Below are 54,186 nucleotides of genomic sequence, written 5' to 3' on the forward strand. Positions count from 1 at the left end.
ACTCTATGAATCAGTGATCAGCTGATTTGGGAATCCGGAATGTCGATTGGTCCTAAGGGTATGGAAGTCGAAAGTGCGGAACTGAGGCATTCACCGCTTTCGAACCTCCAACATTTCGGAAAAGGCAAAGATGACAAGCTCCGAATGGCGGGTGGGAGTGCTGTTTTCCAGAAGCGGAATTAGCGAAATCACGGAAACAGAGCACTTTCTTGGCACCGCACTTGCGATCGAGGAAGTCAATGCGGCAGGCGGCGTGCTTGGCAAGCCCATCGTTCCGATCGCCTATGATCCGGGCGGGGACCAAACCGCCTATCGCAATCTGGCGCGGCGGCTGCTCGCCGCCGACGACGTCAACATCATCTTCGGCGCGTCGATGTCGGCCAGCCGAAAGGCCGTGCTGCCGATTGTCGAGCGGCACAACGGACTGCTGTTTTATCCGTCGATGTATGAAGGTTTCGAGTATTCGGAGAATGTCGTCTATACCGGCGCCACTCTCAATCAGAACACTTTCGCGCTCGCAGAATATCTGCTGCGCCACCATGGACGCCGCATTCTCTTCGTCGGCGCGGATTATATTTATCCGCGAGAATCCAATCGGGTCATGCGGGATGTGCTGGAGGCAAAGGGCGGTGAAGTCGTCAGCGAGCGATATCTTCCTCTTCATGCCGACGAGCAAACGCTGCGTTCGGTTATTTCCGATATCGTCCGTCTCGAGCCCGATGCCATCTTCTCGACGATCGTCGGGCGGCCGGCACAGCGGTTTTACCGCATGTATGCCGAGGCGGGAATCGATCGAAGGCGGGTTCCGATTGCCAGTCTGACCATGGCCGAGAGCGAGATTCGCGAGATCGGCGCCGAGGCGTGCACCGGCCATATTCTTTCGGCGACGTATTTCCAAACGGTTGAAAACGAGGCGAACGAGCGTTTCGTCGCGGCGTTCAAAGCCCGTTTCGGCCAAGACTTCACCACCAGCGTATGGTCGCAACCGGCCTATGCCCAGGTTCACCTGTTCGCCCGAGCGCTTGCCCGGGCCGGATCGCTCGATACCCATCGCATTTCCGAGGAAATTCTGCTGGAAGATTTTCTTGCTCCGGAAGGCCGGATCAATTTCGACGCCGATACCCGTCATCTCTGGCTGCACCCCCGCATCGGCGTGGCGCGGGCCGACGGGCTTTTCGACATTGCCTGGCAAGCGCCTGGACCGATCCGGCCGGACCCGTACCTGACGGCTTCGCGGTTCGAAGACGTTTGGCTGGAGGCCTGAGATGGCGGGACCGAGCAGGATCGTTCAGGATTTGCGGCGCGCACGCGTTCTGGTTGTCCATCCGCGCGATGAGGACGGCAACTTGCTGATCGCCCACCTCAAGCGCCTTGGCTGCGAGGTTCGGGCGACCTGGCCGCTTCCGCCTGCCTTGCCGGCCGACATCGACACCGTCTTCCTGCATGTCGAGGATGTCCACGTCGAGCACGCGCTCGAGATCATCGACCTTCAGCAGACGGCGGTCATCGCCATTCTGACCTATGAAAGCCCGACAGCACTCCAGGCGATCATCGATCTCAACGCCCACGGCGTTATCAGCAAACCGCTGCGGCCGCTTGGGATCCTGACGCAATTTGCGCTTGCACGCTATCGGCAAAGCTACGAAAAGCGGCTTGCCGGCAAGGTGCAAAAACTCGAGGAAACGTTGAAAAGCCGACGGCTTGTGGAAAAGGCCGTTTCGGCGCTGCGGGTCATGAATGGCCTCGACGAAGAGGCGGCCTACAAGCTCTTGCGCGATCAGGCGACGTCGAAGCGCGTTCCGATGGCGACGATCGCCGAGTCGATCATTGCCGCGCAAGACACGATGAAAAGCCTTGGACTGTCGATCGGCGCAAAAATTTAAATTTAAGCCCTGAGTTGTGGCCGCGCAGCTCTTGAAAATATCCAAGGGAGCGGCTTGACGGTCGTATTCTTTCGTGCAAGCCTAAAGATAACGAGCAGGTTTGCTCAGCGGCAGGGCTGCCGCTTTCACATCATGGCTATGTAGCCTCTGGTTCACGGATTGATTTCCGTGCCAGAGGTTTTTTTGCGTTTGGAGACGAGATTGAACATCAAGACCTCGACCGCACGGATGGCAACCGTCGCAACCGTCCAGTTCGAACCGATCGTCGGCGATCGTGCCCATAACCTCGCGGCCATCGAGCGGCTGGCGAGGACAGCCAAGGCCAAGGGCGCGGAAATCGTCGTTCTGCCGGAACTGGCCGACAGCGGCTACAGCTTCCGTGACGGCGACGAGGTTGCCGCATTGGCCGGCCCGGTGCCCGGCGGCCCGAGTGCCGAGACCCTCTGCCGCCTTGCCGGGGAGCTTTCCCTTTACATCGTCAGTGGTGTTGCCGAGCAGGATGGCGACCGGTTTTACAACAGCGCTCTTCTCTGCGGTCCCGAAGGGTATATCGGCAAATACCGCAAGCTCCATCTGTGGAACAACGAAAACCGTCTTTTCCGAAAAGGTGATATCGGGCTGCCGGTCTTTGACCTGCCCTTCGGCCGTATCGGCATCGCCATCTGCTACGATGGATGGTTTCCCGAAACATTTCGCGAGTTGGCGCTGGCCGGCGCGGAACTGGTCTGCGTGCCCACCAACTGGGTACCAATGGCCGGTGCGGAAAGCGTCGCGGAGCCGATGGCCAATATCCTGCACAAGGCGGCCGCCCACACCAATGGTCTTTACATCGCCTGCGCCGACCGGATCGGCGTCGAGCGTGGCCAGTCCTTCATCGGCCGCAGCCTTATCGTCGGCCCGCAAGGCTGGCCCATCTCCGGTCCGGCCAGTGCCGATCGCGAGGAAATCCTCCTTGCGCAAATCGATCTGTCGAGCGTCACGGAAACCCGCACGCTCAACAGCTTCAATCATCTGCTCGGCGACCGCCGAGTCGATGTCTACGGGTAATCTCAACCCAACTCAAGAAAGGGGAACAAAATGCAAATGAAAACCATCATCCTGACACTGGCATCTGCGGCATTCGCCACTGCAGCTTTTGCCGAGGATCCAATCAAGATCGGCGTGCCGGTGGGGCTTTCGGGCGCAAACAGCGTGGTCGCGCCGTCCGTCGTCCAGGCTGCGGAACTCGCCGTCGAAGAAATCAATGCCAAAGGCGGCGTGCTCGGACGGCCGTTGGCGCTTGAGATCGCCGACGATGCATCAGGGGCGGCCGGCGCGCAAAAGGCCTTCGATTCACTGGTTTTCCAGAAGGAGGTTAATGTCGTCATCTCCATGGAGACGAGTGCTGCGCGCAATGCCGGCCTGCCGATCATTTCCAAGGGGGACGTGCCGTATATCTACACGTCTTTCTACGAAGGCAAATCCTGCAACGCCAAGCTTTTCGTCGATGCCTGGGTTCCGGAACAGCAGGTGCCGCCTGTCGTCGACAATTTCATCAGCAAACAGGGCGCCAAGAAGTTCTTCCTGATCGGTTCGGATTATTCTTTTGGACGCGGCATGCTGAGCTTCGCCAAAACCTATATCGAAAAAGCCGGCGGAGAGGTCGTTGGCGAGGAATATCTGCCGATGGACGGCAGCGACTGGACGGCCATCATCTCCAAGCTGCGCTCCTCCGGCGCCAACGCCATCATTACCTCGACGGCCGGCGGCGCACCGAACGTGACCTTGACCAAGCAACTGCGCTCGTCCGGCGTCACCCTGCCTTACGGCAATCTGGCGGTCGACGAAGGCACCGCCAAGAGCATGGGCGCGGATGCCAAGGACATCTTTCTCTCCGCATCCTACGTCACCGGCATCGACAGCCCTGAAAACAAGGCTTTTCTCTCGGCCATGGAAAAGAAGTTTGGCAAGGAACTGCGCACGCCGAACGACCTTTCCGTGCCGCAATATGAGGCGATCTACCTTTACAAGGCAGCCGTCGAGAAGGCCGGCAGCACCGATACGGCAGACGTGCTCAAAGCCCTTCCTGACGTCTCCTTCACCGGTCCGCGCGGCAAGATCTCCATGAACAAGCAGCACCACGCTCCGCTGACGATGTATCTTGGCCAGGTAAAGGACGACGGCAGCGTTGCAGTCGTCGATAGCTTCAAAGACGTCGATCCTGGCGAGCAGTGCCCGAATCTCTGAAACCAGCGGGGCGGGGCAGGGTGCCCCGCCTCCAGCATCGGAGTTCTAGAAATGACTCTCTTTCTCGATATCGTCAGCACCGCGGCCATTCTCTTCATCGTTGCCGCCGGGCTGCTTGCGATCTTCGGCGTGCTGAAGATCATCAATTTCGCGCACGGCGCTTGGCTGACCATCGGCGCTTACTGCGCTGTCGTCGTCAGCGGGTTCGGCCTCAATCCATGGCTTGCCATCCCCTTTGCGTTTCTGGTCGGAGCGATCCTCGGCGGTATCGCCGAACGGTTTATCGTGCGGCCTCTCTATCGCCGGCCGCTCGACGCCATTCTCGCAACCTGGGGCCTTGGCATCGTCATCGGCCAGCTGGTCACACTCTGGTTCGGCCGCGACGTGCAGTTCACGCCGGCCCTGCTGCCCGGCACCTTCGATCTCTTTGGCACCGGCTACTCGGCCTACCGCCTTTTCGCCATTGCTGCGGCTATCGGTCTGGGTCTCGGCTTCACCTTGCTGCTTGATGGGACAAGGCTTGGTCTTTCCGCCCGGGCAGTCATCATGAATGAAACACTGGCGCGCGGGCTCGGCATCGATACCGAAAAGGTGCGGCTCGCGACCTTCATGATCGGCACCGGCCTTGCCGCCCTTGCCGGCGTGCTGCTCGCGCCGCTGACCAGCGTCGATCCCAATATGGGCGTCGCCTGGCTGACGGGCGCCTTCATGCTGGTGATGGTCGCGGGCTCTTCGTTCGCCGCGCTTGCCGCCGCCTGCCTCATCTTCGGCGCCGCTCAGGTGCTCGTCAGCACTTTCTTCAGCCCAATCCTCGGCGGCATCACCGTGGCCGTCCTCTGCGCAGTGACACTGCGCATACGTCCGAAAGGATTTGCCCGTGCGTGACAGACAAAAACTCCGGTTTGTCCTTCTTCTGGCGCTGGCGCTTGCAGCCCTCCTGCTGATCGTCTTCGGACCGATGTTTCTCGGCCGCTTCAGCCTCAACGTCCTGACACGTTCGATGATCTACGCCATGCTGGCGATCACCGTCGACTTGCTCTGGGGCTATACGGGCGTTCTCACCTTCGGGCAGGCGGCATTCTTTGGCGTCGGCGCCTATGCCACCGCCATGGTTCTCACCCATATCGGCGCAAGCCCGGAGCTTTTCGTCGTCGCCATTGTTGCCGCCATCTTCATTCCGCTCGTGCTTGGCCTCGCCGTAGGTTGGCTGTCGTTCTTTCATGGATCGACACCGCTTTACGCCACCGTGATCTCGCTCGTTGTGCCGATCGTCATCACACAGCTGGTCTTTTCGGGCGGCACCTGGACCGGTTCCTCAAGCGGCCTTGTCGGTTACGACACTCTGCCGCTCGGGCTTCCCGGCTATTTCCGCCTGTCGGGCGCCTGTCTGCTGGGTTTGGCCGTTGTTGCGATCGTCTTTGTCCGGTCGGACGCCGGCCGTCTGCTCGCCGCAATCCGCGACAATGAAGCTCGCGTCGCCTATCTGGGCATGAACCCTGCCCGTTTGAAAATCGTCCTGACCGGCGTTCTTGCCGGCGTGTGCGGCCTTGCGGGCTTCCTCTATGCCAATGCCTCCGGTGTCGTTGCACCTGAAAACACGGGTTTCGTTTTCGGAACCGAACTCGTCGTCTGGACGGCGCTCGGTGGTCGGGGAACGATTATCGGGCCCTTGTTCGGTGCAATCGGCATCGATTATCTGAGCGCCAGTCTTTCGGGCGATCTGCCCTTCCTCTGGCAACTGATCGTCGGTGCGCTCTTCGTCGTCATGATCATCCTTTTGCCGGGCGGTCTCGCCTCGCTGGTGACGCGTTTCCTCAAGGCCGCAAACGCCAACAGCATCCTGAAGCCGTTGCCGACGCGCATCGTCGCCAAGGATGGTGGGTTGGCAGGCAAAAGCCTTCTGTCGATCCGCGGTCTCGGCAAGTCCTATGGCAGCCTCTCCGTCCTCAAGGGCATCGACCTGGAAATCGGCGCCGGAGAACTCGTCAGCCTGGTCGGCCCGAACGGCGCCGGCAAGACCACACTGATGCGTTGTCTGTCGGACGGCACCGAGAAGGTCGAAGGTCAAGTGGATGTCATCGGCACGAATATCGCCGGTCGTGCACCCGAACGGATCGTTGCCCTCGGCGTGGGACGGAAATTCCAGGTCGCCAGCATCTTCGACAGCATGACCATCGGCGAATGCCTGAAGATGGCGCGTCTCAGCCGCGAGACACCCAACCCGATCCGATCGCCCGCCGAGATCATACTGCCGCCAGCGGCAGCCGAGATCCTGACGCTCACCGGCATGGCTGAGATGCTGGACAGGCCGGTGTCGCTGCTGTCGCATGGTCAAAGGCAGGCTCTCGAACTGGCGATGGTCGTCGCTTTGGAACCACGCATCATTCTGCTCGACGAACCGACCGCGGGTCTCACCAAGACCGAGCGCATGACCATCGGCACCATCCTCAAGAAACTGACGGACGAGATGGGTTTTGCCGCCATCCTGGTGGAACACGATCTGGATTTCGTGCGCGACATATCGAGCCGCATCGTCGTTCTCCACCAGGGCAAGCTCGTTCTCGACGGCACGGTGAATGACGTGGTCAATTCCGAAACGGTTCGCACCATCTACGCAGGAGGCGCCCATGGCTGACGTGTTCAAACTCGAGCTCAGCACGGTATCGAGCGGATATGGTGTGGTCGATGTCGTCAATGGCGTGTCGCTCGCCATCCGGCCCGGCGAGATTTTTGCCCTCATGGGCAAAAACGGCATGGGCAAAACGACGCTGCTGAAAACGATCCTTGGCTTCCTGCGTGTCGGCAAGGGCAAGATCGAGGTCGATGGTGCCCCGATCACCGACAGGAAGCCCGCAGAGCTGATCGCTTCCGGCATCGGCTATGCGCCCCAGGAATTGCCGTTGTTTCAGGACCTCTCCATCCGCGACAATCTGCGCCTCGCGCTCAAGGGCGATCGGGATCTGGCATCCGCGCTGGAGAGGGTCTACTTCTATTTCCCGTTCCTGAAGGACCGGTTGACCCAGAAAGCCGGCACGCTTTCGGGCGGTGAGCAGAAAATGCTGATCCTGGCACGGGCGTTGATGCTGCGGCCAAAGCTGCTGCTGATCGACGAAATCTCTGAAGGCCTGCAGCCCTCCGTCGTCCAGAACATCGCCAAGGCGTTGAGGGACGACCGTGAGAAACGCGGCACGACCATCCTGCTGGTCGAACAGAACCTGGATTTCGCTCTTTCGGTGGCGGACCGCTGGGCCATTCTCAAACTTGGAGCGATCGAAGACGAAAGCGCCAATGGTCCGGACAGTCGCAGCCGTGTCCTGCAACATCTGAAGATTTAAGGAGCGGTTAAGTGCAGGACCGGTGGAATGCATTCATGCCCTATCCGGACGCGGATGTCGGTCACGCGCCCGCCGGCCTACTTTCGGGCCATCGCCTCGCGGTAAAGGATCTCTTCGACGTTGCCGGCTATGCAACTGCGGCCGGCAATGCCGCGGTGCTCGCCGCCTCCGGCATCAAGACAGCGACGGCGCCTTTGGTCCAGACGCTCTTGGATGCCGGCGCCAGTTTCGTCGGCAAAACCAATACGGATGAGCTCGCCTATTCCCTTATTGGCGGCAACATCCATTTCGGCATGCCTGTCAATCCACGCGATCCTGAACTCATCCCCGGCGGATCGTCGTCGGGTTCAGCCGTCGCGGTTGCCGCTGGCCTCGCGGATCTCGGCCTTGGAACAGACACGTCCGGCTCCATCCGGCTGCCCGCCGCCATCAACGGCCTCGTCGGCTGGCGGCCGACACTTGGAAGTCTCGACAACGGGGCGCTGCGCCCGCTGGCGCCAAGCTTCGATGTGCCGGGTTTCATGACGAGCAGCCTGGAACCCATGGCCGCGGTGATGAGCGCCGTCGGCGTGCCCGCGACAAATGATCGACCGATATCCATTTTCATTCCCGAAGATATCCTCGAAACCATCGACGGCGTGATCGCCGATGAGATGATCGCCAGCCTTCGATCGTCGGCCCTGCCTATCCGCAGGATCAATTCTATCGCCTCGTTCAGTCTCGCGGATCTTGCTGTGGCATTCACCACTATCCTCCAAAAGGAAGCCTGGGAAAGCAACAAAACGCTCTTTGAGCAGAGTCCTGACGCCATTGCTCCCGATATCGCCGCGCGTCTTCGCGCAGGATCTCGCCTGGACGACGGGGAGGTGCGTGAGGCATACAGAATCCGCACGCTCTTCTACGGGGAGATCGACCGGTTGCTCTGCCGAAATGCGGTCGTCGCTCTTCCGACCTTGGCCATGAGGCCGCCAACACGCGATGCCGACCCGGAAAGCTTCGCCGCATTTCGTACCGCCTGCATCAAGCTTCTGTGTCTCTCAGGCCTGAGCGGCTGCCCGCAACTGGCTGTTCCAATCGCCAGTCGCGCGGGAAGCGTTTCGCTTTCCCTATTGGCCGCAAGGAGCGCCGATCGTACGCTTGTGAATTTGGCCAGCCTACTAAGCACCTGCGTAAAAGAGCAAATGCCGTTCTAAAAAGTGAATACGAACTTATAGTATGTGAATTTCGGACATTGCGCCGTCGGTTCGATTCCGTTCAAGGCGATCAAGCAAGGCCAACTTCGTCGAAGACGCGACGAACTCTCGGATGAGCCGGGCTACAAGGTGCGCGTTCGCCCGAATGACCGCAACAACAGATTAAGAGAGACGGCAACCTTGTCGATGTCGCGAATGTCGCGGGAATATTGGCCGGTGTAGAGTTTGACAATCATGCTGTCGCGAGCAGCGCCGCTGAGTTCGAAATACAGGTGCAGGTAATAGGCCTGTTTGTCGCCGGTGCGACTTACGCTTCTTCGTCGCTGCGTGACCTGTCCGAGCTCCGCCTTGAACGGGGCGAAGCCGGGGAGTTTCAGCATGACTGATTTGGATTGAAATCGGGCCATGTTGGGGACTGCAACGACGGCCTTATCCAGTGCCAGGCTGACGATTTGGCCGGGGACATCGTCGACGGTAGCGGGCTCATCGAGCTTGAACGCATGAAACAGGCGCCGGGGTTTCTCAAAGCAGATGAGCGACGCGATGAGCAGGACGACGATATTGATACCTGACCACCAGGCCGCTACCGGCGAAAACTGGCCTTGTACATGCGACGTTTCCGGTACGGCGTTGACCAGCAGACCAAGGACGGTGACCGTGACTATGCTTGTGATCCAGGCGAAGCTGTAGCGGTCGAACTGGTTCGCCTCGTTGCCGCTGCCCTTTGGCGTCACCCTGAACGGCTTGCCGAATGGTCTCACCAGGCTGGAGACCACGGTCGGCAACATGCGGAATGTCGCAAAGGTTCCGACGGCGCTGGAAACCACAGGCAGATAGCGCGTCGGCGTGATCCATAGCATGAGCAGAAAATACGCCGTCAGCAGCGGCACCTGATGAGAGACATAATCGGCGATGTCAGTGAAATAGAGCGGGAGCAGGCCGAACCAGAGATAGACGATGGGGACGAGCAATATCGTGAAGCGGACCAGATACTGCACCAGCCATGATGCCGGCAGGAACATGATCCGTTGAAAGAGCGTCAATCCCGGGCCGCGCAGCGGGCCATTATACAGGTAAAGGGTTTGAATGCCCCCCTGGCACCACCGTTCGCGCTGGACAAAATACCCGGTGAGGTTTTCGGCGGCCAGTCCCATCGACAGCCGCTCGTTCAGATAGCGCGTCTTATAGCCTTTGTTGAGCATCGACAGCGTTGTCAGCAGGTCTTCCGTGATCGACTCGGTCGGAAACCCGCCGATTGCGTCGACGGCCTTGCGGCGGGCAATCGAGCATGAGCCGCAGCAGAAACTGACGTCCCAGGCGTCCCGGCTGGGGGCGATCTCGTCGAAGAACAGGCGCTGCTCGTCCGGCCAGATATTCTCCAGGCCCAGATTCGATTGGACCGGATCGACATTGAAGAAATGTTGCGGTGTCTGGACAATGCCGATGCTGTCATCCGAGAAGAAGGGCAGGGTGCGGCGCAGGAAATGCCGATAGGGAACAAAATCGGCATCGAAGATCGCAATGAAATCGCCCGAACTGACCTTCAGCCCATTGTTCATATTGCCGGCTTTGGCATGGCTGTTGTCGCCGCGCGTGACGTGGATGACGTTCTTTTCCTCGCAATAGGCCTTCAGCCAATCCCGGCGTTGATCGTCAAGCACATACACATTCAATTTGTCGGCAGGATAATCGAGCGAGCGGGCGCCGATGATGGTTCGCTCAAGCACGTCGAGCGGCTCGTTATAGGTGGGAATGAAAACATCGACAGTCGGCAGCTCATGCTGCTCCCGCGCAAAGAAAATGCGCGCCAGCCTGTCCGCTTCGGCGCTGCGGTCGACATAGCGGCTCATCAATACCAGAAAAAGGATGACTTCGACGCAGGCCAGGACCTCGACGGCAAAGAGGATCCAGACCCAGTAGAAACTCGGGCCGCTGTCTGGATAGGGAAGCACTGTCTCCGTCAGGCGCCAGTACATGTATCGCAATGCGACTGCTGCGACGAACGCGCAGGTCACCGCCCGTGTCCAGCTGTGACGGCGCGACCAATTGAACGGCCCCAGGAAGAAGAAGGCCAGAACGACAAAGGTCGGAACCAGCGCTACAAGATACTGAACCACAGGTTTTTGACCCAGTTGGATAGGTTGATGCCGCGTTTGGAAAACCGTACCTGCACTGTACGTCCCACCTGACAGGAGTTCGCAAAGTCGTCGTTCATGAAGGATGGATCGAGGCGAACCCGAATGCGGGCATTGCGTTGTGTCGACGGCGGCAAACTGGCGGCAAAGGAATCGGCCTCGACCGAAGCCGAACTGCCTCTGACGGACACAACCGTACCTTGGAAGAGATCGCTGCGGCCGAACAAGCGCACCTGCGCGACGAGTCCTGGATAGATCTCGTCATAGTTGACCTCGGGAACAAGGATATCCACGAACAGCTCCCGACAGTCGAGAAGGCGCATCAGCTCGTCGTTCAGCACGACGTTGGAACCGTTGACGATACTCCGGGTCCAAACAACGCCGTCGAACGGCGCTAATGCAGTTGCGGATTCAAGGCTGCTGACGCGGCTTGCCTCTTTGACCAGCTGCTTTTGAACTTCGGCGGCTCGCGTCTCGTTTTCCGCGATGCGCGAGTTCAGGTCGTTGATGCGAACGATGACCTCGTCCTCGCGTTGCCGCGAATAGGGCACGTCATTCTGTCCGTCGCCGAAGACAAAGATGCCCTGGCGAACTGCATTGAGCCTTTGTTGCAATTGATCGACAGTCAGATTGCTGATTTCGACCTCGCCGCCGGTCGCAGCGCCGGCAGCACGCGCGGCCTCAACCAGCTTCTGCGTCAGAATGCCTTTTGACTCGAGCTGCATTCGGCGGCTCAGGTCGACCTGCGCGACCAGATCCTGCGCTTGCGACACTTCGACTTTTTTCTGCAGGATTTCGACTTCGCGTTCGAGATTGGCAATGGTGGTCTGCTTGTAGACTTCCAGTCTGGCAGACAATTCCTCGCGAAGCGTGGAGAGCTCGTCCCGTTCCTTTTTCAGCGCCGCGACGCGGTCGAGCGACGTATTGCGATCTGCCTCGAGCGAAGCGAGAATTGCGTGATTGACGCGCGTATTTCTGATTTCAGCGAGGGATTGTCCCGCTTTGACCGGGCTGCCGGCCTTGAGGGGTTCTTCCGCAATCGTGCCGTCGATCGGGGCATTAACGACAGCAAACCGCGCATTGACCGTGCCATCAAGGCTGGTAAAGCCGGTGATCGTCGGCAATGAGACGACAGTCACGAGTGTCAGCAGCAGGAGGCCGACAATAATGCGCGTGATGCGATGGTTCCAAATCATGTTGGCGTCCGAAGATTATCGCTTCTGCAGCCATCAGTCCCTATCGAGCCGGCACAAACGGATGCAACTCATTCTTGCATAAATTAGCGTATCGAAAATTAGTAAACAAGAGAGGACCGCAACGCTGCGATAGAAACAGTTCGGCTGTGGAGGAAACGCCGCCGAGGGGAGGCTTAGCACCGTATCGATGCGGTGCTGGGGGCATGGTCAAGCCATCTGCGGCGTGACGACTGACGTGACAGGGTGCTGGAAATCACTGCGCCGCGCCTGATAGCGCTGCCGTCTCATCTGGACAGAAACATAATTCCCCGCGATCTTATTTCTAATGGGCATCGCATGAAACTCGATTCATGCGATGCCCATCAGTTCTTTGTTTTGCGTGCTGTTATCTCGGAACCACCGCTTCCGGGCGGCAGGCATCAATGCGGTCGAAGCTTTTTGGTGGCGATCAGCATGACGAGATCTTCGGAGGCGTCTGCGAGTTCCAATGCCAATTCCGCAGCCGACCATCCGCGTTTCTGCAAGCCGACGAGCATTTCCACCATCGCGACTTCGACCTCTCGTCTGCAGCTCGAAATCGGCTTCAATTCGATATGTTCCTGATCACATGCGGTGGTCATCTTAGCCTCCGTTCTGCCATACGAAAGGGCAGGGTAAAAGTTGCCAATGGGTGGATATGGTAAGGGTTGCGTGCAAGCCTCGGCCTATTACGCATCGACACAGGCGGCCTCGGCCTGCGCGCAACCCTTCGCGCCCTTTATTTGCCGATGTCCGGCCTCAGGAGCGTCTCGCATCAAGGTAAGCAGGGGAAACCCGCAGGACCGGCGATAGGAATTTTCCCTGACGCCTGTGGGTTGTGCGGAGAAGAGTTCCCGTCGTAAGCCGATGCTCGCGCAAAGCGCGCACGAATATTGCCCCGATAGGTCACGACCTATCCTCCTCTGCTGGCATATTTTGTTTTGATTTAGAGTCGTTTCACGTTGAGAGTGCTTTGAAACTGCATTGCACTGGCAAGTGAGTATTCGGGCTTTCCGAACGTCCTTCGGCACTAACCCTTGCTCATTTAGATACAGGAATAGGACGCAATTGTCGTTATCCTCGCATCCCGAAAATTATCGGTCCGTCCATTTCTGCTCGTATAGGAATATGATAAGTAACTTATGCACGTAGGACTTCAGTCGATTCGGTTTTATCGGATGAGCTGCGCGGACGTTTTCAGCCGCGAAAACGATTTTTTGCTTCAGTTTCAACAGCCCGGATCGGCTTATGCGCTGGAGGAATGCATGGTTACGGAGTCTGGAGACGACCCCGCTGCTGGACGGGAATGGCCGGCCCACCTGGAGCGGCGGCGCTGGCCGCGCGAACCGTCCCCGCAGAAAGAACATCGTGTGGACGTTCCGTCGACACTCGTGCCCTTGCGATTTTCAACGCGAGACCTGCCGCCGAACGAACAGTTCCAGTCCTGGCGATCGCACATGGGGCCGCTTGTCGATGTTCATCTGCCGGACGGAAAATCAGAGGACGACGGTTTTCTTGCGGAGCAGACCGGCTGGCAGCTCGGCGATATCCTCATCGTCCAGCAGCGCGCGCAGGCATGCAGCTATATTCGCGATCAGGCCATGTTGCGATCGAGCCCAATCGATCACTGGAACGTGGGCGTGCTTCGCAGCGGCCGGGCCTGGACCGAGGCCAATCGCCATGTCACGGAGACCGGCCCGGGTGAGATATTTTTCAGGTCTCTTGGTTATCCCTACCGCGGGCGGATGATCGATTCAGCCGCCGTGCTCGTCTTCCTGCCCTATGAACTGTTGACCCGTGACGCGCCTCTTCTGCGGAACGCCCACAATATCGCCCTGTCCGGTAGCCTGGCCGAATTGCTCGTCAGCTATATCGACGGCCTGGAAGCGAACCTCAGCAATTTGACGGTGGAGGAGGTGCCGCGGATCGTCCGGACGATCGGCGATATGGTCATTGCATGCGCTGCCTCGTCCGCCAGTTTGGATCGCGAGCAGGAGCAGACCAATATGGGGCTGATGGAGCGGGCGCATCGCTATATTCACCTCAATCTTCATTCAGACAGCTTGACGCCCGACGTCATGTGCCGGGCGCTTGGTATTTCGCGGACGCGGCTCTACCAATTGTTCGAAGCGAGCGGGGGCGTCTTCAACTACATTCGCAAACGTCGATTGCTGCAGGCCTATGCGGATCTTACCAACCCGACCGACAACAGGCCGATCTCGGAAATTGCCGAGGCCGCCGGCTTCGACGTTGCAGCCAATTTCACGCGCGCGTTCAGCCATGAATTCGGGCTCAGCCCGCGTGAAGTCAGAAAGACCATAGCAACTGAGCACCCCGCCATCCCCGCAACACGTTCCATGCGACGTTTTGGGACAACGATCGGCGATTGGCTAACACTCGCGCGTTGATGCGGTGGCTAAGCTTTCCTCAACTCAGTCTGAGATCCACCAAAGGATACAGTTCGGTCGGATGATTTTCGACAACGCACGGCAGATCGAATATCGCTCCAATTGTTGGAATCCCGTACATTGTGCGTCGTTTGCTTGGCGCCCTTAAGTTCCATAATGTTGATTACGCCACATTATTTGTGTAGCCGCAAAGTTGAAGTGTCCTGTTTCTGCAAAGTTGGAATGTCACTCTCCCCGCGTTTGATGGCGCGGGAGACAAGCGGATGGGACTGATTGCGATGAGCGAGCGTGACCTGCAGCGGATGACCTAATCCTGATTGGCAGCCACCGGCAAACTGCCTTCGTTCGAATGACGGGCTTCGGTCTGCCGGGCGGCGGAGACGATGCGGCGCCGTACACGGATGGCGTGCCATTGCTGGTCGATCAGGACGCCGATGAGGATCACGCCGCCCATGACGGCGAAATTCAGCGACGACGGGATGCCAAGCAGATTGACGAGATTCTGCAGCTCCTGGAGCAGGACCGTGCCGAGCACCACGCCGACGATCGAGCCCTCGCCGCCGCGCAGCGAAAAGCCGCCGAGGACGGCGGCGGCAATCGCGTAGAGTTCGTAGAACTGGCCATGGCTCGCCGGTGAGATCGAGCGTGTGTACATGGCGAAATAAATCGCCGAAAGCGCCGTCAGCAGCCCGCAAATGATATAGGCCGACATGATCATGCGGCCAGTGCGGATACCGGAATAGCGGGCCGCCTCCTCGTTCTTCCCGATGGCGTAAAGATAACGCCCGAAGACGGAGCGATGCAGCATGATCCACATGACCACGGTTATGATGACGAGTGTGATGAAGGTGTTGGGAACGCCGTAGAACCGTCCGGCGGTCAGGAATTCGAGGTCCGGGAAATTCTGGCCGAACGCAAAGCCCGCCGTTCCGTCGGCGGTGTAGAATCGCGCTGCCCCGCGATAAATCAGCAGGCCGCAGAGGGTGACGACGAAGGGCTGCAGGTTGAGCCGGGTGATCAGCCAGCCGTGGACAGCGCCGATGACCGCGCCAAGCGCGAGAATGAGCGGCAGCGCCAACATCCAGGACATATCCTGGACGGCGATGAAATCGACGAACAGCACCCCGAGAAGGGCGACGAGCGAACCTACGGAAAGCTCGATACCGCCGGTAATGATGACAAAGGCCTGGCCGATCGACAGGATGCCGAACAGGCCGATCAGGTTGGCGGTATTGGCAAGATTGATCGGCAGCAGGAAGCGCGGATTGATGATGGCGACGACGATGCCGACGACGACGATCAAAAGCAGCAGTCCGAGATCTTTTTTGACCATTCGAGATCCATTCCCCGATACTTGTGTATTGGCCGCAGCCGCTACTTTACGCTTTTGCCGACGGCAAGCAAAAGCACGCTTTCCTGGCTGAATTCGTCCTCTTCCAATATGCCGGCGATCTGGCCCTCATGCATGACGGCGATGCGGTCGGAAACGCCGATCACCTCTTCCATGTCGCTGGAGATCATCAGGATTGCCACCCCGGCATCGGCAAGCGCCCGCATCAGGCCGTAGATCTCGTTCTTCGCGCCGATATCGATGCCGCGCGTCGGCTCGTCGAAGATCATCACCCTCGGGCTCATCGACAACCATTTGGCAAGCACCACCTTCTGCTGGTTGCCGCCGGATAGCGTGCCGGTTCGCGTTGAAACGGAAGGTGCCTTGATCGCAAGGCGAACCCGCTGCTTTTCGGCCGCCGCCGTCTCCCGGTCGGCAGAAAGCATGAAGCGGCTGGAAAGCTTGGGAAGATCGGCAAGGGTGATGTTCTGGGCGATCGGGAAATCGAGAAGAATGCCGTTGCGCTTGCGATCCTCCGGCACCAGGAAAATGCCGCGAGCGACGGCGTCGCGGGCGGAACGGACAGAAATTTCCTGCCCGTCCTGCAGGATGGTTCCGCCGTAGCTCCGGTCGATGCCGAAGAATACCCTTGCAAGCTCAGTACGGCCCGACCCGACGAGGCCCGCAAGCCCCATGATTTCTCCATAGCGGATTTCCAGATCGACGGGACGGCCGGGATAGGCCTCGGTGCGCACGCCGCTTGCCTTCAGCGCCACCGAGCCCGGCGAGCGCTGCGGTTTTGCGGTCCGGGCCGCAAGCACCCGGCCGATCATCAGCTTCACCATCTGGTCGTGGCCGATATCTTTCCTGGCGAGCGTGCCGACAAGCGTGCCGTCGCGCAGCACGACGACACGGTCGGCGACACGCTCAACCTCGTGGAGGCGATGCGAGATGAAAATGACGCTGATGCCGTCGGCTTTCAGCGATTTGATAATGCTGAGAAGCCGTTCGGTTTCGGCCAGCGGCAGGCTGGACGTCGGTTCGTCGAAAATGACGAGCCTGGCGTTGATGGACAGCGCCTTGGCGATTTCCACCATCTGCTGCTCGGCAAGGGAAAGCGACGCCACCGGCGTATCGGCGGAAAAATGCGCCCCGACGCGCTTCAAGAGCGGCTTCACCATGTCGCGCAGCCGATCGCGATCGACGAGCTTGAAAGGTCCGGCCTTCAGCGGCTCGCGGCCGAGGAAGATATTGGCCGCAACGTCGAGATTGTCGAAGAGATTGAGTTCCTGATGCACGAAGGCGATGCCGGATGAGATGCTCGATTCCACAGTGAGGCAACGATGCTCCGCCCCGTCGAGCAGGATCGTGCCTCGGTCGGGGGCGATCACGCCGCCGAGAATCTTCATCAGCGTCGATTTTCCAGCGCCGTTTTCGCCGACAAGGCCGATGACCTCGCCTGGCATGATGTCCATTGACAGGCCTTCGAGCGCAACGACGCCCGGATAGGTCTTGCCAACGCCGGAAAGCGAAAGGAATGGCGTTCCGGGCGCGCCCGGTGACGGGATGTCGGAACTATGGTTCATCGGCTGTCCATGGCTGCTGATGCCGTCGGCATGAAATGCCTTTCGCGGCGGCGGTGAGTGCCGCCGCCGCGAAAGAGGTTATTTTCCAGCCATGGCCTTCAGGCTGGCGGCATATTTGTCAACGTCATCCTTGCCGATGATCACCGTCGGGATGATGATCAGGCCATCGGCGGGAACGCCTGATTTGTCGCCCTTGAGGTAGGCGGCCATCAATTTCATGCCCTGATAGGCCCATTCGAACGGCTGCTGTACGACGGTTGCCGCGATCGTGCCTTCCTTGACGCCACCGAGCGTGATCGGATCGTCATCGAAGCCGACGACGGTGATCTGGCCGAGTTTGCCGGCGTCGCGCAGCGCCTCATAGATGCGCGGCGTGTTGTAGGAGTAGAAGCCGACCATGCAGGTCAGGTCGGGGCTGGCCACCAGCGCATCCTCGACGTTCTTCTTGGCGCGCGTCTGGTCGATGTCGTCACCGCGAACATCGACAAGCTCGATCTTGGTACCCTTGAGCCCTTCCTTCATCCCTTCGATGCGTTCGCGGGCGTTATCGGCGCCGAGCAGACCGACGAAACCCATGCATTTACCACCGTCCGGCATCGCCTTCTTGGCGATTTCAGCGGCCTGCTTGCCGGCGTCGACGTTCGAAGAACCGATATAGGCAACGCGGTTGGTCTTCGGCGCGTCGCTGTCAGTGGTGAACAGAGCCGTCTGCGAGCCGATCTTATTGAGGCCGTCCGTCTGGGTCTTGGGATCGACAGCGGAGACCATGATTCCCTTGACGCCGGCGCTGACGAGATCTTCCATCAGACGCTGCTGAATGGCGACAGCCGCCTGCTCTGGATATTTCAGTTCCATCTGGTAGTCCGGCATTTCGCCCTGCGCCTTCTTCACGCCCGCCTCGGCGGCCTTCCAGAAGTCGGACGCTCCGTTGACGACGAATGCAAGTGTCGGCTTGTCGGCGGCATGCGATACGGCAGCCGGCGCCGCGCTCAGCATCAAACCGGCGAAGAACAGGGCTGCATTGCGTTTCAGCTGTTTCATATTACACCTCCCGAGGGCCGCAGTCGCATGGGCCCGTTTTCGACTTACGGCCGGCCAGATGCGCCCCCTCCCAGGGCCGTCGCAATGCGACGAGTGGCATTGGTTCCGATCGCTCCGTGACGGTATAGAAGAATCTTAATTAGTAAATAGTATTATCAATCCAGATCAAAACATTTCATCGTGCCTGGACCAGGATGCAATTTTGTACTGGCAATTGCCAGTAACTGTGGGCATTGCAGCAATTGATGCAATTGCCAACGCTTTCAGATGGATGCTAATACTAATTACCAAAATGGCAAACCCGAGCAGAAAACAGTTTTCCGCGAATGCGACAACCCAAGACCCAAAAGAGCAATAAGCCCGCCGTGGACAAGCCTGCCCGCGTGACGATGATGGATATCGCCGCCGCCGCCGGCTGCTCGCAGGCGGCCGTCTCCTTCGTTCTCAACGACACACCCGGCACCCGTATCTCGCAGCAGACCCGCGACCGCGTATGGGAGGCGGCGCGCGCGCTCGGCTATACCGGGACGACTTATACGGCGAAGGCCTCTTATTCGGGGCTGGACAATGTGATCGGTTTTGCGGTGGATCAGCTTGCCACCAGCCCGGAAGCGATTGTTGCGATCGAAGGCGCGCGGCAAGCCTCCTGGAACGCCGGCAATGTCCTGCTGGTCGCCCAGACGCTCAGCGACCCCGTCATGGAGCCGAAAGCCATCAAGGCGTTGACGAGCGGCGGCATATCGGCGCTCATCTATATGACGATCTATACCCGCCAAGTTGAGCTTCCGTCCTATATCGGCAAGCTCAACATCCCGACGGTCCTCTTGAATTGTTATACGGCGGACCATGCTTTTCCGGCCGTCGTGCCGAGCGAGATCGCGGGAGGCCAGAGTTCCACCCGGCATCTGATCACGCACGGGCACCATCGCATCGCGACGATCACCGGCGAAATCTGGATGCAGGCCGCGCAGGACCGGCTGACCGGATATCGCCGAGCGCTGGCGACCGCCGATATCCCCTTCGATCCGGAACTGGTCATCGAAGGCGACTGGTCGGCCGGCGCCGGCTATGCCGCCACGATGAAACTGCTGGCTCTGAAAGAGCCGCCGACCGCGATCTTCTGCCAGAACGACCGCACCGCCATCGGCTGCTACGAAGCGCTCAAGGATGCAGGGCTTCGCATTCCCCAGGACATGTCGGTGGTGGGTTATGACGACGAAGAAATTTCACGGCATCTCGTCCCGCCGCTGACGACATCGGTCCTTCCCCATCTTGCCATGGGCCAATGGGCGATCGAACATCTCACCCCGGAAACCATGCCCGGCAAGCGCTATCCAATTGCCAAGCTCGAATGCTCGCTCGTCAAGCGTCATTCCGTCGCCGCGCCGCGGGCCGAGGCGCGGCAGTTCTCGATGGTTTAAAGACCTCGCCATAGGCGCCGACGGCAATGGCCGGGAAGACCTCACGTGTCGGTCGATCCCCCAACGGCGAAGGCGATACTGACCGCACGGTTCACGGCTGCCGTAAGAACCGACATGTGGGTCTGGCCGGCATAAAGCTCGAATTCGGCACGCAATCCGTCGGCCGTGCTGGTCAATCGCTCCGCCATCTCCTGTGCCAGGAGGATGGTCCGCTCCGCCTTCCTTTTCTCCAGGCGCATGGCGGCATCCTCGTTCCGATACTGAAAGGGAGCAAGCTCATCGCCTTCATATTCTCCGGCGGACAAATGCAGGAAGGCGTCAGGTCCCGGGATGAGTTGACGCTGCGCCTCGTTGTTGAGGATTTCACTGTTCTCCCAATAGATGGTCGGGCTGGCCGCAATCCAATTGGCAAACAGACCCGGACGTTCGAACAGGGCATAGAGGGTAAAGAGGCCGCCGAAGGAATGCCCGAAAAGCGATCGGCGCAGCGGATCCAGGCTCACCATCTCCGCAATCCGCGGTATCAGCTCGTTCTCGATGAAATCCACCAGTTTACCGGTCCCTCCGATGACCACCGGGGGACCACCCTCAACGAAAGGCGGATAGGATTTGACCGGCGGAGGACCGAGGTCCCAGGACCGGCGGAGCGCATCATAGGGCTCGTCTGTGGGATAGCCGATTGCCGCGATCACCCCCCAGCCAACATTCGTGCCCGTCGGATAAGGTGCCTGCGTGACCAGGCTGGCAACCGCGAAAGGGAACGTGGCGTTGCCGTCGGTCATCACCAGAAGCGGCCATCCTCCCGCCGGCGGCGTCTGCGCCGGAATGGACAGGAATATGCGATAGGGCTCGCCGCCTGCAGTTGGAGCCAGATCGAAAAAGCAGGTTCCGGGCATTGAATAGGCGCTGACAGGATGAGTCATGAGAACGGTTTCTGATGTTTGCTGATGTTTGCATAAGAGGACGTATCCCTCTTAATCGATGATGACGTGCGGCACGAAACGCGACAGGTTGGCGGTTATGCGCGAGCGGTCTTCGCGCACGGCAAGGCCGCAGGCGCGATCACCGACGACCCAGCTGCCGAGCACAGCGAAGCCGCCATCACTTTCGAAAAGCGGGGCATAGGCCTGGACGACGAAGCCTTCGTCGCCGTAATCGCCGGGGGCGGAGATCAATTCCCGGCCATCCCGGAATATCGTGACGTTCTCGCCCTCGCGCGACAGCAGCGGTTTGCGCACATAGTCGGTCAAGGCCGCGGCCGCCGGGTCGTCGGCGAAATAGCTGGCCAGCAGGTTGGGGTGATTGGGGTGGCGCTGCCAGAGCAGAGGCAGAAGCCCCTTGTTGGAGAGCACGGCCTTCCAGGCGGGCTCGATGAAGACATCGCCGGAGCGCGCGAGTTCGCGGGCGAACGGCTCGCGCAGCATGAATTCCCAGGGGTAGAGCTTGAAGCAGCGGTCGATCACCCGATCCTGCAGGTCGGTATAACGGCCCTCGGCATCGATGCCGATCTCGCGGATGTCCAGAAGCTCGACGCGATGGCCGGCCTGCACTGCGCAGTCCATCAGATAAACCGTCGTGCCTCGATCCTCCTCATTATCGGTCATCACAGCAAAGTGGAAGATCGGCCCTTTGGGAAACTGCTCGAACGCCTCGACGAGGCTTTCCTGCAGGGAATTATACTGGTCCGCATCATTGGGCAGGGTGCCCAAAGCCATCTGGTCGGTCAGCCAGTTGTATTGGAAATAGGCCGTCTCGAACACCGAAGTCGGGGTATCGGCGTTGTATTCGAGCAATTTGACGGGGCCATTGCCATCATAGGCAAGATCGAACCGGCCGTAGAGGTGCCGGTCGCGGCGCTGCCAGGAGCGCTGCACCACATCGCGCAGATCCTCCGGAATGGCCAGCCTGTCGAGCGCCTCTTCACTTTTGACGATATCACCGACCATATCCATGCACATGTCGTGCAGTTCCTGGCTCGGCTCTTCGATCTCAGTCTCGATCTCATCGAGCGTGAAAGTATAGGCGGCATCGTCCAGCCAGTAGGGCTCGCCATACATGACGTGAAACCCGAAGCCGACGGCGCGCGCCTTGTCACGCCAGTCGGGACGGGCCGGAAGGGTGATGCGCTTCATGTCAGCCGCCGAAACTGAACGACGAACGGCCGCCGAAGCCCTGACGGGCGACGGTGCGGGTATTGACGTTGACAGGCTTGACGCTCTGGCGCGAGGGCGCAGTCACACTGTCGCTGCCCGCGCCGCCTGAGCGAACCGTCGTTGTTACCGTCTGCCCTGAGCGATTGCGATAAATCGGCGTCGAACCGTAGTAGTAGCCTATCGCCTCCTGGCGTCGGCGATAATCGGAATAGTCGCTGATGTTGTTCAATGCCGAAGACAGCATGTAGCCTGCCAGGAACGGCATGAAGACGCTGCCGCTTCCGCCGCTATTGTTGGGGACTGAATTGGCCGGCTGCTCCGTGCATTGGCCCGCGCCGTATTCGGCCTCGCAGGCCGCCATGCCGTTGAAACGCGGCGCGGTGGCGAGATGCGCCCGCATGGCATCCTGATAGCCGGCCTGGCAGACCTGCCGGTCCATGCCTGAGGTCACGCATTGGTCGACCGAGGTGAACATGACCTCCGAAGGTGTCTGGTCGCCGCAACCGGATAGCGCCAGGGTCGAGGCAGCGATCGTGCCGAGGGCGAGGAAAGGTCGTCTGTGCCCGCTCTTACGTCTGCGCATCGTTCCCCTCCCCTCAATAGGTCATGCAGGCGGCGTTGAGAATACCGATGACCAGTGCGATGCCGCCGCCCCATATGCCCGCGGCGATATCGTCGGCAGTGATCTTCTCGTGCAGATCAGGCATGGTGAAATTCGCAATATAGAAAGCAAGGATCTGCGCCAGAATGCCGATCGCCGCCCATATGATGTAGTCGATGATGCTGACCGAATTGGCTGCGGCAGAAGCCAGCGGCAGGCTGAAACCGACAAGCGCGCCGAGGAATGCCGTGACGGCGGCGAGATTGCCGGCACGAATGAGCTGGACTTCCTTTTGCGGCGTCAGGAATGTGTAGATCACCGCGAAAACAACGTAGGCGCCAAGACCGACGGCGAAATAACCAAGGAAGGCAGGCAGACCCGCCACGTAATCGAGCATTGAAAAACTCCTCCGTCAAAAATTGATAGGGTGTCAGACGCGGCGGACATCGGCGGGAGCCAGTCCGTAACCGATCAGAAATTCCACCGAGCTTCCCGCCTGGCTCTGTCCGAGGTCGAGATCGCGCTCGACGTTGATCAGAAGCATTTCGCGCGTCGAGCCAAGCGGGCGGTAATACAGCATGCAGGTCTGGTGAATGGAGCGCTGCACGTCACCATCGTCGACCTTTTCGACAAATTCCACCAGTTGCGCACGCTCCGGCCCTTCGCCCCAGAAGCGGCTATAGAGGATACCGTCGGCATCGTAGGATGGCTGGCCGATCAGGCCGCCCGGCCCGGTCCAGCGGTTCCATTCGCTCTGCCCCGCCGGTACGACGCTGTCCCAGGACTGATAAAAGCTGATGTCGTCGACGGCATCGCCCGGCTGGCCCGACGCCGACATTACCTGAATCATCCGGTGGTCTTCATCGTAGTAACGCGACAGAACCGTTGCCGCATCGAGTGAAATCTCGCCGTAGCCGGCAATGATGAAGGGGCCGCTCCGTGGCAGCGGCATGGCCGGCTCGCCCCCCAAAGCCTCGGCCTCGACGGAGAGGAAATCGATCTCCAGGGCCCCGCCGATGGCAGCGCTCAAGGGGCCAAGCTCTCTGGGCAAGGGCTTTTCATTCTTGTCTCTGCCGAACCAGCCGATCATGATACGTCTCCCATTCGAGCCCAAGCGATGGCAGCGGGATCTAGCCGCATTCCGCTGATGTAGTAAAGGGTCTCGCCGCCCCGCATCAGCACCTCCTCCCGGCAATTGAGGTCGGTGATGCCCTGGCTCAGCAAGCCCACCAGCGTCACATTATGCTGACGCTTGAGGCTCAAAAACACATCTCCATAGAGCAACGGCTTTTGCAAAGGCGGGACCGGCAGGGAAAAGGCCGTATCGGTGGAGGCGGCCGACAGCAACCGTGCAGTGATCTCCGAAGAGCCCGGGTCCCGGGCTGCACGCGACAAGAGCTCCTCGGCGAGCGAGCCCACCGCCTCGACGCGCGGCCGGAGTTGTTTGACCATCTGAGCTGTGCGATCGTCGGCGAAATAAGCCACGATATGGGCATTGGGCGCATGGTCCTCGGCAATCAGCACGGCGGCCAGCGTCTCGTCGTCATTTGCTCCGCGCGCAATGATGGCGCGGGCCTGCGCCACCCCGGCGCGGGCCAGAGCCTCGGCATCGGCGAGCCGCTCGGTTCTGATATAGTCGGCGAAATCGCTGGCGGGATTTTCCGCCAGGTCCTTGGCAACCAGAACGCTCATCGGTTCGTTGGCCTGCCGTTCGGCATGCAGCAGCCGCAGCGTCTGGTGTGTCTGCCCATCCTGCCAGCCGAGGACGATGATATGGCCGGTGCGTTCGCTGTAGTCACCCAATCCGCGCATACGGTTCCTCCAGATCGTGCCGATCGTTGTCAACAATTTGCCAAGAACGGCGGTGAAGATGGCAATGCCGCCGGGAAGAACGAACAGGACGGCAATGATCCGGCCAAATCCCGATTTTGGAGACAAATCTCCATAGCCGACAGTCGTTGCCGTCACCATATAGTAGTAAAGAAAATCGATCGGATTGCCGACGAGATCACCTTCGCCGACCAGCATAAAGAGCAGGTAGGAGGCGGCCAGGTGGATCACGAGAAGAATAAAAAGAGCGGACCACGCCAATTCGCTGAGCGAGAGATATACACGCCGCAATAATGAAGCGATAAATGGCACGCGATTCGCCCCCGTTCCCGATGCGCAGCCTAGCGAAATTTATTTAGCGCGCCACCCCTTTAAGTGGCATATCGAATACCCAGATATTTTTCGAAATTCTAACCGATGGAGGACTTTTTGGAGACCTGGAACCTCACCACTTTAACGCGCCTGTTCGCCGCCGATCCGGAGGCACTCGGTGATGTGGATGTAGCCGTACCCGAACAGGGCGACGTCATATGCGTGACTCTCAAGGAAAAAGGCGATCTCGACGTCTTCGTCGCGGTGAGCGGGGAGCGGGACATCCTTGTCAGCGCCGTTTTGTTGCCGTGCAAGGACGTGCCCAAGCGCGAAGCCTTCGAACGCATGGTGCTCAAGACGCATAAGTTCGTGCCGCTCTCCAGCTTCGGCATCACCACCATCGACGGTGAGGAATGGTATGAATTGTTCGGTTCGCTGTCGGCGCACTCGTCGGCCGACACGGTGGTCGAAGAGGTGGCGATTCTGGCGGCCAATGCCGTCGATGCGGCACACATGATTGAAGAATGGAAGAGCGGGGAGATTGCCGCATGAGCACCTGGGGAAAGATTTTCACCGCCATTCGCGGCGGCATCAACGAGGCAGCGGAAGCCGCCGCCGACAGCCAGTCCATGCGCATTCTCGACCAGGAAATCCGCGACGCCGAACAGTCGCTGCGCCGGGCGCGATCCGATCTGGCCGGCATCATGGCCTCCAACAAGAGCGTCATGCGCCGGCTTGAAGAAAACCGCGCAAAGGAGACCAAGGATACCGACAGCGCGCGCGCTGCGATCTCGGCGGGCCGCACGGATCTCGCCCAGGGTCTGGCGCAGCGCATCGCCACCAGCCGTTCCGAAGTGCAGCGCGACCAGGAAGAACTCGATCGGCTGCTGCCCCGCCAGCAACAGATGCTGCGCACGATCCAGGACACCGAAGCACGCATTGCTCAGATGAAGCGCGAGGTGGAGAACGTCAAAGCCAACGAGTCGCTATTGCGCGCTCAGTCGGCGATCGCCCATAACCAGTCGGGCATCAATACCCGTCTCGGCAGCGCCGTCGAAAGTCTCGAACGCATCAAGAAACGCCAGGAAGTCACTGCCGGCCGCATCGAAGCCGGTGCTGAGCTCGCCGCACTGGAAAACGGCGGCGATCTCGATCGTCAGCTGCGCGAAGCCGGCATTGGCGGTTCCAGCCATTCGGCCGACGACATTCTGGCGCAACTGATGCTCCCCAAACATTCGGCCGAGCCCGTCTTGCTGCCGGCGCCCGCCGATAGGAAAGACTGACAATCCCTGGGAACGGCAGCCTTGCCTGCCGTTCCCAGCACGTCTGCGGATGGGAGCGCCGGCGCGCTTGTTGGTTGAAAACGGCGCTCGTGCGCCATCCTCTTCGACGACGCCGGCGTTTCTAACTGACGCCGAGAAACTGCTTCAGCTCTGCCGTCTGCGGGTTAGCGAAGACTTCCTCGGGCCGGCCCACCTCGTGGACCCGGCCCTGATGCATGAAGACGACGCGGTTGCAGACGTCGCGGGCGAACTTCATCTCATGCGTGACCATCAGCAGCGTCATTCCCTCGGCGGCAAGCTCACGCACGACGGCCAGAACTTCGGCGACCAGCTCCGGATCGAGCGCCGAGGTGATCTCGTCGCAAAGAAGTGCTGCCGGCTGCATGGCGAGCGCGCGGGCGATGGCGACGCGCTGCTGCTGGCCGCCCGACAGCTCGTCGGGATAGGCGTCGAACCGGTGACCCAGCCCCACCCGCTCCAACATTTTGCGGGCGGTGGCCTCTGCTTCGGTCTTCGGGGTCTTCTTGACCACGGTCTGCGACAGCATGACGTTGCCTCCGACCGTCAGGTGCGGGAAGAGGTTGAACTGCTGAAAGATCATGCCGACCTTGAGCCGCAATGCCTTCAGATGCACTTCGTCATCGAGGAGCTGCGCGCCGGCCACCGAAATGGAACCGTCGGTGATGCTCTCCAGGCCATTGATGCAGCGAAGCAGGGTCGACTTACCCGAACCGCTTTTGCCGATAATGGCGATGACTTCGCCAGCCTGCACATCGAGATTGATGCCTTTCAGCACCTCGGTGGTTCCGAAGCTTTTGCGGACTTCAGTGATTTCGATGAGCGACATTGAGCTTCCTTTCCAGGATCTGGCTGCTTTTCGACAAAGGCCAGCAAAGGGCGAAGTAGATGAGGGCGACGAGCCCGTAGACCGTGAAGGGCTGGAAGGTGGCATTGGTGACCACGGTGCCGGCTTTCGACAGTTCGACGAAGCCGATGATCGAGGTCAGCGCCGTGCCCTTGACGATCTGAACGGAGAAGCCGACCGTGGGCGGTATGGCGACCCTCAGCGCCTGCGGGAGAATGACATAGCGCATCTGCTGCAACCGTCCCATGCCGAGGCTGGCGGACGCTTCCCATTGGCCCCTCGCAATCGACTCGACGCAGCCGCGCCAGATTTCGGCGAGGAAGGCGGCACTCCACAGGGTAAGCGTCAGTCCCGCAGCAAGCCAGGCCGGCACGTCGATGCCGAACAGGCCGAGACCGAAGAAGGCGATGAAGAGCTGCATCAGCAGCGGAGTGCCCTGGAAAAGTTCGATGTAGTATTTCGCGAGCACCCTGAATGTCTTGCGCTTGCTGATGCGCAAGAACAGCAGCCCCAGCCCGACCGCGCCGCCGCCGGCGAAGGAGACGAGCGAGAGGAGAATGGTCCAGCGGGTGGCGAGCAGCAGATTGCGCAGGATGTCCCAGAGCGTGAACTCGATCATCGTGCTTCTCTCCTCGGGAAAATGAAGCCGCCGACGATCCCCAGCAGCTGTCGGAGCAGGATTGCCATCACCAGATAGATCGCTGTCGAGACGATGTACGCCTCGAAGGCGCGGAAGGTTCGCGATTGGATGAAATTCGCGGCAAAGGTCAGATCCTCGGCGGCGATCTGCGACACGACCGACGAGCCGAGCATGACGATGACGACTTGCGACGACAGCGCCGGCCAGATGCGCTGCAGTGACGGGACGAGAACGACATGGCGGAAGGTTTCGAAGCGCGTCATGGCAAGACTCTCGCCTGCCTCGAACTGCCCCTTCGGGGTCGCCTGGATGCCGGCGCGAATGATTTCGCAGCTATAGGCGCCGAGGTTGATGACCATTGCCAGGTTGGCGGCGGTCAATTCGGGAAGCTGGAGGCCGAGCGACGGCAGGCCGAAGAAGATGAAAAACAGCTGGATCAGGAACGGCGTGTTGCGGATCAGTTCGACATAGCTGGCAACGACAGGTTTCAGCCAGGCCGGCCCGAGTGCGCGCACCCAGGCACAGACGATGCCGAGCGAAATGCCGAGCACTCCGCCGATCGCGATCAGTTCCAGGGTGACCAGTATGCCCTTGATGATCTCAGGGTAATATTGAAGCAGCCAGCCGAATTCGAAATGATAGCTCAAGGAATTGTCCCCTCTTGCAGTGACGAGCGGATGTCATCCCGCCTGCAGGCGAGAATGACATCCGTAAGAACAAGCCCATCAGAGATCCGACGGAAGATCGGTGCCGAGCCACTTCTGCGATATGGCGTTCAGCGCGCCATCGGTTTTGGCGGCAGCGATGATTCCGTTCACCTTCTCCAGAAGAGTCGCCTGCTCCTTATTGAGGCCGATATAGCAGGGTGAGTTCTTGATCAGGAATTTGAGCTCAGGGCGCTTGGGGGGATTTTTGGCAAGGATCGCAGCCGCCACGACGTTGCCGGTGGCGATGGTGTCGACCTGGCCGGACAGGAAGGCCGAGATCGTGCCGTTATTGTCCTCGTAACGCTTGATCGTCGCGTCGGCCGGCGCGATCTTCGTCAGCTCCAGATCCTCGACCGAGCCGCGCGTGACGCCGATGCTCTTGCCGGCGAGATCTTCCGCCTTGGCGATCGAAACATCGGCCGGCGCGAACACGCCGTTGAAGAAGGGAGCGTAGGCTGCGGAGAAATCGATCACCTTTTCGCGCTCCGCATTCTTGCCGAGGCTTGATATGACCAGATCGACCTTGTTGGTCTGCAGATAGGGCACGCGGTTGGCGCTGGTGACCGGCACGAGCTCGGTCTTGACGCCCAGTTTCTCGGCAATGAGATTGGCGACGTCGATATCGTAGCCCATCGGCGCCATATCGGTGCCGACGCTGCCGAATGGCGGGAAATCCTGCGGGACGGCGACACGCAGCGTACCGCGCGCCGTGATGTCGGCGAGAGCATCGGCATGAGACGCGGAGCCGAAGCCGAAGGTTGCCGCCAGGGTCGCGATTGCGAAGAAAACTCGTCTTGTCAGCATGCGTTAATTGCTCCTTTGAAGTTGTGGTTTTTGGGTCTGAGAGGTGAGGATGCGGTTCTGGGGGGGAAGCGACAGGGAACTGCGCAAGTCCGAAAGCGGATCCGGGCGCGCCGTGAGGTCGAGACCCATTTCCACGTCGTCGAGATGCTCGACGGAGAGTTCTGCAGCCCTGACGAAATCGCCCGCCCGCATGGCCTCGAAGATGCGGCAGTGCCCCTTGTGGGATTGTGCGGCGTGAAATTCGGATTGATAGAGCATTGAAATGAGGATCGTCCGCGCGGTCAGGTCGCGCAGGATATCGACGATGATGGCGTTGCCGCTCAATTCGGCGATGCGGATATGGAAATCGCCCATCAGATAGGTCAGGCGCTGGCGGTCGCCGGCCGCCATGGCATTTCGTTCCTCAGTAAGATGCGCGTCGAGCGCCTTGCTGCCCTCGTCCGTCAGCGTCCGCATGCTGCGCAGCAGACCGGCCTCGACGATACGCCGCGCCTCATAGACCGCGATCGCATCTTCGGCGGACGGCTCGACGACAAACCAGCCACGCCGAGGACTGACATGCACGATGCCGCGTGTCTCCAGGCGCATCATCGCTTCGCGGACGCGGGTTCTGGACACGCCGAAGAGCGCTGCCAGCTGGTTTTCGCCGAGACGCGTACCGGGCCGGATCTTGGCAGAAAGGATGCCGGAGACGATCGTCGCCTCGATGGATTTCTGCGTGGTCTCGGATGTCTGGCTATCTTGCATACAAGACAGAAAGCAAAGCGCATGCCAAAATCCTGTATTCAGGATTTTCAAGATGCCGCGAATGCTGTGCGGGAAATTTGCCTGCCGGGAATGCAGATTGAACGTAATTTGTGCGGGCGCCGGCGCCCGAAGACGCCGGTTGGTGCGACCGCGATCTTTCAGCTCTGCGGTCGAACAGCCGCGCCGATCGTCTTCGCCTTTAGAACAGGATGATTTAAGGCCCGGTTGACCTAAAATCATCCTGTTCTAAATTAAAGAGTTAAAGCATGATGTTACCCGAAAACCGCTCACACTTTTCGGCATCATGCTCTAATTGAAACTCGAGGTTTTGAGGAATTCCGCGAGCCGTTCGGTCTTCGGCCGCACGAACATCTCCTTCGGATCGCCTTCTTCGCAGATGACGCCCTGGTTCATGAAGATAACGCGCGACGAAACCTCGTAGGCAAAGCGCATTTCATGGGTGACGAGCAGCATGGTCATGCCGTCGGCGGCAAGCCCCTTGATCACCTGCAGCACTTCGCCCACCAGTTCCGGATCAAGCGCCGAGGTCACTTCGTCGAACAGCATCAGTCTCGGCGACATGGCGATAGCGCGGGCGATGGCGACGCGCTGCTGCTGGCCGCCGGAAAGCTGTCCGGGATAATGGTTCGCGCGGGCGGAAAGGCCGACGCGATCGAGCCAGTTTTCCGCGACGGCGCGGGCATCCGGCTTCGTCATTTTCTTCACCTTGACGAGGCCGAGCATGACGTTTTCGGCGGCACTCATATGCGGGAAGAGATTGAACTGCTGAAAGGCCATGCCGGTCAGCGCGCGCTGGCGGGCAATCTCTTTCTCGCCCTTGCGGCGGCGGGCTGCGCCGTCGACGCGGTAGCCGATCTCTTCGCCATCGAGGCTGATCGTGCCGCCCTGGAATTCTTCCAGCATGTTGACGCAGCGCAGCAAGGTGGTCTTTCCGGAGCCGGACGAGCCGATGATGGAAATGACCTCGCCTTCCTCGACGGCGCAATCGACGCCTTTGAGGACCTCGTGGATGCCGTAAGTCTTGCGCAGACCCTTGATGTCGAGAATGGTCTTGGCCATCGGGGGAACTCCTCAGGACGGCAGGGCGGTCTTGCGCTCGACATATTTGCCGAAGTGCTCGATGCCGTAGTTGACGATGAAATAGAGACCGCCGGCCAGGAAATAGAACTGCAGGCTCATGAAATTGCGGGAGATGATCTCCTGCGTGCGCAGCAGAAGCTCGGCGACGCCGATGACGGAGAGCAGCGTCGAGGCCTTCACCATTTCGGCCGCCGTATTCACCCAGGCCGGCAGGCACTGGCGCATGGCCTGCGGCCACAGCACCGAGGTGAAGGTCTGGGTAAAGGTCAGGCCGATCGCCTTGGCGGCTTCGGTCTGCCCCTTCGGGATCGCCTGAAGCGCTCCGCGGACGATCTCGCCGACATGCGAGGAGCAGAAGATCGCAAGGGCGAGCACGCCGGCGGAGAACGGCCCGAGATCGAGCCCGACGGCGGCGGAAACATAATAGCTTGCCAGCACCAGCACGAGCACCGGCGTGCCGCGGATGATATCCGTGTAGGCACGCACGATCAGACGCAAAACAACGCCGCCATAGACGAGCGCCAGGCCGACGAAAACGCCGAGGACCGACCCTGCGAGAATGGCCAGCAGAGAGATCGACACGGTCACGCCGATGCCGTTGATGATGACGTAGCGGGCGATCCAGAGTTGTTCGAGAAAGGTGTGGGACATCAGATCTATCTCGGCAGGGCCAGACGGCGCTCGACGAAGCGCATCGCGGCGGCGATGAGGAAACAGGTCACGACATAGAGGGCCGAGGTGACCATCCAGGTTTCTATGACGCGGAAACTTTCGACATTGATCTTGCGGGCGGCAAAGGTCAGTTCCGGCACGGCGATGGCGGCGGCAAGCGAGGTGTCCTTGAAGAGCGAGATGATCGTCGAGGACAGCGATGGCAGCACGTTGCGCAGCATCAGCGGAGCGATGATCGAGCTGCGGATCTGCATCCCCGTCAGGCCGATGGCGAGGCCGGCCTCGGTCAGCCCTCTCGGGATCGACAACAAGCCGGCGCGGAACACCTCGGCCAGATAGGCGCCGGAATAGAGGGATAAAACCAGCACGAAGCTTTTTATCTTGTCGAGGCGCAAGCCCATCTGCGGCAGCGCGAAAAAGGCGAAAAGCACCAGGACGAGGATCGGCAGGTTGCGAATGACAGTGACATAGACCCGCGCCGGCACCACCGCAAAGCGGCTCTTGGACGTCAGCGCGAAGGCCACGACGAGGCCGATCGCCGCCCCGATCAGGATCGAGATCACTGCCAGGCCGAGGCTGAGCGCAAGCCCGCTCAAAAGAAAATCGAAATTGCGCCAGACGGCAGCAAAATTCAGCGTGTAACCCATACGGGCCGCCCTTTCAGACTAACGCATCGTGCACGATGCGCAGATTCAAAGTGTTGCAGCGTCCTTTGCGCGTCTGGAAAGACGCACGGCGCTTCAGCGGAGCGGGAGAACAATCCCGCTCCGCGTGGCCGTTACTTGAACTCAACAGGAAAGCCGATCTGCGGCGGCGCCAGATCCTTGCCGAACCAGGTCTTGAAGGACTTGGCGTAAAAGTCGAACTCGACGCCGGTCATGGCTTCGTGCAGAGCGGTGTTAACGAAGTTCAGCCAGTCCTGGTCGCCGCGCTTGACGGCGCAGGCGTAAGTCTGCGGATTCCAGCCGTAGCCGGCGTCCTTGTAGCGGCCCGGGTTCTGCGTCATGTACCAGGCAAGCGACGACTGGTCCGTGGCGACGGCATCGGCGCGTCCCGACTCCAGCGCCTGATAGATCAGGTCGACGGAATCATACTGATCGACGGTCGCCTCCGGCAAGGCCGCATGCACCATTGCCTCGGCATAAACATTCTGCAGAACCGAGATGGTGACGGAGGAACCGGCGGCCTTGAGCGCGGCGTAGTCGCCATATTTTCCGTCCGCCTTGAGCATCAGGCCGACACCCTCGCGATAATAGGGAATGGTGAAGGCAACCTGCTGGGCGCGTTCGCCGGTAACGGTCATGAACTGGCAGGTAATGTCGACCTTGTCAGTGGTGATGTTCGGGATGCGGGCGTCGGAAGACTGGTTCACATATTCGATTTTCTCAGGATCGCCGAACAGAGCCTTGGCGATGATATGGCCCATGTCGACGTCGAAACCCTGAAGCTTGTCGTCCGCGCTCTTGAAATGCCAGGGCGCGTTGGTGCTGCCCGTGCCGAGGACGAGGTGGCCGCGGGCCAGCACTTCATCGAGCTTGCTGCCCTCGGCCAGCACAGGCGTGGACAACAAGGCGGCGGCGACCAGCGACATCACGCCGGTGCGAAAGGAAATGGTCATGGCGTTCCCCTTATGGATGCTTTCCGATTGTTCCAGTATAATGGACTTCTGTCTGTTTTACTGGAATAACGTATCAAGTGCCATCAAGGATGAATTGTCAATGGGTCATGCCGAAAAAACGCGCAGGCGCGCGCGTGACGATTTTTTTGGCAGTGCAGCATTTCCACCCGCCTCCGAGGCTGATCGCCTGGCCGCGTTCCGATCGTTTCGGTGAATGGATAGGGAAGCCGCGTCGTAAGCGTCGGCAATGTCTTCGTTGTTGGAACGAGGCAGAAGCCCAATATCCCGCGAAGCGGCTGTCAGGCCCGCCGCGCTTTTTTCAGACCTTTAATTTGAGCTGAATCAGAATTCTTCCCAATCGGATTTCAGCGCGCCGGCCGCCGATCCATGAGCCGAGGCCGTGCGGACGACTTTCAAAGCCGCCGGCACCGAAGGATGACGCCCGGCCTGCGTAGACGAAGAGCGTGATTTCGGCGCGTCCTCGAAACGGAACTGCTCAAGAAGCTTGAAGAGTGCCGCAGCCTCCCGGGCAAGGCCATGGCTTGCGGCAGTCTGCTCCTCAACCATCGCGGCATTCTGCTGCGTTCCCTGGTCGACGGTGTTGATGGTCTGGCTGATGCCGCCAAGCGCCGTCGATTGCTCGCGCGCCGCCTCGACGATCGCCGTGACGTTGGTATTGATGTCATGAACCTGGCTCGTGATTTCCCGCAGCGCCGATCCGGCATTCGTGACGAGAGCGACGCCGTTTGCGACATGGGAACCGGACGCGGTAATCAGGCTCTTGATCTCTTTCGCGGCTTTCGCCGACCGCTGGGCCAGCTCACGGACCTCCTGTGCAACGACCGCAAACCCCTTGCCGGCCTCCCCTGCCCGCGCCGCCTCTACGCCGGCATTGAGCGCCAGAAGATTGGTCTGGAAGGCGATTTCATCGATGACGCCGATAATGTTGGAAATTTCGTGTGACGAGTTTTCGATCTGATCCATCGCTCCGATCGCATCCCGCACCACCTGGCCGGAATGCTCCGCATGGTGTTTGGTGCGCGCCACCAGCTGACCGGCTTCCTCGGCGCGGCGGCTCGAATCCTTGACCGTGGTGGTAATTTCCTCAAGCGCGGCCGCCGTCTCTTCGACCGAGGCCGCTTGCTGCTCGGTGCGTTTTGCCAGGTCATCGGCTGCCGTGCGGATTTCGTTGGAACCAGCCGAAATCGCCTTGGCATTTTCGGCAACCGTTGCCATTGCGTCCTTCAGTTTTTCCGAGGCGCTGTTGAAGTCGGTGCGCAGCCGCTCCAATGAGGGAATGAAAGGCATCCGGATCGCCTGCGACAGGTCGCCGTCGGCGAAGTTCGTCAGGCAACGGGCAAGTTGTTCGACATTCTCGACGCGCGCCGTGACATCGGTGGCAAACTTGACGACTTTGAACACCTGGCCGTTCAGGTCGAAGATCGGATTGTAGGAGGCCTGGATGTAGACCTTCCGCCCGCCCTTTCCGACACGCATGAATTCGTCGGCGATCAACTGGCCGCTCGCAAGCTTGCGCCAGAATTCCTTGTAAGCCTCCGATCTCGAATAGTCGGTTTCGCAGAACATCGAATGATGTTTGCCCTGGATCTCGGCAAGCGAATAGCCGAGGGCGGCGAGGAAATTGTCGTTGGCGTTCAAAACTTCGCCGGCCGGGGTGAGTTCGATGATCGCCTGAGCGCGCGATAATGCGTCGATCTTGCCCGCATCCTCGGCGGATTTCAGCTTCTGCGCGGTGATATCGGTTGCGATCTTGATGACCTTGACCGGCCTGCCGCGCCGCAACACCGGATTGTAGGACGCTTCGATCCAGACTTCGCGGCCGCCTTTTCCGAGCCGCTTATATTGCTGCTGATCGAATTTCCCGGCTGACAGCTTCGTCCAGAAGGCTTTGTATTCCGCCGAGGCCGCATAGGCAGGCTCGACGAACATGCGGTGATGTTGTCCGGCGATCTCCCGCAACTCATAGCCGAGCGCCCGGCAGAAATTTTCGTTCGCGGTAAGGATCATGCCCGACAGGTCGAATTCGATCATGGCTTGCGAGTTCGATAGAGCGGCAAGAGCCGCAACGGCATTTGCACCACGATCAAGAATGCTCACTCGTAAATCCCCCCAGATTTCATCGCAGTCAATTCGGACATGTCACGAATATTTTACTGTGCTTATTAATGGGGATTTAATGATTAATATAAGGTTTAACGGCTGAGCCGGTTTTCAGTTGCGCCATCGCAAGCAGCGTGTCTGCGCTTATCGTCGCTGAGCCAGGACCGAAGCGCTGACGACGTGGTGCCCGTGCCGGTGGCGACGTCAACATGGCCGTGAAGCGTTTGATCAAATTGTCGACTTTGTCAGGATCCCGCAGATCCTTGATGTCGATGAAATTCTCGACCATCTCGGCCTGCTTGTCGACGTCCATGTTCGAGACATAGCTGGACAGGTTGAATCTGGTGGTAAAAAACTCGAAAAGCGCGCTGTCGCCCAGAATGTCGAAGGCGTTCGAAATTTCCGGCGCCTGGCGCTAGCCAATCGTTTGATTTTAAAACGATTTTTAAGTCAAACCATGTGCACGCGTAGTTGCAAGTATGCCCGCCGCCGGCTCGATGGGCGCCGCCCGCACCAGATCATCATTGCCCAAGAGGAATCAGAAATTGCTTTTGCTGGAACGCGCACCGGAGATGCCGATCGAGATGGACGAGCCGACCATCGTCGCAACCTGGGAAAACCGCACGCAAATCATCGAAATCATGCATAGCGCGTGAGATGAGCCAGGAGTTCCAAAAGCTTTGGCCCGGTGGCCATTCATCGAGAAGTTCAAAGCTCTATGCCTTTGTGAATCTCGCGGCAAGATCGATATCCGTGCCGGCTTGCGCTGAAGGGCGGGCATAGAAGGCCATGGCTGGCTCGTGCTCGGCCTGACCCCGTCAGCCAGACGAAGGTAATGCTACCAAAATAGCCCTTGTCGCTGATCACCCCAATTTTGGACGCCTGCCTCCGCCCCGGGCGGGCCGATCAACTTCTGATACCCAGAAGAATTAACCATATTTCAGCGTTCGTGCGAAATAATGCGGTACGTAGATCAGGCATCTCGCGAACGAGAAGCCAAAAGTTATTTGGAGACGAACCTTGGCCTTTACTATTGCCCGCAGTTTAGTGGCGTTTGGTGTCGCCGTTTCAGCAGGCCTTTTCATGTCGATTGGATTGCAGCAATCGGCGCTCGAAAGGCTGAAGGTCAACGGCCCGGTTTATGAGCAGGTCGTCTACGGCAAGGATCTGATCGCCGATATCCTGCCGCCGCCGCTGTTTGTCGTCGAATCCTACATGCTTTCCTTCGAGGCGAGCAAATTTCCCGAACTCACCGACACCAATCTTGCCAAGATCGCCAATCTCAAGGCCGCTTACGACGACCGCCGCGCCTATTGGAAAACCACCCGGCTGCCGCAGTCTTTGAAGGACGAACTCGAAAACGATGTGCTTGCCAAGGGCGATACATTCTGGGACGTGATGAACCGCGAGATCATCCCGGCCCTGACCGCCAAGGACGAGGACAGGGCGCACGGGGCGATCGAGCAGTTGCGCGTCGCCTTTCATTCGCACCAGGACGCGGTCGAAAAACTCGTCGCCAATTCCGACGCCTTCCTGAAGGGCGAGGAGCGCAATGCCGCCTCGGAAATCGTCACCTGGACGATCTATGCAGGTGGCGCCGGCCTCGGATCCTTCGCGTTGTTGCTGGTCGGGCTCTATCTCCTGCGCCGCCGGGCGATCGTGCCGCTCGACGGCATGAAGGCCTATATGGGCAACCTCGCAGACGGCGATTTTTCGACCGAGGTTCCCTATGCCAGCCGTTCCGACGAGATCGGCGCCATGTCCAAGGCCGTGGCGGTCTTCCGCCGAAACGCGCTCGAGCGGCAGGACGCGCAGAAGCGCGAGACGGCGCTTCGCGATGCGGAATTTGAACGCGAACGCAGCCAGATGGCCGACAAAGCCGCCGAGGAGCAGGGACGCGAAACGGTGATCGCTCAGCTGACCCACGGCCTGGACCAGCTATCGCACGGCAATCTCGATTGCCGGATCGCCACACCCTTTGCCGCCGCTTACGAGACTTTGCGCGCCAAGTTCAACGACAGCATGGACGCGCTTTGCGCCTCGATGGCCGAGATCGCCCAGACCTCCAAACAGGTGGATAGCTCCTCGGCCGACATTACGGGTGCAACCGAGAGTCTCGCATCGCGCACCGAACAGCAGGCCGCCATGCTCGAAGAGGCCACAACCGCGCTCGACGAGATGAATGCCAAGGCGAAGGACGCCGCCGAACATGCCGGCAAGGCAACCGGCATGATGACTGAGACCCGCACCAGCGCCGAGCGTTCGGCGGCCGTCGTTCGCGAAGCCATCGCCGCCATGGAACGGATCGAAGGCTCGTCGTCGCAGATCGGCGACATTGTCAACGTCATCGATGAAATCGCCTTCCAGACCAATCTCCTGGCGCTCAATGCCGGCGTCGAAGCCGCCCGTGCGGGCGAAGCCGGCAAGGGTTTCGCCGTCGTGGCGCAGGAGGTGCGCGAACTCGCCATGCGCTCGGCCAACGCCGCCAAGGAGATCAGGGCCCTGATTTCCACATCCTCGTCTCAGGTTTCCACCGGCGTGGAGCTTGTCAACCGCACCGGCAAGGCGCTTCAGGAAATCGAAGGACAGGTCGAGCAGGTTGCCGGGCTCATCGCCCGGATCGTCTCGGTATCCTCCGAGCAGGCGGTCGCGATCCGCGAGATCAACGCCGCCGTCAATGCTCTCGACCAGGTGACGCAACACAACGCGGCAATGGCCGTCGAAACCGCTTCGGCCTGCCGCGCACTCGGCGCCCAAACGCAGACATTGGAAGGGGTCGTCAGGCGCTTTCAGATCGATGCGGCAACCAGCATGTCTAGGCCGCGTCAAGCCGCTTGACCGGTTGCGGCCAAGCTCCTTTCACCTCACTTGTCGACGGTTGCGACGACGGCAACACAATCGCCTGATTTGACCAGGCCCGGGAAATGCCGGGCGCAGAGAATGCCGTCCATGCCGGCGCGGATTTCGCGGGGGACCACCCCCGTCCTTCCGGTCGGATAGATGCGGGCGATGACGGCGTGCTCCGTGACAGCTTCGCCGAGATCGATGACCGGTTCGACCAATCCGCCCTCCTCCGCGAAGGAGAAACAGCGGCCGTCCGGCATGTCGAGCCAGATCGTCGGACCGGCATCGACAGCGCCAGCGACGATCCCGGCATGGCGCAGCACATTCATGGTGCCGCGCTTGGCGATCGCCGCACTCTTGGCCGTGGCAGTGCCGCCGCCGCCGAGTTCCGTGGTGACGAAGACCTTGCCCATCTCCTCGGCGGCAGTGTCGTACATGCCGACCGCATCGATCTCCAGCATCTTCATCGAATAGGGCGCGGCAAAGGCCGTGACGAAATCGAAAGCCTTCGCCTCCTGTTGTTTGTTCGGCAGGATATGGGCTGCGCAGAACGGCAGAAAGTCGAGCGTCTTGCCGCCGGAATGAAAGTCGAGCACGAGATCCGCCATCGGCAGAAGCACACGCTGAAAGTAATCGGCGATCTTCTCCGTCACCGTGCCGTCCGGCCGACCCGGAAAGCTGCGGTTCATGTTGCCCCGGTCGATCGGCGAGGTTCGGGTTCCCGCCTGAAACGCCGGATAATTCATCGCCGGCACGATGATGACAGCGCCGCTCACCTCCTCGGCCTTCAGGCTGCGGGCAAGATCGAAGAGCGCGATCGGTCCTTCATATTCATCGCCGTGATTGCCGCCGGTCAGCAGCGCTGTCGGTCCCTTGCCGTTCCGGATGACCATAATCGGGATCATCACCGACCCCCAGGCGGAATCGTCGCGGCTGTAAGGCAGCCTGAGGAAGCCGTGCTGCACACCCTCGGCGGCGAAATCCACCGTCGCGCTGATCGGCGACGGCCGTAAGCCAATCTCGTTCATGACAGCCTCAATCCTTGACCATCAGCCTGCGCGGCACGTCGGCGAAACATTCGACGCCGCTGTCGGTGATGAGAATGCTTTCGGTCGTCTCGAAACCCATGTCGTCGAGCCAGAGGCCGGTCATGAAATGGAAAGTCATACCGGGCTTCAGCTCCGTCCGGTCGCCTGGCCGCAGGCTCATGGTGCGCTCGCCCCAGTCCGGCGGATAGGACAGGCCGATTGGGTAGCCGGTGCGGTTGTCCTTGACGATGCCGTATTTCTTCAGGACCGCGAAGAAGGCGTTGGCGATGTCCTCGCAGCTATTGCCGGGCTTGGCGACGGCAAGACCGGCCTCCATGCCTTCGAGTGTCGCTTTCTCGGCATCGAGAAAAGCCTGGGTCGGCTTGCCGAGGAAGACCGTGCGCGACAGCGGCAGATGATAACGGTTGTAGCAACCGGCGATTTCGAAGAAGGTCCCCTCGCCCTTCTTCAGCGGCCGGTCGTCCCAGGTCAGATGCGGCGCGGATGCTTCGATCCCGGATGGCAGCAGCGGCACGATCGCCGGATAATCGCCGCCGATGCCGTCGACGCCGCGGGTGCCGGCATCATAGATTTCCGCCACCAGATCGCATTTGCGCATGCCGACCTCGATCCTGTCGAAGATGCGGGCATGCATCGCCTCGACGATCCGGGCGGCGTTGCGCATATATTTGATTTCGGTCTCGCTCTTGACCGCGCGCTGCCAGTTGACCAGCGCGGTCGCGTCGACGAAGCGAGCGTTCGGCAGGTGCTTCTGCAGCGCCGCGAAGGCGGCCGCCGAGAACCAGTAATTGTCCATTTCGACGCCGATCGTCAGCTTGCCGAAGCCGCGTTCCGTCAGGATGCCGGCAAGGTAATCCATCGGATGGCGCTCGGTCGACTGCACGTAATGATCGGGATAGCCGACGATGTTGTCGTGCTGCAGATAGGCGGTGAACTTGGCGCCGTTGGCATCCTGGCCGCGGCCGAACCAGATCGGTTCGCCCTGCGGCGGCACGATCACTGCCTGGTGCACGTAGAAGGACCAGCCGTCATAGCCGGTCAGCCAAGCCATGTTCGAGGGGTCGCTGACAATAAGCAGGTCGATGCCCTTCGCCTCCATGGCGCGCCGTGTCTTTTCCAGCCGCGCGGCATATTCGCCGAGCGAGAATTTGAGATTGGGCTGGGTCATGTTTATTCCCTTCTTTTCCGTCGATCAGCTTTCGAATGGGGTGCCTACATTCGCCGCGCCGGCGCAGGCGAAGGCGAGGGTGGCGATGGCGGTGTCCTGGATGCCGGTCCCGGTGAGGTCGGCGATGGTGATCTGGTCGTCGCTCGTCCGTCCCTGCACCCTGCCGGCGATGATCTGGCCAAGCTCGGCGAAGACTGCATCGGCTGTGATCAGCCCAGCGTCGATGGCGTGATGCAGCTCGCCGAGACGCCGCGTCTGCTTCAGGCTGTCGGCGACATAGAGGCCGGCACCGGCGATGACGGCGGGGGCGATCTCGTTCTTGTGCTCCGCATCCGAGCCGATGGCCGTCAGATGCTGCCCGGGTTCCAGCCACCCGGCCTCGATGATCGGCGTCTCGGAGGGTGTGGTGGTCACGACGAGATCGGCGCCGGAGATTGCTTCTCTCGGATCCCTTATCGCGGTGACGGGAAAGCCAAGCCTTGCGGCCAGTTCCGCCGCGGCGCCCTCGGCTTTTGCGGCATCACGCGCCCATATCCTGGCGTCGCGGATCGGACGCACCAGCGTCAAGGCTTCAAGCTGCAGCCGCGCCTGCATGCCCGCCCCGAAGACGGCGGCCACGGACGCATTTTCACGTGACAGATGTTTGGCCGCGACCGCGCCGGCCGCCGCCGTGCGTATGTCGGTGAGATACCCATTGTCCAAGAGCAGCGCCTGTACCAACCCGGTCCGGCTCGACAGCAGCACCATCATGCCGTTGGTGCTCGGCAGGCCGATCTTCGGATTGTCGAAGAAACCGGGGCTGATCTTGATCGCGAAACCTTCGATGCCGGGGACATAGGCAGTCTTCACATCGACCTCGCCGCGATAGTCCGGAATGTCGAGCCGCAGAATCGGCGGCATGGCGACCGCCTTGGTTGCAAGCGCTGCGAAAGCCTCTTCGATACAGGCGACGGCATCGCGGTCGAGCCCGACGATCTCTCGCAATTGCGCTTCCGTCAGAATGATCATCCGGCTCATCGGCCATCCTCCCCGAACGTCACCATCTGGCCGTTGATCACCCGGCGGTGCTGTTCCATGTCGACATTCCGTCCGGACAGGATCGCAACGACAGGTCCGCCGGAGCGGATCTTTTCTGCAAGCAGGGCGGCGATGCCGACTGCACCCGCACCCTCCAGAATCTCGCGTTCGGCGGTATAAGCGTGGCGCATGCCGGCAGCGATTTCCGCCTCCGTCAGCAGGATGACGTCGTCGAGAAGAGCGCTGCACATGGCGAAGGTCACGCGATTGTCGAGGCCGATGCCGCCGCCGAGCGAGTCGGCAAGGCTTGGTAGCTCCTCGACCTGCACCGGCCGGCCGGCATCGAGACTCGCCTTCATCGCCGCGCCCCGCTCCATCGTCAGGCCGATCACCTTCACCTTCGGATTGATGCCCTTGATCGCGGCCGCAGCGCCTGCCGCCAGGCCACCGCCCGAGAGCGGCACCAGAACCGTTGATGCCTGCGGCAGGGCGTCGATGATCTCAAGCCCGAGCGTCCCCTGTCCGGCCACCACGGCCGGATGGTCGAAGGGCGGCACCATCACCAGCCCTTCCTCGCCGACCAGCCGGTCGACCTCCTGCTGCGCCTCGTCCTGCGATTGCCCGACGATGCGGATCTCGGCGCCGAGGCGGCGGATCTCCGAGATCTTGTTCTCCGGCACCAGCCGCGACATGCAGATCGTCGCGACGGCACCTTCAGCCTTCGCCGCATAGGCAAGCGCCCGGCCGTGATTTCCGGTCGAGGCGGCGACCACGCCGCGCGCACGTTCTGCCGGCGACAGGGCGAGCACCGCATTGGTCGCCCCGCGCAGCTTGAAGCTGCCGGTCGTCTGACGATGTTCGAGCTTCAGCCAGACGGGAACACCGGCAATGTCGCCAAGCGCTGCGGATTGTGCCATCGGTGTTTCGAGAACCCGGCCGGCGATCCGCCGCGCCGCCACGCGAATATCCTCCAGTGAAACGGGCAAGGTGCTCACCATGATCTCAGCCTTCCCCGTAGGGCTTGGTCATCAATTGACCAAGTTCGGGCCGCGCCCGATCATCGCCGCAAAGCCTCAGGCAGGCCCAGGCGGTAGCGAGATTGCTGGTGACCACCGGCTTGCCGGTCGCCGCTTCGATGCGGGCGGCGACCTCGGCTGCGCGCACGGCTGTGCAGGCGATGAACAGCGCATCGGACTGCGGCGCCAGCGCCTGCCGCGCTAGGGATGCGATGTCATCCGGCGCGATCCGCGCCATCTCGCGGTCGTCGCTCAGGCCGAGACAGGTGAAGCGGTCGATGTCGAAACCGAGATCCGCAAAATAATCCGCCATCGGCCGGCTGGTCTCGATCGTATAGGGCGTCAGCACTGAAATCCGTCTGGCGCCGAGCGCCTTCAGACCCGCCACGGCTGCCGCCGTCGGCGTCACCACGGGAGTGCCGGGTTTGGAGGCGTGAATGGCCGCTTCGATGTTGCGGTCGCCGATGACGACCGAGGCGGAGGTGCAGGAATACATGACGGCATCGAGCGTCTCATCCGGCAGGATCAGCGCAGCACCTTCCGTCAGCGACGGCTGCATCTTCAGGAGATTTTCCGGCGTGACCGGATTGGCGTAGCGGATGCGGCTGACATAGACGCCGATGCGGTCGCTGGCGACCATGCGGCGGAAATCGACTTCCGTCGTATGGTCCGTCGCCAGGATGATCAGGCCGATGCGCTTTTCGAGCGGCCGGTCATCCAGTCGCGGCGGCCGGCCGGCGGGAATGATCTCGATTGCTGTGGTCATATCAGTCCTCCCTCCTGGCGTAGCGTTCCTCGAGCCAACGCAAGCCCACGACCGAGATCAGGCTGATGACGAGGAAGAAGATGCCGACCAGCGTCATCGGCTCGATGTAGCGGTAGTTGCTGTTGGCGATGCTCTTTGCCTGATTCATCAGTTCGAGCACGGTGATCGCCGAAAGCAGCGGCGTCTCCTTGAACATGGCGATGAAATAATTGGCGAGCGCCGGGATCATCGGCGGGATTGCCTGCGGCAGGATCACATGGATCCAGGCCTGACGCGTCGTCAGATTGGCGGCCTTGGCCGCCTCCCATTGTCCGCGCGGCACATTCTCGATGCCGGCGCGATAGACCTCGGCGGTATAGGTCGCATAGTGAATGCCCATACCGATGACGCCGGCGGTGAGCGGCGCCAGCCGGATGCCGATATCCGGCAGCACGTAAAAGATGAAATAGAGCTGCACCAGCAGCGGCGTGCCGCGGATGAATTCCGAGACGAAGCCGACCGTTCTGGAAATAGCGGCGACCGGCGATCGCCGCGCGATGGCGAGGCCGAGCCCGACGACCATGGCGACGGCAGCACCGAGGATGGTCGCAAGAAGCGTGATCTTGAACCCTTCGAGAAGGGTCGGCATGATCTGCCAGACGAAGTCCCAATCCCATTCCATCCGATCAGGTCCTTATGCCGTCGAGGCTGCGGGCCATGCGCCGCTCCAGCCAGCGCATCGCCGCCGAAATCGCCAGGGCCATGAGGAAATAGAGAATGAGGATCGTCGCAAAAGGCACCAGCGTATTGCCGGTCTGCGCCCTCACCACCTGGGCCTGGAAGGTCATGTCCGTCAGCGAGATCAGCGATACGACGGCCGTGCCCTTCAGGAGCTCGATCGCATTGTTGCAGAAGGTCGGCAGCATCAACGGCAGCGCCTGCGGCAGGATGACGTGGCGCATGCGCTGATAGCGCGACAGGTTGAGCGCAACACAGGCTTCCGACTGTTCGCGTCCGACGGCCTTGACGGCGCCGCGCACCACTTCGGCCGCATAGGCGCCGACATTGAGCCCGAGCGCCAGCACACCCGCCTGCAGCGGCGTCAGCGTCAGGCCGGCAAAAGGCAGCACGAAATAGACCCAGAAGAGCTGCACGAAGATCGAAGTGCCGCGGAAGAACTCGATATAGGCCGTCGCCAGAGCCCGAACGGCGAAGAAGCGCGACAGGCGGCCGAGCCCCGCCAGGAAGGCCATCACAAGCGCCAGCGCAGAACCCATGACCGTCAGCTGGAGCGTCACCAGGGCGCCCTCGAGGATCAGTGTCAGATAGCCGGACCATACCGACATCGGCAACTCGCTTCTCTGGAGATCGTTCGGGGATAGGCCGGCCATGCCCAAGGCACGGCCGGCTCTCCGCCTGGATTACTTCGCCGCGGCGCAGAGCTTGTCGCGGCTCGTCGACATCGCCGCCTTGGCCGAGAAGCCGTAGGGCTCGATGATCTTGGCGAATTCGCCCGATTCCTTCAGCTTCTTCAACTCGACGTCGAAGGCGTCGCGCAGTGCGACGTCCTGCTTGCGGAAGGCGGCGCCGTCGCAATAGACCGGTGCATTGACGACGGGAGCGACGGTTTCGAGATTGGGATCTTTAGCCTTGGCCATCAGGTCGTGGATCGACAGAACCGGCAGCGAATAGACGTCGATGCGGCCGTCCTGCAGCATCTTGATGCCGCTCTGGCCATCCGGCACGACGATGACACGGTCGCGCGGCACGCCGGCTTCGAGCGCCAGCTTCTCCTCGGTGCCGCCGCCTGGCGCGCCGATCTTGGCGTCCGGATTGTCGGCGATATCCTTGTAGCTCGTCAGCTTCAGCGGGTTGCCCTTCTTCAGGGCAAAGGCCTCGGCGTCGCAGAGGATCGGTTCGGAATAGGCGACGGCATTGCAACGCTCCGGCTTCATGAACAGGCCGGCGGTGATCGCGTCGTGGCGGCCGGCCTGAAGGCCGGGGATCATCGCGCCATATTCCGAGATCGAGGCGACCACTTCCTTGACGCCGAGCTTTTCGAAGATCACGCGCGCCACATCGGGGGCGGCGCCCGACACCTTGCCGTCGGCGCCGACGGCGGTGAACGGCGGCTCGTTGGCGATGGCGATGCGGGCAAAGCCCTGCTCCTTCAGCTGTTCGAGTTTGTCATCGGCGGCGGATGCCGGGCCGGCCGCCGTAACCAGAAGCACCGACAGGCTGACGGCGCTCAAAACATATCCTGCTTTCATCGTTCCCAACTCCTCTGGCTTTCCTTTGAGTTTGTTCTTTGCGGGCAATGTCTGAGGTCAGACGCGGTGCCCCGCCGCTATGATCTTGCGCAGGAAGGTCTGTGTCCTCTCCTGCGTCGGATTGCGGAAGATGTCGCCCGGCTTGCCTTCCTCGACGATCTTGCCGCGATCGAAGAACAGCACGCGGTCGGCAAAATCATGGGCGAAACCCATTTCATGGGTGACGAGAAGCATGGTCATGTCTGTCTCCGACGCCAGCCGCCGCATGACGTTCAGCACCTCCTCGACCAGTTCCGGATCGAGCGCCGAGGTTACCTCATCGAACAGCATGATTTTCGGCGACAGCGCCAGCGCCCGGGCGATGGCGACGCGCTGCTTCTGCCCGCCGGAAAGCTGCGCCGGGACGCTTTTTGCCTTGTCGGCCAGGCCGACCATATCGAGAAGCTCCATCGCCCGCTTCTCGGCCTGCGGCCGCTTGATGCCCTTGGTCAGCATCGGCGCCAGCGTCACATTGTCGAGGACGCATTTATGCGGAAAGAGATTGAAGTGCTGGAAGACCATGCCGATCTTCTCGCGCATGCGATGCAGATGCCGCTCATCGGCCGGCACCAGACTGCTGCCGCGAGACATATGGTAGAGCTGTTCGCCGTCGACCTCGATATGGCCGCCGCTGATCGTCTCCAGCGTCATCAGGATGCGCAGGATCGTCGTCTTGCCGGAGCCGGACGGCCCGATCAGCGCCAGCTTCTCACCCGGCATGACATTCATCGACAGCCCATCGAGCACGGTCAGCGGGCCGTATCTCTTGACGATGTTATCGATGCGGATGATGGGCTGAGGCATTCATGTCTCTCCCTGTTGAGACAAGCAATGCCCTAACGATGACGGCCCATCGAAATCATGTCAATTCGCAAAATAATATCATGACAATTATTCTGCGAATGCCCAAGTGGAGTGCAGTGGCATCAAATCGCCAGCAGCAGCTCTTCCGGATTTCCCTGCGCCAACGCGGCGACGATCCCAAGGCCGGTCCGCAATTCGCTTTCCGTCGTCGAACCGAGCGAGATACGCACGGCCGGCGTCGAGCCCTGATCGGCGGTGCGGAACGATTTGCCGGGCGCGATCGCCACCCCGCGCAGCCTGGCCTGCGAGACAAACCCGTCCTCCGCATGGTGGCCGGCGAGCGGCAGCCAGACGTGCAGGCTTTGCGGATGCGCCCGGTAAGGCAGCCCGGCCAGCATCTCCGCCGCGATCGCGTGGCGGCTCGCAAGGGCGCGGCGCTGCCAGTTGACCAGTTCCATCGCTGTGCCGTCGCTGACCCAGCGGCTGGCGATCTCGGCCATGGCAGGCGTCGCCATCCAGCTGGAAACGAGATGCCGGTTGGCGACGGCGGCGACATAGCGGTCGGGGGCGACGAGGTAGCCGATCCTGAGGCCGGGCACGGTGATCTTCGTGAAGCTGGTGACGTAGAGCGTCCGCTCCGGCGCGAACGCCGCCATCGGCGGCGCCCGATCCTCGACCATCGGCCCGAGAATGTCGTTTTCGATGATCGCTATGTCATGCTTGGCGGCGACGGCGGCCAGTGCCTGGCGGCGCTCGGCGCTCATCAGCGCCGCCATCGGATTGATCACCGAGGGCTGCAGGAAGATCGCCCGGATCGGCCCCGTGCGGCAGGCTTCGTCAAGCGCCTGCGGGATCATGCCCTCCTCGTCGATCGCCAGCCCCTCGAGGTGCAGGCCGAGATAGCCGCAGAGCGGCACCAGCGTATGGTGACTGACCGCTTCGGTCGCAATCGTCGAACCGGGCGGCGCGACGCTCATGAGCGCCACCGTCATGCCCGAGGTCGCGCCATTCGTCACGCTGATATTCAGCGGCGATACCTCGAGCCCGCAACGCGCCAACCATTCGGTGGCGACCGTGCGGTGGCGCGGGAACACCATGTTCGGCCGGAACGACAGGGCCGAGCTGGAGGGCAGGTTTTCCGAAAGCCAGCCGAAGGCCTGGCGCAGCCTTTCCAGATGGATCTGTTCGCAGACCGGCTTCAGGATCGACAGATCGATCACCTCGCCCAGCCGCTCCGGCAGATAAGGCGGCTCCGGCTCGCGCGGCCTGGTCTGGACGAAGCTGCCGCGGCCAATCTCGCCCGAGATCAGCCCGCGGCGGCTGAGCTCATCATAGGCGCGGCTGACCGTCTGCACGGACAGATGCAGATCATCCGCCAGCTTGCGGTGCGGCGGCAATTGCGCCCCGTCGGAGAGCTTGCCGTCGGTGATTGCATTGGCGATCTGCTCGGCGAGCGAAAGGTAGGCCGGCCGGCGGAGTTGCGAGGGATCGGGGCGCCACTTTGTCATGATTTTAACACTGCTGAAAATCAGTTCAATTGACAATGCCAAAATGCGCTCCCATTGTCTTTTCGCCGCGTTTGAAATGATTTCTTTCTAAAGAAAGCACCATGAAGCTCGACGCCATCGACCTGCGCATTCTCGACGCCGTCCAGCGCGACGGCCGCATCACCAAGCTGGCGCTGGCCGAAAAGGCCGGGCTGTCGCCGACCCCGTGCTGGATGCGGCTGCGCAAGCTCGAAAAGGCAGGCGTGATCACCGGCTACCACGCCCGCCTCGCTCCACGGCGCATCGCGCCGGTCGCCAGCGTCATGATGGAGGTGACGCTCGCCAATCATCGCCAGGCGGATTTCGAACGCTTCGAGCGCGCCATCGCTGCAATCCCGGAAATCGTCGCCTGCTGGTCGGTCGGCGGCGGCGTCGACTACATCCTAAAGATCATCGCCCCCGATATCGACGCCTATCAGCGGCTGGTCGACGGGCTTCTCGACCGCGAACTCGGCATCGACCGCTACTTCACCTATATCGTCACCAAGACGGTGAAGGAGGAAACCGTGCTTCCGGTCTCTTCCTTCGCCGCATCCGGAGAGGACCAGAGCGCGTCATAGACAATCTCTCTGCCACGCCACCGTTCTTTAGACCGTCTCTCTCTTTTCGCCTCCGCCAACAGACAATCTCTCGCCCGCTCCCGTGGAAGACTCCTCGTCACCGCCACGAGGAGACTGGACATGACCGCCGTTTTTGCTCGCCCCGCCTATCATGATGCGCTGTCGCGGCTTTCCGACCGCCATCTCCTGCGCGATCTCGCCTATGTCGGCGGCCGCTGGATCGCCGGCAAAACCGGGGAAAGTTTCGAGGTTACCGATCCGGCCTCCTCGGCGACGCTGGCTTGGGTTGCAAGCCTCGGCACGGACGAGACAGGGGCGGCGATCGATGCCGCGTCAGAGGCTTTTGCCGGCTGGCGCGCCATGCTGCCGCAGAACCGGGCGGCGATCCTGCGGAAGTGGCACGCGCTGATCCTTGCGGCCAAGGAGGATCTGGCGCTGATCATGACGCTCGAGCAGGGCAAGCCGCTGGCGGAATCGCGCGGCGAGATCGATTACGCTGCCTCTTTCCTCGAATGGTATGCCGAGGAAGGCAAGCGGATGAATGCCGAAAGCGTCACCAGCCATCTGCCGGACGCGGAAATGATCGTCCGGCGCGAGGCGCTCGGCGTCGTTGGTATCGTCACACCCTGGAATTTTCCCTCGGCCATGGTCACGCGCAAGGCTGCCGCCGCCCTTGCCGCCGGCTGCACGGTCGTCGCTCACCCGTCCTCCGAGACGCCGCTTTCCGCGCTCGCCCTTGCCGAACTCGGCGAACGGGCCGGCATTCCCCCAGGTGTCTTCAATGTCGTTACCGGCCAAGCCGCGCCGATTGTGGGCGCTCTCTGTGAAGACGTCCGGGTGCGTGCATTGAGCTTTACCGGGTCGACAAGCATCGGCAAGCTTATTGTCAGCCAATGCGCGCCGACCCTGAAGCGGCTGGTGATGGAACTCGGCGGCCACGCTCCGCTGATCGTCTTCGACGACGCCGATATCGCCAAGGCAGTCGAGATCGCCGTCAACGCCAAGTTTGCCACATCGGGCCAGGATTGCCTTGCCGCCAACCGGATCTTCGTCCAGCGGCGGATCGCTGACGACTTCGCCAAAGCCTTTGCCGCCCGCATCGCCGCGCTGAAGGTCGGCGCCGGGCTTGAGGATGGCGCCGAGATCGGGCCGCTGATGCATGAGCGCGCCGTCGTCAAGGTCGAGGAACAGGTCGCCGACGCGCTGGCGCGCGGCGCCCGGCTCGTCACCGGCGGGAAGCGCCACAAGGCCGGCCGGCTGTTCTACGAGCCGACGCTTTTGACGGACGTGCCGGCGAATGCGCTGATCATGCGCAAGGAGACTTTTGGGCCTGTGGCGGCACTGACCACCTTCGACACCGAAGACGAGGTCGTCGCCCGCGCCAACGATACCGAATACGGCCTCGTCGCCTATATCGTCACGGAAAACGGCGCGCGGCAGATGCGCCTCGGGCGCGCGCTGGAATACGGCATGGTGGCGGTCAACCGCGTCAAGATCACCGGCGGCCCGATACCCTTCGGCGGCTGGAAGCAGTCCGGTCTTGGCCGCGAGGGCTCACGCCATGGGCTCGAAGCCTTCACCGAGCTCAAATATCTCTGCATCGACACCGCCGCTTAAAGCTCTTTGTTTTTATGCATGTCGTTATCCCGGAACCACACTTCCGGGCGACATGGACTAAGCCGCCCATTTCAAGAAGAGGACAGGACATGCTCGAGAAAAGCAACGAACTCACCGCCTGGGACCGCGATCACTTCTTCCATCCCTCCACCCATATGGGCATGCATGCGCGCGGCGAGACGCCGACCCGCGTCGTTGCCGGCGGCGAAGGCGTCTATATCACCGACACGAGCGGACGCAAAAGCCTCGATGCCTTTGCCGGGCTTTATTGCGTCAATGTCGGCTATGGCCGCCAGAAGATTGCCGATGCCATCGCCGAACAGGCGAAGGATCTCGCCTATTATCATGCCTATGTCGGCCACGGCACGGAAGCCTCGATTACGCTTTCGAAGATGATCATCGATCGCGCGCCTGATGGCATGAGCCGCGTCTATTTCGGCCTCTCGGGCTCGGACGCCAACGAGACCAACATCAAGCTCATCTGGTACTACAACAACATCCTCGGCCGGCCAGACAAGAAGAAGATCATCTCGCGCTGGCGCGGTTATCACGGCTCCGGCGTCATGACCGGCAGCCTCACCGGCCTGGCGCTCTTCCACAATGCCTTCGACCTGCCGCGTGCGCCGATCCTGCACACCGAAGCGCCCTATTATTTCCGCCGGCCCGACCGCTCGATGGACGAGGAGCAGTTCTCGCAATATTGCGCCGATAAGCTCGAGGAAATGATCCTCGCCGAAGGTCCTGATACCATCGCCGCCTTCATCGGCGAACCCATTCTCGGCACCGGCGGTATCGTGCCGCCGCCGAAGGGCTACTGGCAGAAGATCCAGGCGGTGCTCGACAAATACGACATTCTGCTCCTCGCCGACGAAGTCGTCACCGGCTTCGGCCGTCTCGGCACGATGTTCGGCTCGGATCATTACGGCATGAAGCCGGATCTGATCACCATCGCCAAGGGCCTGACCTCAGCCTACGCTCCGCTTTCGGGCAGCATCGTTTCGGACAAGATGTGGCAGGTGCTGGTGCAGGGCTCCGATCAGATGGGGGCGATCGGCCACGGCTGGACCTATTCCGCCCATCCGATCTGCGCCGCCGCCGGCATCGCCAACCTGGAGCTGATCGACGAACTCGGCATCGTCGAAAATGCCGGCGCGACCGGCGCTTATTTCCGCTCGGAACTGGCAAAAGCGGTGGGCAGCCATCGCAACGTCGGTGACGTCCGCGGCGACGGCCTGATGGCCGCGGTCGAATTCGTCGAAGATAAAGACGACCGTCGCTTCTTCGATGCCGCCCGCAAGATCGGCCCGCAGGTCGCCGCTGCTCTTCTCGAACGCGGCGTCATTGGCCGCGCCATGCCGCAAGGCGATATTCTCGGCTTCGCGCCACCGCTCTGCCTGACACGCGAAGAGGCGGACGTCGTCGTCAGGGCGGCAGCGGACGCGATCGAAAGCGTTTTCAAGGCATTCTGAGGAGAAGCCGCATGACGATCCCGGAAAAGATGGCCGCGGTATTGCTGACCGGCCACGGCGGCTTGGACAAGCTCGTCTATGACAGGGAGGTACCCGTTCCCACGCCGGCGGAGGGCGAAGTGCTGATCCGCGTCACTGCCTGCGGCATGAACAACACCGACGTCTGGGTGCGCCAGGGCGCCTACGGCACTGAGGACGATCCGTCCGCCGTCTCCACTTGGCGCAGGCAGGGCAACACGCTGACCTTCCCGCGCATTCAGGGCACCGATACGGTCGGCCATATCGTCGGCGTCGGCGCCGGCGTCGATCCCAAGCGCATCGGCGAACGTGTCATGGTCGATTTCTCGATCTACAATCGCGACGACGACAGCCTCGCCGACATCGATTACATGGGCCATGGCCGCGACGGCGGCTATGCCGAATATATGGCGCTGCCGGCCGAAAACGCCCATGTCGTCGCAACCGATCTGACCGACGTCGAACTCGCCACCTTCTGCTGCGCCTATCTGACCGGCGAGCGCATGCTGGAGCGGGCAAGGCTTGCCGCCGGCGAGCGTGTCCTCGTCACCGGCGCCTCCGGCGGCGTCGGCTCGGCGATCATCCAGCTGGCGCGTGCCCGCGGCGCCATCCCGATCGCTGTCGCCGGCCCCGGCAAGGAGGCGGCGATGCTCGAGATCGGCGCCGAAGCGGTCGTCACCCGCGGCAAGGGCAATCTGGTCGAAGCCGTGCATTCCGCCAGCCGCGGCGAGCCGATCGATGTCGTCGCCGATCTCGTCGGCGGGCCGTTATTCAACGACCTCCTGAAGGTCCTGCGCCCCGAAGGCCGCTATACCACGGCCGGCGCGATTGCCGGCCCGGTCGTCCAGCTCGACCTCAGGACCATGTATCTGAAGCAGCTGGAATTGCACGGTTCGAGCCAGGGAAGCCGCGCCGATTTCCGCCGGCTCGTCGGCTATATCGAAAGCCGGAAAATCCGGCCTCTCGTCGGCGGCGTCTACCCGCTGTCGGAATTCCACCGCGCCCAGACCGATTTCATGGCGAAGAACTTCGTCGGCAAACTGGTCGTGCTTCCCGACCAGAGATAGCGGGATCTCCGATCACGCGCGGCGCCGAACCTTATCGGTTTTGCGGCGTTTCACGGCCATGGACACGGGCAAAACGACATACCTCACCTCTGCCGAGCTCGGACGAATTCGGCGCGCTGCCGGCATAGCCCGTCTGATGGATACGGCGGTCCGATTGCCGGTCGTCGGTGTACGGATCGGTGCGGACTCGGTTCTCGGCCTCATCCCGGCGGTGGGCGACATTGCCGGATCGCTGGTCGGGCTTTTCATCATCGACGAGGCAAGGCGGCTCGGCCTTCCCGCCCACAAGCTCGCCCGCATGGCGGTCAATCTCGGCGTCGACGCCGCCTGCGGCACGGTTCCGCTGATCGGCGATATTTTCGACGTCTATTTCAAGTCTCACCGCCGCAACGTCGGCATCATCCTCGACCACTTCGGCGTGAGCGAGGACGAGTTGAACCGGCACATCTGACGAACCGAGCAATCTGCAGAAGCCGCCCTGAACCGAAGCGTCTTTGTCTAAAGCTCAGTCAGAGCGCCCGCCGTCTTCACGGCGTGATCGAGGACGAATTGCAGCTTGGCCGCGTGGCCGAAGCCTGGCTCATCCGGCTGCCCCTTTTGCACGGCGTTTGCAAATCGCTGGAAGTTCGTGATGACCGGTTCGACCTCGATCGTGCGCCAGATCGCCTTGTCGGCATCCGCGCCTTCACAGGCCCTAAGGGTCGAACCTTCAGGCGTATGCAACACCTCCAGCGCGCCCTTGTCTCCGTGCAGACGCAGCCGCAATTCGTTGAGATGGCCGGTCGCCCAGCGCGTCGCATGAATGACGCCGGCCGCGCCGTTTTCGAGTTCGGCCATCATCAGGAAACTATCGTTTGCATCGAGATCATACTCGCCGATCCGGTTTCCGGGGCTCTTGTCGAACACCTTGAGATGCGATGCGGCCGCCTTGACGTCGCTTCCTGCGGCAAAAACCGCGAAGTCGAGAATGTGGATACCGACATCGCCCAGCACCCCATTGGAGCCGTGTTTTGTCGAGAGCCGCCAGAGCCATTGCGATTCCTTGGTCCAGTCGCCCCAGGCCTTCGAAACCAGCCAGCTCTGAAGATAGGACGCTTCGAAGTGGCGGATCGCGCCGAGACGCCCGTCCAGCACCATCTTGCGGGCGGCTTGCAGCGGCGCCACATTGCGATAGGTCAGGTTTACCATCGTGACCTTGCCGGAGGCCGCCGCGGCGTCGGCCATCTCCTTGGCCTCTCGGTAGTTGACCGCCAGCGGCTTCTCGCAGAGCACATGCTTGCCGGCGCCGAGTAACTTCATCGTCGTCGAATAATGCGCGCGATCCGGCGTGACATTGGTCACCGCGTCAAACTCACCCCAGGCAAGGGCGTCATCGAGCGACGTGAACGTCAACGGGATAGCATGCCTGAGCGCGAAGGCCCGCAGCCGGACCTCGTCCGTATCGACGGCAGCAACAATTTTGACGCCGGCGATTTCCGAAAAATGCATGGCATGGGTGTTTGCCCATCCTCCGGTACCGAGAATGATCAAGCGCATTCTTTTTATCCTCATGGTTATCCATCAAAGCGTGAGCGGCCGCGAGATCATCGCGGCGCCTTGCGGGGCCGAGCGGGCCGTCCGCGCCCACAGCGTCTCATCTCTCAGCGGTAACCGGCTTCGCCGGCCTGGTGCAGCCTCGGGCCGCGTTCGACGATCGGCTCCAGGGCCTTTTCTACCGGCACATTTGGGGC

The 54,186-nt window shown here is 61.0% G+C and carries 51 protein-coding genes and 3 pseudogenes; 19 read left to right on the forward strand and 35 right to left on the reverse strand.

The genetic code is table 11. The annotated features are described in order from the left end of the window. Positions 1-130: 130 nt before the first annotated feature. From AF337_RS28960 to AF337_RS28995, 8 genes are all read left to right on the forward strand, one after another. A complete protein-coding gene (locus tag AF337_RS28960; RefSeq protein WP_049734868.1) occupies positions 131-1,264 on the forward strand; it encodes a transporter substrate-binding domain-containing protein in 1,134 nt (377 codons plus the stop codon). Between the two features lies 1 nt (position 1,265). Continuing rightward, positions 1,266-1,883 (forward strand): ANTAR domain-containing response regulator, encoded by a 618-nt coding sequence (locus tag AF337_RS28965; RefSeq protein ID WP_049734869.1) that lies wholly within the window; start codon positions 1,266-1,268, stop codon positions 1,881-1,883. Between the two features lie 201 nt (positions 1,884-2,084). Beyond that, on the forward strand, positions 2,085-2,930 hold the full coding sequence (locus AF337_RS28970; protein ID WP_049734870.1) for a nitrilase family protein: 846 nt from the start codon (positions 2,085-2,087) through the stop codon (positions 2,928-2,930). Positions 2,931-2,960: 30 nt separating this feature from the next. Continuing rightward, the gene (locus AF337_RS28975) at positions 2,961-4,109 is read left to right on the forward strand and encodes a substrate-binding protein (RefSeq protein ID WP_049734871.1); all 1,149 of its coding nucleotides are present in this window, start codon (positions 2,961-2,963) and stop codon (positions 4,107-4,109) included. 51 nt (positions 4,110-4,160) lie between these two features. Then, positions 4,161-4,994 (forward strand): branched-chain amino acid ABC transporter permease, encoded by an 834-nt coding sequence (locus AF337_RS28980; RefSeq protein WP_049734872.1) that lies wholly within the window; start codon positions 4,161-4,163, stop codon positions 4,992-4,994. Further along, entirely contained in the window at positions 4,987-6,744 is a 1,758-nt protein-coding gene (locus tag AF337_RS28985; protein WP_244471334.1) for a branched-chain amino acid ABC transporter ATP-binding protein/permease, read from the forward strand. The genes AF337_RS28980 and AF337_RS28985 overlap by 8 nt, the downstream gene beginning before the upstream one ends. Then, the gene (locus AF337_RS28990) at positions 6,737-7,444 is read left to right on the forward strand and encodes an ABC transporter ATP-binding protein (RefSeq protein ID WP_049734874.1); all 708 of its coding nucleotides are present in this window, start codon (positions 6,737-6,739) and stop codon (positions 7,442-7,444) included. Before AF337_RS28985 ends, AF337_RS28990 begins: the two co-directional genes overlap by 8 nt. 11 nt (positions 7,445-7,455) lie before the next feature. Then, the gene (locus AF337_RS28995; protein ID WP_049734875.1) at positions 7,456-8,637 is read left to right on the forward strand and encodes an amidase family protein; all 1,182 of its coding nucleotides are present in this window, start codon (positions 7,456-7,458) and stop codon (positions 8,635-8,637) included. Positions 8,638-8,759: 122 nt separating this feature from the next. Here AF337_RS28995 and AF337_RS29000 read toward each other — a convergent pair whose 3' ends face one another. The 3 genes from AF337_RS29000 to AF337_RS29010 form a co-directional block, all read right to left on the reverse strand. After that, a complete protein-coding gene (locus tag AF337_RS29000) occupies positions 8,760-10,754 on the reverse strand; it encodes a glycosyltransferase (RefSeq protein ID WP_049734876.1) in 1,995 nt (664 codons plus the stop codon). Continuing rightward, the gene (locus AF337_RS29005) at positions 10,736-11,968 is read right to left on the reverse strand and encodes an HlyD family secretion protein (protein WP_049734877.1); all 1,233 of its coding nucleotides are present in this window, start codon (positions 11,966-11,968) and stop codon (positions 10,736-10,738) included. The genes AF337_RS29000 and AF337_RS29005 overlap by 19 nt, the downstream gene beginning before the upstream one ends. A gap of 419 nt (positions 11,969-12,387) precedes the next feature. Continuing rightward, the gene (locus AF337_RS29010; RefSeq protein ID WP_049734878.1) at positions 12,388-12,588 is read right to left on the reverse strand and encodes a hypothetical protein; all 201 of its coding nucleotides are present in this window, start codon (positions 12,586-12,588) and stop codon (positions 12,388-12,390) included. A 663-nt stretch (positions 12,589-13,251) separates the two neighbouring features. Here AF337_RS29010 and AF337_RS29015 point away from each other — a divergent pair. Then, positions 13,252-14,394: a helix-turn-helix domain-containing protein gene (locus AF337_RS29015; protein ID WP_049734917.1), complete on the forward strand. Its 1,143-nt coding sequence runs from the start codon at positions 13,252-13,254 to the stop codon at positions 14,392-14,394. 307 nt (positions 14,395-14,701) lie between these two features. Here AF337_RS29015 and AF337_RS29020 read toward each other — a convergent pair whose 3' ends face one another. The 3 genes from AF337_RS29020 to AF337_RS29030 all read right to left on the reverse strand — a co-directional run bounded on the left by AF337_RS29020 (position 14,702) and on the right by AF337_RS29030 (position 18,351). Then, positions 14,702-15,727: an ABC transporter permease gene (locus AF337_RS29020; protein ID WP_049734879.1), complete on the reverse strand. Its 1,026-nt coding sequence runs from the start codon at positions 15,725-15,727 to the stop codon at positions 14,702-14,704. Positions 15,728-15,768: 41 nt separating this feature from the next. Next, the gene (locus AF337_RS29025; RefSeq protein WP_049734880.1) at positions 15,769-17,310 is read right to left on the reverse strand and encodes a sugar ABC transporter ATP-binding protein; all 1,542 of its coding nucleotides are present in this window, start codon (positions 17,308-17,310) and stop codon (positions 15,769-15,771) included. Positions 17,311-17,388: 78 nt separating this feature from the next. Then, on the reverse strand, positions 17,389-18,351 hold the full coding sequence (locus tag AF337_RS29030; protein ID WP_049734881.1) for a sugar-binding protein: 963 nt from the start codon (positions 18,349-18,351) through the stop codon (positions 17,389-17,391). Between the two features lie 326 nt (positions 18,352-18,677). Between AF337_RS29030 and AF337_RS29035 the strand changes: the two are divergent. Beyond that, positions 18,678-19,786: pseudogene (locus AF337_RS29035) on the forward strand (LacI family DNA-binding transcriptional regulator). A gap of 27 nt (positions 19,787-19,813) precedes the next feature. On the opposite strand, the gene AF337_RS29040 reads toward AF337_RS29035, so the two are convergent. From AF337_RS29040 to AF337_RS29065, 6 genes are read right to left on the reverse strand one after another with little or no spacing between them, the layout of a single operon-like run. Then, positions 19,814-20,695, reverse strand: coding sequence for an alpha/beta hydrolase (locus AF337_RS29040; RefSeq protein WP_049734883.1), 882 nt, complete (start codon positions 20,693-20,695; stop codon positions 19,814-19,816). A gap of 51 nt (positions 20,696-20,746) precedes the next feature. Then, entirely contained in the window at positions 20,747-21,904 is a 1,158-nt protein-coding gene (locus AF337_RS29045; protein ID WP_049734884.1) for a glutathionylspermidine synthase family protein, read from the reverse strand. Position 21,905: 1 nt separating this feature from the next. Next, positions 21,906-22,508: a DUF1190 domain-containing protein gene (locus AF337_RS29050; RefSeq protein ID WP_049734885.1), complete on the reverse strand. Its 603-nt coding sequence runs from the start codon at positions 22,506-22,508 to the stop codon at positions 21,906-21,908. 13 nt (positions 22,509-22,521) lie between these two features. Beyond that, positions 22,522-22,923, reverse strand: a complete 402-nt coding sequence (locus AF337_RS29055; RefSeq protein ID WP_049734886.1) for a DUF350 domain-containing protein — start codon at positions 22,921-22,923, stop codon at positions 22,522-22,524. Positions 22,924-22,956: 33 nt separating this feature from the next. Then, positions 22,957-23,616: a DUF2491 family protein gene (locus AF337_RS29060; protein ID WP_049734887.1), complete on the reverse strand. Its 660-nt coding sequence runs from the start codon at positions 23,614-23,616 to the stop codon at positions 22,957-22,959. Continuing rightward, positions 23,613-24,668, reverse strand: a complete 1,056-nt coding sequence (locus tag AF337_RS29065) for an ion channel (RefSeq protein ID WP_049734888.1) — start codon at positions 24,666-24,668, stop codon at positions 23,613-23,615. The genes AF337_RS29060 and AF337_RS29065 overlap by 4 nt, the downstream gene beginning before the upstream one ends. A 105-nt stretch (positions 24,669-24,773) precedes the next feature. Between AF337_RS29065 and AF337_RS29070 the strand changes: the two genes are divergently transcribed. Both AF337_RS29070 and AF337_RS29075 read left to right on the forward strand, forming a co-directional pair. After that, positions 24,774-25,220 (forward strand): YjfI family protein, encoded by a 447-nt coding sequence (locus tag AF337_RS29070; RefSeq protein ID WP_007634306.1) that lies wholly within the window; start codon positions 24,774-24,776, stop codon positions 25,218-25,220. Further along, positions 25,217-25,951, forward strand: coding sequence for a PspA/IM30 family protein (locus tag AF337_RS29075; RefSeq protein ID WP_049734889.1), 735 nt, complete (start codon positions 25,217-25,219; stop codon positions 25,949-25,951). The genes AF337_RS29070 and AF337_RS29075 overlap by 4 nt, the downstream gene beginning before the upstream one ends. 121 nt (positions 25,952-26,072) lie before the next feature. Here the strand turns inward: AF337_RS29075 and AF337_RS29080 are convergent, their stop codons facing one another. From AF337_RS29080 to AF337_RS29135, 11 genes and pseudogenes are all read right to left on the reverse strand, one after another. Next, the gene (locus tag AF337_RS29080; protein WP_049734890.1) at positions 26,073-26,798 is read right to left on the reverse strand and encodes an amino acid ABC transporter ATP-binding protein; all 726 of its coding nucleotides are present in this window, start codon (positions 26,796-26,798) and stop codon (positions 26,073-26,075) included. Further along, a complete protein-coding gene (locus AF337_RS29085; protein WP_049734891.1) occupies positions 26,776-27,435 on the reverse strand; it encodes an amino acid ABC transporter permease in 660 nt (219 codons plus the stop codon). The genes AF337_RS29080 and AF337_RS29085 overlap by 23 nt, the downstream gene beginning before the upstream one ends. After that, the gene (locus tag AF337_RS29090) at positions 27,432-28,103 is read right to left on the reverse strand and encodes an amino acid ABC transporter permease (protein WP_049734892.1); all 672 of its coding nucleotides are present in this window, start codon (positions 28,101-28,103) and stop codon (positions 27,432-27,434) included. The genes AF337_RS29085 and AF337_RS29090 overlap by 4 nt, the downstream gene beginning before the upstream one ends. Positions 28,104-28,181: 78 nt before the next feature. Continuing rightward, a complete protein-coding gene (locus AF337_RS29095; protein WP_049734893.1) occupies positions 28,182-28,967 on the reverse strand; it encodes a transporter substrate-binding domain-containing protein in 786 nt (261 codons plus the stop codon). Positions 28,968-28,970: 3 nt separating this feature from the next. Continuing rightward, complete coding sequence (locus AF337_RS29100; protein ID WP_049734894.1) at positions 28,971-29,714, reverse strand: GntR family transcriptional regulator; 744 nt, start codon at positions 29,712-29,714, stop codon at positions 28,971-28,973. 309 nt (positions 29,715-30,023) lie between these two features. Then, the gene (locus AF337_RS29105; RefSeq protein ID WP_049734895.1) at positions 30,024-30,794 is read right to left on the reverse strand and encodes an amino acid ABC transporter ATP-binding protein; all 771 of its coding nucleotides are present in this window, start codon (positions 30,792-30,794) and stop codon (positions 30,024-30,026) included. 12 nt (positions 30,795-30,806) lie between these two features. Beyond that, complete coding sequence (locus AF337_RS29110; RefSeq protein ID WP_003591527.1) at positions 30,807-31,466, reverse strand: amino acid ABC transporter permease; 660 nt, start codon at positions 31,464-31,466, stop codon at positions 30,807-30,809. A gap of 5 nt (positions 31,467-31,471) precedes the next feature. Continuing rightward, a complete protein-coding gene (locus AF337_RS29115) occupies positions 31,472-32,134 on the reverse strand; it encodes an amino acid ABC transporter permease (RefSeq protein ID WP_049734896.1) in 663 nt (220 codons plus the stop codon). 131 nt (positions 32,135-32,265) lie between these two features. Next, on the reverse strand, positions 32,266-33,105 hold the full coding sequence (locus tag AF337_RS29120; protein WP_049734897.1) for a transporter substrate-binding protein: 840 nt from the start codon (positions 33,103-33,105) through the stop codon (positions 32,266-32,268). 342 nt (positions 33,106-33,447) lie between these two features. Continuing rightward, the gene (locus AF337_RS29130; protein WP_049734899.1) at positions 33,448-35,223 is read right to left on the reverse strand and encodes a methyl-accepting chemotaxis protein; all 1,776 of its coding nucleotides are present in this window, start codon (positions 35,221-35,223) and stop codon (positions 33,448-33,450) included. 76 nt (positions 35,224-35,299) lie between these two features. Then, positions 35,300-35,641: pseudogene (locus AF337_RS29135) on the reverse strand (DUF1217 domain-containing protein); the annotation flags it as partial. 64 nt (positions 35,642-35,705) lie between these two features. Between AF337_RS29135 and AF337_RS43810 the strand changes: the two are divergent. Further along, entirely contained in the window at positions 35,706-35,882 is a 177-nt protein-coding gene (locus AF337_RS43810) for a hypothetical protein (protein ID WP_167347808.1), read from the forward strand. Between the two features lie 364 nt (positions 35,883-36,246). Then, a complete protein-coding gene (locus AF337_RS29140) occupies positions 36,247-38,064 on the forward strand; it encodes a methyl-accepting chemotaxis protein (protein ID WP_049734901.1) in 1,818 nt (605 codons plus the stop codon). Between the two features lie 26 nt (positions 38,065-38,090). Here AF337_RS29140 and doeB read toward each other — a convergent pair whose 3' ends face one another. The 10 genes from doeB to ehuR all read right to left on the reverse strand — a co-directional run bounded on the left by doeB (position 38,091) and on the right by ehuR (position 47,686). Continuing rightward, positions 38,091-39,098, reverse strand: a complete 1,008-nt coding sequence (doeB, locus tag AF337_RS29145; RefSeq protein ID WP_049734902.1) for a N(2)-acetyl-L-2,4-diaminobutanoate deacetylase DoeB — start codon at positions 39,096-39,098, stop codon at positions 38,091-38,093. A 7-nt stretch (positions 39,099-39,105) separates the two neighbouring features. Further along, on the reverse strand, positions 39,106-40,287 hold the full coding sequence (doeA, locus tag AF337_RS29150; RefSeq protein WP_049734903.1) for an ectoine hydrolase DoeA: 1,182 nt from the start codon (positions 40,285-40,287) through the stop codon (positions 39,106-39,108). Positions 40,288-40,311: 24 nt separating this feature from the next. Continuing rightward, on the reverse strand, positions 40,312-41,304 hold the full coding sequence (gene eutC / locus AF337_RS29155; protein WP_049734904.1) for an ectoine utilization protein EutC: 993 nt from the start codon (positions 41,302-41,304) through the stop codon (positions 40,312-40,314). Beyond that, entirely contained in the window at positions 41,301-42,302 is a 1,002-nt protein-coding gene (eutB, locus tag AF337_RS29160) for a hydroxyectoine utilization dehydratase EutB (protein ID WP_049734905.1), read from the reverse strand. The genes eutC and eutB overlap by 4 nt, the downstream gene beginning before the upstream one ends. A gap of 4 nt (positions 42,303-42,306) precedes the next feature. Continuing rightward, positions 42,307-43,086 (reverse strand): ectoine utilization protein EutA, encoded by a 780-nt coding sequence (eutA, locus tag AF337_RS29165; protein WP_049734906.1) that lies wholly within the window; start codon positions 43,084-43,086, stop codon positions 42,307-42,309. A 1-nt stretch (position 43,087) separates the two neighbouring features. Continuing rightward, positions 43,088-43,747, reverse strand: coding sequence for an ectoine/hydroxyectoine ABC transporter permease subunit EhuD (ehuD, locus tag AF337_RS29170; protein ID WP_049734907.1), 660 nt, complete (start codon positions 43,745-43,747; stop codon positions 43,088-43,090). 4 nt (positions 43,748-43,751) lie between these two features. Beyond that, positions 43,752-44,411, reverse strand: a complete 660-nt coding sequence (gene ehuC / locus AF337_RS29175; RefSeq protein WP_049734918.1) for an ectoine/hydroxyectoine ABC transporter permease subunit EhuC — start codon at positions 44,409-44,411, stop codon at positions 43,752-43,754. 75 nt (positions 44,412-44,486) lie between these two features. Next, the gene (gene ehuB, locus AF337_RS29180; protein WP_049734908.1) at positions 44,487-45,335 is read right to left on the reverse strand and encodes an ectoine/hydroxyectoine ABC transporter substrate-binding protein EhuB; all 849 of its coding nucleotides are present in this window, start codon (positions 45,333-45,335) and stop codon (positions 44,487-44,489) included. Between the two features lie 57 nt (positions 45,336-45,392). Beyond that, positions 45,393-46,178, reverse strand: a complete 786-nt coding sequence (gene ehuA / locus AF337_RS29185) for an ectoine/hydroxyectoine ABC transporter ATP-binding protein EhuA (RefSeq protein ID WP_049734909.1) — start codon at positions 46,176-46,178, stop codon at positions 45,393-45,395. 122 nt (positions 46,179-46,300) lie between these two features. Further along, on the reverse strand, positions 46,301-47,686 hold the full coding sequence (gene ehuR / locus AF337_RS29190) for a MocR-like ectoine utilization transcription factor EhuR (RefSeq protein ID WP_049734910.1): 1,386 nt from the start codon (positions 47,684-47,686) through the stop codon (positions 46,301-46,303). Between the two features lie 101 nt (positions 47,687-47,787). Here ehuR and AF337_RS29195 point away from each other — a divergent pair, with 101 nt between their 5' ends. The 5 genes from AF337_RS29195 to AF337_RS29215 all read left to right on the forward strand — a co-directional run bounded on the left by AF337_RS29195 (position 47,788) and on the right by AF337_RS29215 (position 52,907). Next, complete coding sequence (locus AF337_RS29195) at positions 47,788-48,285, forward strand: Lrp/AsnC family transcriptional regulator (RefSeq protein ID WP_049734911.1); 498 nt, start codon at positions 47,788-47,790, stop codon at positions 48,283-48,285. A gap of 120 nt (positions 48,286-48,405) precedes the next feature. Further along, a complete protein-coding gene (locus tag AF337_RS29200; RefSeq protein ID WP_049734912.1) occupies positions 48,406-49,902 on the forward strand; it encodes an NAD-dependent succinate-semialdehyde dehydrogenase in 1,497 nt (498 codons plus the stop codon). Between the two features lie 89 nt (positions 49,903-49,991). After that, positions 49,992-51,371 carry an aspartate aminotransferase family protein gene (locus tag AF337_RS29205; RefSeq protein WP_049734913.1) on the forward strand — a complete coding sequence of 460 codons (1,380 nt, stop codon included), beginning with the start codon at positions 49,992-49,994 and terminating at the stop codon, positions 51,369-51,371. Between the two features lie 11 nt (positions 51,372-51,382). Next, a complete protein-coding gene (locus tag AF337_RS29210; protein ID WP_049734914.1) occupies positions 51,383-52,456 on the forward strand; it encodes an alcohol dehydrogenase family protein in 1,074 nt (357 codons plus the stop codon). A gap of 58 nt (positions 52,457-52,514) precedes the next feature. Further along, positions 52,515-52,907: a DUF4112 domain-containing protein gene (locus tag AF337_RS29215; protein ID WP_049734915.1), complete on the forward strand. Its 393-nt coding sequence runs from the start codon at positions 52,515-52,517 to the stop codon at positions 52,905-52,907. 47 nt (positions 52,908-52,954) lie between these two features. On the opposite strand, the gene AF337_RS29220 is transcribed toward AF337_RS29215, so the two are convergent. Then, entirely contained in the window at positions 52,955-53,992 is a 1,038-nt protein-coding gene (locus AF337_RS29220) for a Gfo/Idh/MocA family protein (RefSeq protein WP_049734916.1), read from the reverse strand. 104 nt (positions 53,993-54,096) lie between these two features. After that, positions 54,097-54,186 (reverse strand): annotated as a pseudogene (locus AF337_RS42710) (ThuA domain-containing protein); the annotation flags it as partial.

The sequence above is a fragment of the Rhizobium ecuadorense genome, assembly GCF_001187535.1.
Classification (GTDB): Bacteria; Pseudomonadota; Alphaproteobacteria; order Rhizobiales; family Rhizobiaceae; genus Rhizobium; species Rhizobium ecuadorense.

What these genes read in the sequence shown, in the direction of transcription:
- AF337_RS29010 (WP_049734878.1), bottom strand. Translation starts at nt 12,588, where the DNA reads ATGACCACCGCATGTGATCAGGAACATATCGAATTGAAGCCGATTTCG.
- AF337_RS29200 (WP_049734912.1), top strand. Translation starts at nt 48,406, where the DNA reads ATGACCGCCGTTTTTGCTCGCCCCGCCTATCATGATGCGCTGTCGCGG.
- doeB (WP_049734902.1), bottom strand. Translation starts at nt 39,098, where the DNA reads ATGAACGAGATTGGCTTACGGCCGTCGCCGATCAGCGCGACGGTGGAT.
- ehuR (WP_049734910.1), bottom strand. Translation starts at nt 47,686, where the DNA reads ATGACAAAGTGGCGCCCCGATCCCTCGCAACTCCGCCGGCCGGCCTAC.
- AF337_RS28990 (WP_049734874.1), top strand. Translation starts at nt 6,737, where the DNA reads ATGGCTGACGTGTTCAAACTCGAGCTCAGCACGGTATCGAGCGGATAT.
- AF337_RS29025 (WP_049734880.1), bottom strand. Translation starts at nt 17,310, where the DNA reads ATGAACCATAGTTCCGACATCCCGTCACCGGGCGCGCCCGGAACGCCA.
- eutB (WP_049734905.1), bottom strand. Translation starts at nt 42,302, where the DNA reads ATGGTGAGCACCTTGCCCGTTTCACTGGAGGATATTCGCGTGGCGGCG.
- AF337_RS29045 (WP_049734884.1), bottom strand. Translation starts at nt 21,904, where the DNA reads ATGAAGCGCATCACCCTTCCGGCCCGTCCCGACTGGCGTGACAAGGCG.
- AF337_RS29075 (WP_049734889.1), top strand. Translation starts at nt 25,217, where the DNA reads ATGAGCACCTGGGGAAAGATTTTCACCGCCATTCGCGGCGGCATCAAC.
- AF337_RS28975 (WP_049734871.1), top strand. Translation starts at nt 2,961, where the DNA reads ATGCAAATGAAAACCATCATCCTGACACTGGCATCTGCGGCATTCGCC.
- AF337_RS29105 (WP_049734895.1), bottom strand. Translation starts at nt 30,794, where the DNA reads ATGGCCAAGACCATTCTCGACATCAAGGGTCTGCGCAAGACTTACGGC.
- AF337_RS29205 (WP_049734913.1), top strand. Translation starts at nt 49,992, where the DNA reads ATGCTCGAGAAAAGCAACGAACTCACCGCCTGGGACCGCGATCACTTC.
- eutC (WP_049734904.1), bottom strand. Translation starts at nt 41,304, where the DNA reads ATGAGCCGGATGATCATTCTGACGGAAGCGCAATTGCGAGAGATCGTC.
- ehuC (WP_049734918.1), bottom strand. Translation starts at nt 44,411, where the DNA reads ATGTCGGTATGGTCCGGCTATCTGACACTGATCCTCGAGGGCGCCCTG.
- ehuD (WP_049734907.1), bottom strand. Translation starts at nt 43,747, where the DNA reads ATGGAATGGGATTGGGACTTCGTCTGGCAGATCATGCCGACCCTTCTC.
- AF337_RS28960 (WP_049734868.1), top strand. Translation starts at nt 131, where the DNA reads ATGACAAGCTCCGAATGGCGGGTGGGAGTGCTGTTTTCCAGAAGCGGA.
- AF337_RS29015 (WP_049734917.1), top strand. Translation starts at nt 13,252, where the DNA reads ATGGTTACGGAGTCTGGAGACGACCCCGCTGCTGGACGGGAATGGCCG.
- doeA (WP_049734903.1), bottom strand. Translation starts at nt 40,287, where the DNA reads ATGACCCAGCCCAATCTCAAATTCTCGCTCGGCGAATATGCCGCGCGG.
- AF337_RS28980 (WP_049734872.1), top strand. Translation starts at nt 4,161, where the DNA reads ATGACTCTCTTTCTCGATATCGTCAGCACCGCGGCCATTCTCTTCATC.
- AF337_RS29050 (WP_049734885.1), bottom strand. Translation starts at nt 22,508, where the DNA reads ATGCGCAGACGTAAGAGCGGGCACAGACGACCTTTCCTCGCCCTCGGC.
- ehuA (WP_049734909.1), bottom strand. Translation starts at nt 46,178, where the DNA reads ATGCCTCAGCCCATCATCCGCATCGATAACATCGTCAAGAGATACGGC.
- AF337_RS29040 (WP_049734883.1), bottom strand. Translation starts at nt 20,695, where the DNA reads ATGACTCATCCTGTCAGCGCCTATTCAATGCCCGGAACCTGCTTTTTC.
- AF337_RS29030 (WP_049734881.1), bottom strand. Translation starts at nt 18,351, where the DNA reads ATGAAACAGCTGAAACGCAATGCAGCCCTGTTCTTCGCCGGTTTGATG.
- AF337_RS29080 (WP_049734890.1), bottom strand. Translation starts at nt 26,798, where the DNA reads ATGTCGCTCATCGAAATCACTGAAGTCCGCAAAAGCTTCGGAACCACC.
- AF337_RS29085 (WP_049734891.1), bottom strand. Translation starts at nt 27,435, where the DNA reads ATGATCGAGTTCACGCTCTGGGACATCCTGCGCAATCTGCTGCTCGCC.
- AF337_RS29120 (WP_049734897.1), bottom strand. Translation starts at nt 33,105, where the DNA reads ATGACCATTTCCTTTCGCACCGGCGTGATGTCGCTGGTCGCCGCCGCC.
- AF337_RS29195 (WP_049734911.1), top strand. Translation starts at nt 47,788, where the DNA reads ATGAAGCTCGACGCCATCGACCTGCGCATTCTCGACGCCGTCCAGCGC.
- AF337_RS29005 (WP_049734877.1), bottom strand. Translation starts at nt 11,968, where the DNA reads ATGATTTGGAACCATCGCATCACGCGCATTATTGTCGGCCTCCTGCTG.
- AF337_RS43810 (WP_167347808.1), top strand. Translation starts at nt 35,706, where the DNA reads ATGCCCGCCGCCGGCTCGATGGGCGCCGCCCGCACCAGATCATCATTG.
- AF337_RS29070 (WP_007634306.1), top strand. Translation starts at nt 24,774, where the DNA reads ATGGAGGACTTTTTGGAGACCTGGAACCTCACCACTTTAACGCGCCTG.
- eutA (WP_049734906.1), bottom strand. Translation starts at nt 43,086, where the DNA reads ATGACCACAGCAATCGAGATCATTCCCGCCGGCCGGCCGCCGCGACTG.
- AF337_RS29210 (WP_049734914.1), top strand. Translation starts at nt 51,383, where the DNA reads ATGACGATCCCGGAAAAGATGGCCGCGGTATTGCTGACCGGCCACGGC.
- AF337_RS29060 (WP_049734887.1), bottom strand. Translation starts at nt 23,616, where the DNA reads ATGATCGGCTGGTTCGGCAGAGACAAGAATGAAAAGCCCTTGCCCAGA.
- AF337_RS29055 (WP_049734886.1), bottom strand. Translation starts at nt 22,923, where the DNA reads ATGCTCGATTACGTGGCGGGTCTGCCTGCCTTCCTTGGTTATTTCGCC.
- AF337_RS29020 (WP_049734879.1), bottom strand. Translation starts at nt 15,727, where the DNA reads ATGGTCAAAAAAGATCTCGGACTGCTGCTTTTGATCGTCGTCGTCGGC.
- AF337_RS29095 (WP_049734893.1), bottom strand. Translation starts at nt 28,967, where the DNA reads ATGCTGACAAGACGAGTTTTCTTCGCAATCGCGACCCTGGCGGCAACC.
- AF337_RS28965 (WP_049734869.1), top strand. Translation starts at nt 1,266, where the DNA reads ATGGCGGGACCGAGCAGGATCGTTCAGGATTTGCGGCGCGCACGCGTT.
- AF337_RS29110 (WP_003591527.1), bottom strand. Translation starts at nt 31,466, where the DNA reads ATGTCCCACACCTTTCTCGAACAACTCTGGATCGCCCGCTACGTCATC.
- AF337_RS29100 (WP_049734894.1), bottom strand. Translation starts at nt 29,714, where the DNA reads ATGCAAGATAGCCAGACATCCGAGACCACGCAGAAATCCATCGAGGCG.
- AF337_RS29115 (WP_049734896.1), bottom strand. Translation starts at nt 32,134, where the DNA reads ATGGGTTACACGCTGAATTTTGCTGCCGTCTGGCGCAATTTCGATTTT.
- AF337_RS29215 (WP_049734915.1), top strand. Translation starts at nt 52,515, where the DNA reads ATGGACACGGGCAAAACGACATACCTCACCTCTGCCGAGCTCGGACGA.
- AF337_RS29220 (WP_049734916.1), bottom strand. Translation starts at nt 53,992, where the DNA reads ATGCGCTTGATCATTCTCGGTACCGGAGGATGGGCAAACACCCATGCC.
- ehuB (WP_049734908.1), bottom strand. Translation starts at nt 45,335, where the DNA reads ATGAAAGCAGGATATGTTTTGAGCGCCGTCAGCCTGTCGGTGCTTCTG.